The following is a 57,082-nucleotide window of genomic DNA, read 5'->3' as shown; positions in this document are numbered from 1 at the left end:
CGATACCCGCCAGATCCCGCTCGGAGAAAACGTCGAGGAAACCGGCCGCATTGCACAGCGCGCGTACGTCGGCGGCCTGATGGTAGCCGTGTTCGCACAGCAGCCAGCTACCGGGTTTGAGCCGCGACACCGCGCCCGCGACGATGATGCGCAGGGCGGCCAGACCGTCGGCGTGATCGGTCAGCGCGTCGGCCGGTTCGAACCGCAGGTCGCCTTGCGAGAGGTGCTCGTCGCCCGCCACGATGTACGGCGGGTTCGAGACGATCATGTCGAACGGCGCTTCATCGGCCGCCAATGCGCCATACCAGTCGCTTTCCAGAAAGCGCACACGCGGTGCCAGTCCGAGTTGCTGTGCGTTGCCGGTGGCGACGCGCAGGGCGTCCGCCGAGCGGTCCAGTGCGGTGAGTTGGGCGTCCGGGCGGCTGTGGGCGATGGCCAGTGCAATCGCGCCGCTGCCGGTGCCGAGATCGAGCACACGCGGTGTGGCGCCCCCTTCCAGGCGTGCCAGTGCCAGTTCCACCAGCAGTTCGGTTTCCGGCCGGGGAATCAGCACTGACGGACTGACGGCGAACGTCAGCCCGAAGAACTCCCGGGTACCGGTGAGATAAGCGATGGGTTCGCCCGCGACACGACGGGCATGCAGGCCGCGATAGACGGCTACGGCGTCAGGGGCGAGGGGTTCGCGATCGCGCGTGATCAACTGCGTGCGCGACCAGCCGAGCACGTGCGAGAGCAGAATGCGCGACTCCGACGGCGGCAGCCCGGGTTCGCGTAGCAGCGTCTCGACGGTGGTGCTGCCGTCCTGCCCCTGCGACATCAGGCAGCCTCGCCCAGCGATGCCAGCAACTCGGCCTGATGTTCAGTCACGAGCGCGTTGACGAGATCGTCGAGATCGCCGTCCATGATGTACTCAAGCTTGTAGAGCGTGAGGTTGATGCGGTGATCGGTCATCCGCCCTTGCGGGAAGTTGTAGGTGCGAATGCGCTCCGACCGGTCGCCCGAGCCGATCAGGCTCTTGCGCGTGGCGGCTTCCTTGGCTTGCTGGGCGCGCATCTGGGCATCCTTGATGCGTGCAGCGAGTACCTTGAGCGCCTTGTCTTTGTTGCGATGCTGCGAGCGGTCGTCCTGACATTCCACGACGATGCCCGTGGGCAAGTGCGTAATACGCACGGCCGAATCGGTCTTGTTGACGTGCTGCCCGCCGGCGCCTGATGCGCGGAACGTGTCGATGCGGATATCGGCCGGGTTGATCTCGACGTCGGCCACGTCGTCGGCTTCGGGCATCACGGCCACGGTGCACGCCGACGTGTGGATGCGGCCCTGCGTTTCGGTCGCGGGCACGCGCTGCACGCGGTGGCCGCCCGACTCGAACTTCAGCCGCGAATAGGCGCCCTGACCGATCAGGCGCACGATCACTTCCTTGTAGCCGCCCAGATCCGACTCGCTGGCCGACATGATTTCAACCTGCCAGCGCTGACGTTCGGCATAGCGGGTGTACATGCGCAGCAGGTCGCCCGCGAAGAGCGCCGACTCGTCGCCGCCCGTGCCCGCGCGAATTTCCAGATAGATGTTGCGCTCGTCGTTGGGGTCGCGCGGCAGCAGCATGCGTTGCAGCGAGGCTTCCATGTCGTCCATGCGCGTGCGGGCGTCGGCAGCTTCGGCCTCGGCAAAGTCACGCATTTCCGGGTCGGATGCCATCTCCTGCGCCGCCGTCACATCGTTGTGCGCCTGGCGGTACTGCTGGTATTGCGCGACAACCGGCGCCAGCTCGGCGTGTTCGCGGGTGAGCTTGCGGTAGTTGTCCAGATCGCGCGTGACGTCGCCCTGGCTCAATAGGCCATCAAGCTCGACCAGACGTTGCGTCAACTGGTCGAGCTTGGCTTGCATGCTCGCTTTCATCTATTTGTCGGAAGATCCCGAGGTGCGGAACAGTTCGGGAATGAGGTGAATGATTTGCTCGCGCGAATCGCCGCGCGCCGTGTTCAGCGCGTGCGTCGGGCCATGCAGGAATTTCTTGGTGAGGGACTGGGACAGGGCTTCGAGCACGGCGGCAGGGTCGTCGCCGCGTGCGAGCATGCGTTGCGCACGCTCGAGTTCGGCCACGCGCATCGCTTCGGCCGTGCCGTGAATGTCGCGAATGACCGGCACGACGCTGCGCGCGTCGAGCCATTGCATGAAGTGCTGAACGCGCGTCTCGATGATCGCTTCGGCCTGTGCGACCGCCGCCTGACGCAGCGCATTGCCTTCGCGCACGACCGCGCCGAGATCGTCGACCGTGTACAGGAAGACGTCGGTCAAGCGGCCCACTTCGGGCTCGATGTCGCGCGGCACGGCCAGATCTACCATGAACATCGGCTTGTGCTTGCGTGCCTTGATGGCGCGCTCGACCGCACCGAGGCCGATCAGCGGCAACGTGCTGGCCGTGCACGAGACGACGATGTCGAACTCGTGCAGGCGCTGCGGCAGCTCGGACAGACGGATGGCGTTGCCGCCCAGCCGCTCGGCGAGCTTCTCGCCGCGCTCGGCGGTACGGTTGGCGATGTAGAGGGCTTTCGGGTTCTGCGCGGCAAAGTGCGTCGCGCAGAGGTCGATCATCTCGCCCGCGCCGATGAACAGCACTTTCTGCGTGCTGATGCTCTCGAAAATGCGCTGGGCCAGACGCACCGCCGCAGCGGCCATCGACACCGAATGCGCGCCGATCTCGGTCTGGCCACGTACTTCCTTGGCCACCGCGAACGTGCGCTGGAACAGTTGATTCAGATACGTACCCAGCGCGCCGGCTTCGGCGGCGGTGCGCACGGCATCTTTCAACTGGCCGAGAATCTGGGTTTCGCCGAGCACCATGGAGTCGAGACCGCTGGCCACGCGAAACGCGTGTCGCACAGCGTCGGACTGGGGCAGGGCATACAGATGGGGGGCGAGGTCGCTGGCCGGAATGTTATGGAACTGCGACAGCCAGTGCACGGCTCGCTCGCGGGCGGCGGCATCGTCGGTGACGCAGTAGATTTCCGTGCGGTTGCACGTCGACAGGATGGCGGCCTCGGGGGCGCTCGACCGGTCGTTCCACAAACTCTTCAGGCCTGCCAGCGCCGGCTCGATCCGCTCGAACGGAAACGCCACCCGTTCTCTCAGCGAGACGGGCGCCGTGTGGTGGTTCAGGCCGAGAGCGAGCAGTTGCATGGTGTGGGGGATCTAATAGCCCCAGATTATAGCGCGTCGACGCGATGCCCGTTTCAGGCCAACCCACGCGCGACGCACCGGGACAGTGCTTGCCATCATCGCGCAGTGACGCCCTTTTGACAAATAGCGATCCCTTATACCGAACATAGGCGAGGTGCAGCGTGGGGGCATCTTGGGCCGGATTTCGGGACGCAGTGATGAAATATTGAGCAATAAATGCCGTTGTGGCGCCGATGACGCGACCGTCGACATGCCGGAAATAGGCGATATACTGCGTTCGGGTTCCCGTCCTTGGAGACACGTCATGGGCATTATCGGCACCATCGTCGTCGGTCTGATCGTCGGTCTCATCGCACGCGCCTTGCATCCCGGCCGGGACAGCATGGGCATTATCATGACCATCATCCTCGGCATTGCCGGCGCGCTGCTCGCCCGGTATGTCGGACAGTTCCTCCATCTCTATACCGAAGGCCAATCGGCCGGCTGGATCGCCTCGATCATTGGCGCGATCGTCCTGCTGGTGATTTACGGCGCCATCAAGCGCAGCCGCGGTACCGCCTGACGTCCGCGCCCGGAGAGCGATCATGAGCATTCTCATTCTCCTGCTGGTCGGGCTGGTGGCCGGCTGGCTTGCCGGACTGGTCGTCGGCGGCAGCTTCGGGCTGATCGGCGACATCGTCGTCGGGGTGATCGGCGCGTTCATCGGCGCCTGGCTGCTTCAGCATCTGGGCATCGCCATCGGGCACGGCACCTTCGGGCGCATCATCACGGCCACCATCGGTGCGATTGTGCTGCTCGCGCTGTTGCGGCTGGTGCGACGATAGGCCGCATCGCGACCGGGTGGTTTCGCGGCAAAAGCAACACCACCGGCGTGTGATCGCGGAAAAATCGAGCGTTGATCGCTCATGGCGAGGCTTTGACTGCGCCAAACCTTCCAAAACCCGCTTCCGGTCAGGGTTTTCTCAGCCCGTAAGCCCCGTGGCATAAGGCTTTCCGGGAAGCGAGGGCGGTCGCCCGCGCACGTCATACGCGTTTGTCGGTGTTCGGCTATGCTTGTCGCCATCCTCTGGCCCGAGTCGTCTTGACTACGCGCGCGGTACCCCCGCCACGTTCGATCCCCGTCTTCCGCCGTCTCAAACGCGTCGCCCCCACTTCAAAAAAACAATGACTGCTAACCGCAATTCCGTGCGGCCTTTCATCGTGGCATCCGTCATGGCTGCGACCTCCATGGTCGCCATCGAAGCCACGATCATTTCCACCGCCATGCCGCAAATCGTCGCCCAGCTCGGCGGCTTGAATCTGTACAGCTGGGTCTTCTCCGCGTTCCTGCTCACGCAGACCGCCATGACCGTGGTGTTCGGCAAGCTCGCCGATCTCTACGGGCGCAAGCCGGTGGTGCTCGCGGGCATCGTGATCTTCCTGATTGCCTCGCTCGGCGGCGGGCTCGCGTGGTCGATGCCCGCGATGATCGTCTTCCGCCTGTTGCAGGGCGTGGGCGCGGCGTGCATCCAGCCGGTGAGTCTGACCATCATTGCCGACTACTACCCGATCAGCGAACGCGGCAAGGTGCAGGGCTATCTGGCGAGCGTGTGGGCCATTTCGGCCGTGCTCGGACCGATGCTCGGCGGCATCATCATCCGTGACCTGTCGTGGGCGTGGATCTTCTGGATCAACATCCCCATCGGCTTGCTGGCCGCGGCGGGCTTCATCGCCTATCTGCACGAAGAGGCCCCGCGCCAGAAACCGAGCATCGACTTCCTCGGGGCCGTGTTCTTCACCATCGCCGTGGCGGCGCTGATGATTGCGCTCACCGATGCGAATGCCTTCACCGATACGCATGTGTGGTCGGGCGTGCTGGTATGCGCCATCGCCTCGATGCTGTTCGTGTGGCAGGAGCGCCGCGCGAAGGATCCGATGATCTCGTTCGCGCTGTGGAGCCGCCGTCCGATTGCGGCGGCCAATGCGGCGACGATGCTTTCGGGCATGGTGCTCATGGGGCTGACGACGTTCCTGCCGATGTACGCGCAGGGCGTGCTCAAGCAAACGCCGGTGGTCGCGGGTATGGCGCTCACGATGATCATGGTGGGCTGGCCGATCGGGGCCACGCTCGCCGCCAAGACGTTCACCCGATTTGGCCTGCGCCGCGTGCTGGTGCTGGGCAGCCTGCTGATGCCGATGGGTGGCATCGTGTTTGCGTTGCTCGGCCCGAACAGTTCGCCGGTGCTGGCAGGGTTCGGCTCGTTGCTGATGGGCTTCTCGATGGGTACCGGCAGCGTGAGCGCGCTGGTGCTGATTCAGGAGCTTGTCGCGCCGTCGCAGCGCGGCAGTGCCACGGCGTCGAACATCTTCTCGCGGAATCTGGGCAGCACGCTGGGCGCGATGTTGTTCGGTGCAGTGCTCAACTACGGGCTGACGCATTCGAGCGGTCTGGGCACTGTCAGCTCCGACCAGTTGCGTCACGTGCTGGAAGATCGCGGCGTGGCGACCGTGGCCGATCAGGCGATTCGCGCGGTGTTGCAACACTCGCTGCACCTGACGTTCCTGTCGATTCTCGCGATTTCGGTGGGCGTGGTCATTCTGCTGCTGCTCGTGCCGACCAACGCCGTCGACAGCGCGCGTGGCGTGAAGCGCGACAAGCCGGAGTTTGTGCCCGGCGGGCATTGATCGTCAGATTGCCAGATCGTGATTGGCATGCAGGCGCGCCAATGAAAACGGCCGGTACGGGGGCAACCCCGACCGGCCGTTTTCTATTCAACCTGCCTGATCCATCACGTCACATCAACGCGATGCTTCCGGCACCAGATGCAGGCGTGACTCCGTCTCCGCTTCGACCGCGGCACGGGTGTACGGCAGCTTGAAGTACTCGCCGTCGAGCCACTTCTGCGCAAGGTCTCGATAGTGCGGGCTGTCCGGATTGCCCGATTCGCCGGGCAGGTTCATCGCGCGCGTGTTGTCCCAGTTGCCCACGTCGACCACGATCCGGAACGACGGTCCGTTGGTCTGGCGGAAGTCGCTCACGCGATACGTCGACTGGTTCGGCGTAAAGGTACTGCCGCCCTTGGGCAACGGACCGACGTTGAGCTTCGCGCGCATGGCGGGGTCGACGGCGTCGGCGAGCGGGTGCGCATTCAGGTTGGTCTGAAGCTTGCCCCACTGCCACGCACTCGGGTCGGCGCCTTGCAGCTTGACCATCTCGCCCCATGCTTCGCCAAGGCTGCTGAGCAGCACAGCGTCGCGCTTGGCGTTGGCGTTCTCGCCAAAGCGGGCGGCGGGTTGCTCAAGCGCGTCGAGCATCGGTGCCGGGTCGGGCGCGCCGAAGCTGTCCGCAGCGGCCTTCGGCAGCACCGCGTTCTTGTAGGCGCGGCCCAGATGACGGCTGAACCAGACCTCTTCCAGCGCGGCCTGTGCCGAGTCGGCTCCCATGTGGGCGTCCCAGCCCTTGAGCAGTTTGAGCGCGGCAGCCGTTTGCGGATCGTCGCTGGAGAGCGGCGCGAGGAGCGCCATCAAACGGCGGGCCGGAATCGACACGATGTCGTTCTGCAAGCGCTCGGAATCTTCGATCGACACCTTGTCCTTCGCCTTCAGCACCTCGTCGATGCGCGCATGACGCGAGCCGTTGGTCCATTCGAAGCCGAGCTTGCGCTGATCGTACGGATACCCGGCCGGCATGTTCATCTCGTTGGACGTGGTGAAGTAGCCGGTCGCGGGGTTGTAGGCAGAGGGCAACTGATCGCGCCGCCAGAAGCCGGCCCACTCATAGCGGCCGTCGCCGGGCACGGGCATCAGACCGTCCCAGTTCGGACGAATCGGTGCCATGCCGCTCGGCACCCAGCCGATATTGCCCGCCGTATCCGCATAGACCTGATTGACCGTAGGCGCGCCCCACGTGTCGAGTGCCTTCTGGAACTGCGCGTAGTTCTTCGCGCGCATGTAGCGCATGGCGTCGAAGTACGGCGACATGCCCGGCTCAAGCCATGCCGTGCGCACGGCGTACGCGCGGTGTTTGTCCTTGTCGACATAGATCACCGGGCCGTGGCGGGTGAACTTGAGATCGGTCTCGACGGGCGCGCCGTCGCGCACGTTGATCGTCTCGTGGGCGGTGCGCATCGACACCCACTTGCCGCGATAGCGGTACTGGTCCGGGTTGGCCGGGTTCAGCTCGTAGACGTACAGGTCTTCCTGATCGATGTTGAAGATCGTGAGGCCGAACGCGATGGTGCCGTTATGACCGATCGCCACGCCCGGAATGGCCGGCTCGCCGGCGCCGATCAGATTGAGCGTGGGCGTGCTCACCTGCACGATGTAGCGCAGGCTCGGCGCGGCGTAGGCGCGGTGCGGGTCGTTGGCCATGATGGCGCGGCCGGTGGCCGACTTCTGCGGCGAGATGACCCAGTTGTTGCTGCCTTCCGCCGATTCGGTCGATACGTCGTACGGGCCGGCTTCGGCCACCTGAATGATGTCGGCGTCGGCGCGTTGCAGTGATTCCTTGGTGATCTTCACGCCTTGCGTGGCGAGATCGAAGACCTTGAGCAGATCGTCGGGCAGGCACGGATCGAGACCGGCGGGCACTTGTGTCTTCCATGCCGGTTGCAAGCCGACGCGCACACTGTCGGCGTCGAGCGAGGCTTTGCACACGACCTTGGCGCGCGCGACTTCGCTCTTGAGGTTGCGGGTGAGGCCGTGGCTGCGAATGCGCACGATGTCTTCGGCGGTCCATTTCGCTGGCCAATACCCGACCGTGCGGAATTCGTACGGCATCTGGTCGGGGTGCGCGGCGAGCCATTCGATATAGGCGTTCACGCCGGCGGCGAAGGCTTCGGCGGCCGGCTTGGCATCGGGGCCGTAGCGGCGCCATTCGGTTGCCATGTCGCCGCGATAGACGAAGCGGCGGGCGGCATCATCCTGCGCGACGTAGGCGCGGCCAAAGACTTCCGACAACTCGCCGAGACCCCGGCGTCGCCAGAGGTCGATCTGGAACAGGCGGTCGCGCGCGGCATTGAAGCCTTGCACGAAGAAGCCGTCGCGCTCGTTCGCCGCGAAGATGTGCGGCACGCCGTTGCGATCGATCAGGATATCGGCCGGCTGCGAGAGACCGGCGACCGTGAGTGTTTCGGATGCGGGGGGTGCGGCCGAGGGGGCAGTGTCGGCGGCGTGCACAGACGCGCTCCACGTGGCGAAGGCACAGGTCAGTGCGCCGATGGCGTGGATGGCGTATGTGGCATTGGGGCGTTGCATTGTCTTCCTCCTGTCTTCTTTGGGGGTATTGTTCTTGCGAAGTACCCAGCAATCCTATGCAGATCCCGGCGACTTGCAACCCATATTCCGCGAGGTGGAAGAAATCCCTATACTCGATCGGCCGCCGGTGTTTTTCTTACACCTTGCGCTTCCGAATTCTCTTACTTGCCCGCGCCTTTACGCACAACGCCGCTGATGCACGAACCCCGTCCGCCATCGTCACCGCCACCGGCTTCGCGTCTGCAACGCTGGCGTGCGTCGCGTCATGTGCGTACGTTGTTCGTGCCGCTATGGCGATTTGGTGTGACGGGGGTGATCTCGACGGCGGTGCATGTGATCGTGGCGATCACACTTATCGATGGGTTCGGCGTGGGACCGGTGCTGGCGAACGCGACGGCGTTTTGCGTGGCGACACCGTGTTCCTATCTGCTCAATACGCTCTGGAGTTTTTCCGCGCGGCTACATCGCACGAGTCTGCTGCGCTTCGTGGGGGTGTCGCTATTCGGGCTGTGGCTCACGACGATGATTGCCGGAGGCGTCGAGCGCTTGGGTGGCAATCACTGGCTGGGCATCATCGCTGTCGTGCTGATCGTGCCGCCCGCGACGTTTTTGTTGCATCGGCTCTGGACGTATCGCGACGCGTGAGCGCGAGGCTTTCGTGCAGATGGCGCGGTGTGCGCCCGCCCACGCGAGCCGGCAGATGGCTGACCTTGCCGCTCGCCTGATAGCGCCGGCGCACGAGATAGAGCGGGCGTCCCTTCGATTCGTAATAGATCCGTCCGACGTATTCGCCGATCACCCCAATCCCCACTAGCTGGATACCACCGAGGAACAGGATGCCGACGAGCAGCGACGCATAGCCGGGCACATCGATGCCGTGGATGAGCGTGCGCAGCGCGATAAAGCAGCCATAGGCGAACGAGACGAACGCCAGCGATACGCCGATGTAAGTCCAGCAGCGCAGCGGCACGGTGCTGAAGCTGGTGATGCCTTCCAACGCAAAATTCCACAGCCGCCAGCCGGAGAATTTCGACTCACCGGCGCTGCGCGGTTCGCGCACGTACTCCACGATTTCCGTATGAAAGCCGACCCACGCGAAGAGACCCTTCATGAAGCGGCGGCGCTCGGGCAACTGCTTGAGCGCCGTCACCACGCGCCGGTCGATCAGCCGGAAGTCGCCGACGTTCTCGGGCAACTTCACTTCGGAGAGCCGGTTGTGTACGCGGTAGTACAACCCGGCGGCGACGCGTTTGGCGAAGCTGTCGCTCGCGCGGTTGGTGCGCTTGGCGAGCACGACTTCGGCGCCGTTGCGCCAGCGCTCGATCATCACGGGTATGAGGGCCGGCGGGTCTTGCAGGTCGGCGTCGATAGGGATTACGGCGTCGCCGATGGCTTCGTCGATACCGGCGCTGAGTGCGGCTTCCTTGCCGAAGTTGCGCGTGAAGTCCACCACGCGAATGCGGGCGTCGCGACGGCGGAACGCGAGCAAAGCGTTGAGTGTGTCGTCGGTGCTGCCGTCGTTCACGCAGACGATTTCGAAGCGAACGCCGGTCACGCCGTCGAGGATGGGGACAACGGCCCGGAAGAAGGCGTCGAGCGCCGGGGCTTCGTTGTGGCAGGGCACCACGAGCGAGACGAGCGGTGCGCGGGTGGCGTCGGGTGTGTGGCGGGTGTCGGCAGCGCGTGGCATCGGGTCACCTCGTGAACACGTGGGCCATGCCGGGGGCACGGCGGTCGGCGGCATCGATTCGCCGATCGAACGCATCGGGCAGATCGGGAACGTGCGCAAGCTTGCGGCGACGGCGCCAGAGCAGGCCGAGTGTCGCCAGCGTGATGAACGGCATGAACTGAAAGTGAATGAACAGTACGCCGAACAGGCCCAGTAGCGGTGTGATCCACAGCAGCACAAGCCATTCGCGCTCGCCACGCAGCCAGCCGCGTGCAATGCCATCACGCACGTACCACGCGATCACCAGCGAGAGCAGGGCGAGATCGTAGTCGTAGAGATACGGACTCACGAGTGTGGTCGCACAAATGAGCATGGCCGCACGCAGCGCGAAAGCCGTGGGGCGCCGCCAGAAGTCGATCATCGCCGCCACGGCACCGAGCGCAATCACGGCGTGAATCGCGAGTGCGACGACGACCGGCAGGCCGAGCATGCGTCCGGTGATGAAGAACGTGGGAATACGTGCAACCTGCGCCGTGCCGTTGGCGACGCCTTGGCGTGCGTACTCGTTGGCATGAAGGAAGGCCGCGTAGACGTCGATGCCGAAGACCGCTGCGGCCAGCAATGTGGTGACGGCGACCGTGGCGATACAGGCGGCAAGGGCACGCCATTGGCGGGCGCAAAGGAATGCCAGCGGAAAGAGCAGTGCGATGTGCGGTTTGATGAAGAGCAGGCCCGCGAAGATACCTGCCCACACGGGGCGTTTGCGCAGGAACACCAGTGAGAAGCCGGCGATGGCCGTGGTGTAGAGGCCGATCTGTCCGGCGACCACGACGAGCAACACCCCGGGGAAGCCGATGATGGGCAAGCGCGCGTCCTGCCACGGCGCGGTACGCCGCAGCGCCGTGTAGAAAAAGCCGAAGCCGACGCAGGCATAGGCCGTGTAAGCGAAAGTGAAAGGCAGCAGCGCGACGGGGGCGAGAAACACCATCATCACGGGCGGATAGAGCCACGGCATGTAGCCGCCCATCTTGGCTGTCCACGGTTCTTCTGCGAGTTGTACGCCGTTCATGATCTCGATGTTGTAGGCATCGAGCGGATGCCCTTGCAGCACGAGATGCGACGCGCCCCAGAACGGCAGGAAGTCGAGACCGAACGGGCCGACCTTGGGGTTTTGTTGAATGAAATGCTGATAGCACCAGATACCGATCACGCCGAGCACGCAAAGCAGGCCGGCGGCGGCATACAGGCGAATGCGATCGCGATCATCGCTCCAGTGCCGGCGCGAGGGCGCTGCTACGTCAACCACTGCGGACGGCTTCGATGTCATGCCAACACCCCCCTGGCTGCATGAAGACTGCGATGCTCGATTGCGCTGCTGTTTTGGTGTTGCGAGTTGTTGTTGTAACGATTGTCACTGCGCGGGCACGCCAAGCTCAAGCAGGGCATTCCCGAGATGGCAGGGCCACGCTTTGATATTAGACGAGACGGTCTCCGAAAGGATCACGTCTATCGGGTGACTGTGGCAAACCGGCGTTTGAAGTGTTGATTCGGATGGCAACGCAAAACGTCACGGCGCGTCACATCAGGCCGATGACGTGCCACCAAAACGCATTGGTGGGCAGCACCGTGACGAGCGACAGCAGGGCGGTGGCGACGCAAAACCGGGTGGCGTCGCGCAGCCCGATACCGGCGAGGGCCATGGCCAGAATCAGCGGCGGGGCCTGATACGGCAGCACGATCGTCGAGATACCGACGGCCTGCGTGAGCAACACGGCTTTCATGCTGAGCGGCGCGCCCTGTGCGAAGGCGGGGACTAAGGGGGTGAACAATGCGGGCGCGGCGTTCGAAGTGACGGCAAACATCAGCACGACAGAGAGTAGGACCAGCACGAGATAGGCGGACGTTGCCGACATTTGAGCAAGGTCGAGGCGCGAGAGCGCGGGACGCAACGCATCGGCCAGACCTGCGTGATCGACGGCCGCTGTCAGTCCGATGATCGCGGCCACAAACCACAGCGGCGCGAGTTTCACCTGTTTGAGAAACGCTTCCGGATTCACGAGGCGTAGTGGGCCGAGGCAAAGCAGCGCCACGCCGAGCCCGACCCAACCGGCGGAGACGTGGTGCCACGGTTCAGTGAACCAGAGCCCCAACATCAGCGTCAGCGCGCCGAGCAGGCGGCGTTCGGCGGCGCTCATCGATGCGGTTGCGGGCGAGGGGGATGACGACGCGAGGTCTGCTGCGACGAGATGATCCGGAAACATCCACATGGCAACGACGACCAGCAGCGCGCCGCGCACGACGGCCAGCGCGGGGACGAGTGCGCTGGCGTATTCGGCATAACCGAGGCGGATGCCCAGCACCGTTTCCGCGCTGCCCGCCATCACCAGATTTGGCAGATTGGCGGGCAGGATGGCTGTCGATAGTTCGCAACTGGCGAGCGCGGTGGCGAGAAGCAGCCCGGTGCGCCCGGGGCGACCGGCGACGAAGCCGACGCGGTCGCAAAAGCTCAGCACGATCGGCACCAGAATGGCGATGCGTCCCAGCGTGGAGGGCATGACCAGCGACAGCACGAAGGCGATGGCGACGAACCCGGTGAGGGCGAGCCCGTAAGCGTGTCCGCAATGGGCGGCGAGGCGGCGTGCCACGCGTTCGCCGAGTCCGGTGACGGCGAGCGCCATGCCGATGACGGCGCCGCTGAACACCAGCCAGAAGGCACCGGACGTGAAGCCCGAGAAGACCACGCCTGCGCCGAGCGATGTTCCGGCAACCAGCAGGAACATCAACAGCAGCGACACGAGGAAGTCGGGCAGCCAGCCGGTGGCCCAGTAGCCGAGGCAAAGCGTCACGATGACGGCCACCGAGAGTGTGTCGCCACGCAACCCTGCCGAGTACAGCGCGAAGCCAACGAGGGCGCTGAGTCCCACAAGCAAGCCATGCCGCCAGCGTCGCCCGGGCGCGAAGGCGTCGCCGGGGATGGGGGCGACCGTGCTGCCAGCAGCAGGTGTCGGGCTGGTTTGTGACATGGCGACTCCAGATAATATATAATTTTGCGTGATTATATATAATTTGCCGGGAGAGTCGACGAATGGCGAAAGATGCCGGATCGGAAGCGGGATCGGAGTCGCAAGCTGGGACCGCGACGGAGCGGGCCTATGAAGCGTTGCGCGAGCAGATTGGCCGAGGCGAATTGAAGCCGGGCGAAGCGCTGCGGCAGGACCATCTGGCGGCGGCGCTGGGCGTGAGCCATGTGCCGGTGCGTGAAGCGCTGACGATGCTGGCGGCTGACGGGTTGGCGCTCAGTCGCGTGAATCGCGGCACGGTGGTGGCGTCGCTCACTGAGCGCGACGCGCTGGAGTTGGCCGACTACCGGGCGTTGCTGGAGGGGCGGTTGATGGCGTTGGCGATGCCGAACTTGTCGCGCGCCGATCTGGCGCGGGCCGAGGCGTCGTTGGATGCGTTGGAAGCGGCGTCGGATCTTGCGGATGTGGTGGCACGCAACGCGGCGTTTCACGCGATGCTGTACGCGAAGGCGGAGCGCCCTTACTTTCAGCGAGCAGTGGCGACGGCGCGGCTAAACCTCGGCCGGTATTTGTTTCTGGCGTGGCGCACGCAGGGGAACGCGCAGCGCTCGCACGACGAACATCGGGAGTTACTGCGTCTTTGTGCGGCTGGTGACGATGCAGGGGCGGTGGCATTAGTGCAGGCGCATAACCGCGAAACCGGCGAGCGGATCGCGCAAATCATTCGAGAGGGTTGGGACGCGTGAGCTACGTCGACACGAACGGCCGCGCCTTTGTCATTGAAGCGGCGAGACCGACGGATTTGCCTGTGCTTGCGCAGCTGTATCTCGACGTCAGACGGCAGACGATGACGTGGCTGACGCCCGACCGGTTCCGGTATGAAGACTTCGCGTCGGATGCCGCGGGCGAGACGATTCAAGTAGCGAGAGCTGTCAACGACGAGATCCTCGGATTCATCTCCGTCTGGCCAGCGGATAACTTCATTCACATGCTCTACGTGCGTGAGGCCTCGCAAGGCGCAGGTGTGGGGGCGGCGTTGTTGAAAGCGCTCCCGGGCTGGCAGTCGCGCGTATATCGACTCAAATGTCTGGTGAAGAACTCGCGGGCGAAGGCGTTCTACTTGCGTCACGGTTTTGTTGTGACCGGGGCGGGGACGTCGGAAGAGGGGGATTACGAGGATATGGTGACCGTGGTTGCCCGAGCTTGATGAGCTGCCGATTGAGTGCTGTCTGATAAGTGTCACATCTGCTTGTGATGGTTTGTGCTCGGAGAACCATTGCCGAGGGAAGAGAGACGAGGAACACATCCTGATCGTCGCAGCCTATCGAACGAGATGTCAGCGAAGCGCTTCCATACTCCCTTAAGTACCTCCTCTCGACCGATGTCATTGAGGGTGGACCTTAAAAGGACTATATTCAGTCTCACTGGGATTTGGAACTATGGAAATGCGCTACTCAACGCAAGTCAAGCCTATCAGCTATCTGAAGGCGAACGCCGCGGAAGTCCTGGCGACGCTCGCGAAACAACGCGTGCCGATGATTATCACGCAGAATGGCGAAGCCAAAGCCGTACTGGTGGATGTGGCTTCGTATGAAGCGACGCAGGAAACGCTCGCACTTCTCAAACTGCTGGCGCTTGGGAATCGAGATGTGGAGGCGGGCAACGTTGCATCAGTCGCCGATGTCGTGGCGCGTATTCGAAAAAAGCGGAGCGCCGCGGAATGACGGGAGGGAGGGTCAAGTACAAAGTGACCATGACTGCCGGTGCAGAAAGTGACCTCGAAGCGATTTACGACTACATTGCCGAGTTCGATTGTCCGAAGAATGCAGAGCGAGTTCTCGATCAGTTGCTGAGCGTTGTAGAGAGCCTCGCTCAATGGCCTGAACGCGGTAGTTATCCCAGAGAGCTGGTGTCGCTCGGTATCAAGGAGTTCCGTCAAGTTGCCTTCAAACCCTATCGCGTCATTTATCGGATCTTCGGCAAACAAATCGTGATCTACGTCGTCGCTGACGGTCGGCGCGATATGCAGTCGGTTCTCGAAGATCGCTTACTCTCAAGTTAGCCGACTCACTCGCTTTCACTCGACCAAACAAAAACACCCCGGATCAGCGGCGTACCGCTGTGATCCGGGGTGTTTTTGTTTGTGGCGACCCGTTTGCACGGGAGCGCCACGACAATCAGTCTGTCAGACGTTAAACGTTAAACAAGAAATTCATCACGTCGCCGTCGTGCACGACGTACTCCTTGCCTTCGGCGCGCATCTTGCCGGCTTCTTTCGCGCCTTGCTCGCCCTTGAACTGGATGTAGTCGTCGAACGCGATCGTCTGTGCGCGGATGAAGCCGCGCTCGAAGTCGGTGTGGATCACGCCAGCCGCTTGCGGGGCCGTGTCGCCCACGTGGATCGTCCACGCGCGCACTTCCTTCACGCCGGCCGTGAAGTACGTCTGCAAGCCCAGCAGCTTGAAGCCCGCACGAATCACGCGGTCCAGACCCGGCTCGTCCATGCCCATGTCGGCCAAAAACTCGGCCTTGTCGGCATCTTCCATATCGCCGATTTCCGCTTCGATCGCCGCGCACACCGCCACGACCGGCGCATTTTCCGCTTCAGCGTACTTGCGCACCGCATCCAGATGCGGGTTGTTCTCGAAACCGTCGTCCTTCACGTTCGCCACATACATCGTCGGCTTGGCCGTGATCAGGCAGAACGGCTTGATCAACGCCTGTTCGTCTTCTGACAGCTTGAGCGAGCGCACCGGACGTGCCTCGTTGAGCACCGGCGCAATCTTCTCGAGTACCGCCACCAGCTTGGCCGCTTCCTTGTCGTTGCCCGACTTGGCCGCCTTCGTGTAACGCTGCAACGACTTCTCGACGGTGGCCAGATCGGCCAGCGCGAGTTCGGTGTTGATCACTTCGATGTCGGAGATCGGGTTGACCTTGCCGGCCACGTGGATGACGTTCTCATCCTCGAAGCAACGCACGACGTGCGTGATCGCGTCCGTCTCGCGAATGTTCGCGAGGAACTGGTTGCCCAGCCCTTCACCCTTGGACGCGCCCGCCACCAGACCGGCGATGTCCACGAATTCGACCGTTGCCGGCATGATCCGCTCGGGCTTGACGATCTCGGCCAGCTTGCCCAGTCGCGGGTCCGGCACCTCGACCACGCCGACGTTCGGCTCGATCGTACAGAACGGGTAGTTCTCGGCAGCGATGCCCGCCTTGGTCAGCGCATTGAAAAGGGTCGATTTGCCGACGTTGGGCAAGCCGACGATGCCGCATTTGAGGCTCATGCTAAATCCTGTGAAATCCGGTATTGCGTCGCGGAAAGTCCGCTATTGTACCCGTTCGTGCCCGAAACACCCGCTCCGCCACCCCCGGGGCCCCGGGGGCCGCAGGCGCTCAGCTTAGTTGCTTGGCCGAGAACGTGTCGCACTTGCGCACATCGCCCGACTGCAACCCCTGACGCAGCCAATACACCCGCTGCGCACTCGTGCCGTGCGTGAACGACTCCGGCACCACGCGCCCCTGCGATTGCTGCTGCAACCGGTCGTCGCCAATGGCCGCCGCCGCCTTGAGCCCCTGTTCAATGTCACCCGGCTCGAACAACTGCTGGTTCGCCTTGGCCGCATTGTTGGCCCAGACGCCGGCAAAGCAGTCCGCCTGCAACTCCAGCCGCACCGACAGCGCATTGGCCTGCGCTTCGCTCACCCGCCGGCGCGCCGCGTCGAACTGCTCGGAAATGCCCAGCAGGTTCTGCACGTGATGGCCCACCTCGTGCGCAATCACGTAAGCCTGCGCGAAGTCGCCACCCGCACCGAACTTGCGCTGCAATTCGTCGTAAAACTCGAGATCGATATAGACCTTCTGGTCGCCCGGACAGTAAAACGGCCCCATGGCCGTTTGCCCCGTCCCGCACGCCGTAGCCGTCGCCCCGGAGAACACCACCAGCTTGGGCGCCACGTACTGACGGTTCAACTGCGCGGGGAAAACGCTCGCCCATGTGTGCTCGATGTTGCCCAGCACCTTGCGCGTGAAGACAATCTTGGGATCGTTGGCGGGGGCGGCGGGTGTGCCATTGCCCGGTGCCCGCTGGGGCTGCGACTGCGTCTGCCCCTGAATCATCTGCGAGCCTTCGATGATCACGCGCGGGTCGATGCCGAAGAAGTACGAGGCCGCCAGCGCCACCACGATCGTGCCGATCCCGATGGTCGCGCGACCTCCGAAGCCGCCGCCACTGCCCCGGCGGTCTTCTACGTTCTGACTTTCCTGTTCGTCGTCGAGACGCATTTTGAATCTCCCCTGCATGGATGCCCGTTACCTGCGCGGAAGTATAGCGCCGGGCGTCGACGGCGCGACGCTCGGTCGCAGCCGGGCCCCGCGCGGCCGGTCATCGCCCCGGCGGCAGGCGTGCGACAATACGCCATCTCGTTTTCTGAACCAGTCGGCTCGCGCAGTCATGGCGCGGGCGCTGCATTCGCCGCATGGCCCAATCCCAAACTTCCAGCCAGACGCACGACGTCATCGTCGTCGGTGGCGGTCTGATCGGCAAGGCCGCCGCCTTGCTGCTTTCGCAAGCGCGCCTGTCGGTCGCACTGCTCGCCCAGCCCGCCGCCGCGCCAGCACCGGCGACGGCCCCCGGCGCCGACCTCTGGGACGCCCGCATCTATTCGCTCTCGTCCAGCTCGCAAGCCCTCTTCGAGCGCATGCGTGTCTGGCAGGCGGTCGATCCTGCACGCGTGAATCCCGTCTACGACATGGAAGTGTTCGGCGACGAACGCGGCAGCCTGCACTTCTCGGCCTATCAGGCCGCCGTGCCGCAACTGGCATGGATCGCCGAATCGTCCAATCTCGAACGCGCCCTCGACGCCGCGCTGCGCTTCTCTCCGCAAGTCCATTGGGTCGACGCCCGCGCCGATGCGCTCGAAGTCGACGCGGATGCCGCTTCGGTGCGTTTGTCCGACGGCAAGGTACTGCGCGCATCGCTCGTGGTCGGGGCCGACGGCGCGCACTCTTGGGTACGTGGCACGGCAGGCCTCAATGGCACGGTGCGCCCGTACGAACAACTGGGCGTGGTGTGCAACTTCCGCGCGGAGCGATCGCACCGCGATACCGCGTTTCAATGGTTTCACGACGGCGAGATCATCGCGCTGCTGCCACTGCCGGATCAGCACGTCTCGCTCGTCTGGTCGGCGGCCGAGGGTCACGCCAGTCAGTTGCTTGCGCTCGACCCCAAAGACCTTGCCGAGCGCATCGGTACGTTCTCGAAGGGTGAACTTGGCCAGCTCACGCCGGTCTCAGCCCGCGCACAGGGGTTTCCGCTGGTGCTCGCGCAAGCGAAGCGTCTCATTGCCCAACGCGTGGCGTTGATCGGCGACGCGGCGCACGTAGTGCATCCGCTGGCCGGGCAGGGCATGAACCTCGGTTTGCGCGATGTTGCCGCACTGGGCGACGCCGTGGCTGCGCGGGAATCGTTCCGCGACTGTGGCGATGCCACCGTGCTGCGTCGCTACGAGCGTGCGCGCAAGGAAGATATCGGCAGCATGGCGTTCACGACCGATGGGCTGCACAAGCTGTTCTCGACCAGCAGCCCGCTCGCGAAGTTTGCACGCAACGCCGGTCTCGACGGCGTGAACATGCTGCCCTTCGTGAAGAAATTCCTGATCGGCCGCGCGCTGGGTTAAGGCATTCGTCTACGGCGTCGATTCGCAACTGGCGAAACGACGCGCGGGACAGTGCAAGTATCTGCGCACGCCCTCGCATCCCCATACGCACCATCAAGCACGACACTACTTCTGGAGAAATTCGATGTTGCAACGTTATCGCGCCGCGGCGCTTGCTATCGCAGCGGTTTGCGCCGCCGGTGTCACCACGCTGGCCGTCGCGCAGAACAAGCCGGACGCGACGCTCGACCGCGTGAAGAGCGCCGTGCAAAAGACGCTTGGTTCGGATGCCCCCGTGAAGTCGGTGTCGCGCACGCCGGTGCCGGGGCTCTACGAAGTGGCGGTCGGCGGCGAGATCATCTACGCCGACGAAAAGGCTCAGTACGTCATTCTGGGCGGTAACCTGATCGACACCAAGACGCGTCAGAACCTCACGGAAGCGCGTCAATCCGAGCTGAACAAGGTCGACTTCTCGAAGCTCCCGCTCGATCGCGCGATCAAGTTCGTGAAGGGCAACGGCAGCCGCAAGATCGCGGTCTTCTCCGATCCGAATTGCCCGTACTGCAAGCGCTTCGAAGAGACCCTGAAGTCGAACATCGACAACATCACCGTCTATACCTTCCTGTACCCGGTGCTCGGCCCGGATTCGGACGCCAAGTCGAAGGCCATCTGGTGCTCGACCGATCGCCTCAAGGCATGGCACGACTGGATGCTCGACAAGAAGGCACCGGCCACGCCGAGCGCCAAGTGCGACGACGGTCCGGTCAAGCAGAACGTGGCGCTGGGTCACAGCTACAACGTGACGGGCACGCCGACGATCATTCTGTCGGACGGCCGCCGCCTGCCGGGCGCCGTGCCCGCCGACGAGCTCGAAAAAGCCCTCGCCACCGTCAAGTAAGCCCTCTCACATAAGAAGCGCCTGCCCGCGCCGCCCACGTCATGAAAGCTACGCCTTCCATTCGGTACGCCATCGTCCCGAAGTCGCCCGCCGCCCACTTGTTCGAAGTGAGCGTCACGGTCTCCAGCCCTGCGCCTGAAGGCCAGCGTTTCACGCTGCCGGCGTGGATTCCGGGCAGCTATATGGTGCGCGAGTTCGCGCGCAACATCGTGACCATCGGCGCGACGTGCCGTGGCCGCAAGGTGGCGCTCGACAAGCTCGACAAGCACACGTGGCAGGCGGCGCCCTGCAAGGGCACGCTGATCGTGACGTACGAGGTCTATGCGTGGGATCTCTCGGTGCGCGCCGCGCATCTGGACGACACGCACGGCTTCTTCAACGGCACCAGCGTGTTTCTGCGAGTGCACGGGCAGGAGAACTCGCCGTGCGAAGTCGACATCCTGCGTCCGCGCGGTGCCGCCTACAAGGCATGGCGCGTGGCGACGGCGCTGGAACCTGCACAGGGGACGGCGGCGCTCGACTTCGGCCGCTATGCCGCCGCCGATTACGACGAACTGATCGATTCGCCGGTGGAACTGGGCACCTTCGTGCACGGCACCTTCAAGGCGTGCGGTGTGACGCATGAGGTGGCCATCACCGGCCCCGTGCCGAAGCTCGATCTCGATCGCTTGCTGCGCGACATGAAGAAGATCTGCGAATCGCAGATCCGATTGTTCGAACCGGGCGCCAGCGCGCGCTCGCGTGTGCCCATGTCGCGTTACGTCTTCCTGCTGATGACCGTGGGCGACGGCTATGGCGGGCTGGAGCATCGCGCATCCACGGCGTTGCTGGCCGGTCGTAACGATTTGCCGGTGCAGGGTCAGGCCAAGATGAGCGACGCGTATCGCGGCTTCCTCGGTCTGGTGAGCCACGAGTATTTCCACACGTGGAACGTCAAACGCATCAAACCGGCGGCCTTTGCGCCCTATACGCTCGATCAGGAAAACTACACGCGCCTGCTGTGGTTGTTCGAAGGCTTCACGTCGTACTACGACGATCTGATGCTCGTGCGCAGCGGCGTGATCGACGCGCCCGCTTATTACGATCTGGTCGCGAAGACGGTGGCCAATGTGCTGCGCGGCAGCGGCCGTCTCAAGCAGACCGTTGCCGAGAGTTCGTTCGACGCGTGGACCAAGTACTACCGTCAGGACGAGAACGCGCCGAACGCCATCGTGAGCTACTACACGAAGGGCTCGCTGATCGCGCTGGCACTTGATCTGACCATTCGCACGCAGACCCGTGGCCAGAAGTCGCTCGACGACATCATGCGCGCGCTGTGGCAGCGTTACGGACGCGATTTCTATCGCGGCTCGCCGGTCGGCATCGATGAAGACGCGGTGCAGCCGTTGTTTGAAGAGGTGTCGGGTATCGACCTGTCGGAGTTCTTCGCGACGGCCGTCAACGGCACGCGCGACTTGCCGCTCGCGTCGTTGCTGGAACGTGTCGGCCTGACGCTGGCGCCGGTGACACCGGATCACGGCCGTCCGTCACTGGGCGCGAAGACGGCCAAGCGCGGTGACGATCTCGCGCTCGCGCAGGTGCTCGACGGTGGCGCTGCGCAAGCGGCGGGTCTGTCGGCAGGCGATACGCTCGTCGCCATCGACGGTCTGCGCGTGACGGCGGGCAATCTCGACAAGTTGCTCGAACGCTATCGTGCAGGCGATCAGGTGCGCGTGCATGCGTTCCGTCGTGACGAGTTGCGTGAAACCACGCTTACGCTCGATGCCCCGGAAGTGACGCAATACCGCATTACCGCCACGCGCGATCGCGCCGCAGCGCAACGCCGCGAGAAGTGGCTGAGCGCCTGATCTGTATTTGATCCGTGTTTGATGGGTGTTTGAATCGCGTTTGATTCGTCTTTGATTCGCGCCCAATTACCGCTTGGCCTCGACCGGTGCCGGACCCGGCACCGTCGGGTCGCGGTTTTCTTCGGGACACGTCCGCGCGACCGCCAGCATATGTTCGATGAAGACCTGTGTCTTTCTCGGCAAAAAGCGGCGCGAGGGCGTGACCAGATGCACCGGGCTGGCCGGTAACGACCACTCGGGCAGCACTTTGACCAGACGGCCCGTGCGCAACGCATCTTCGGCCAGAATGTCGGTCAGCGCGGCAATGCCGCTGCCCGCCAGCGCCATCTCCTTGACCATCCCCATGCTGTTGACCTGAATCGCGCCGTGCATCGTGATGTCCACGCGCTGCCGCCCTTTGTGCAGTGTGTCGGTATTGAAGAGCCGCCGCGCGCCTTGCAGAATCACGTACCGGTGGCCGGCAAGTTCTTCCGGCTCACCGGGCAGGCCGGTGGCGCTGAGATAGAGCGGGCTGGCGTAGAGGCTGCGCGTGAGCATCAGCAACGGACGCGCCACCAGCGTGGAGTCCGAGAGCTGGCCCGCGCGAATGGCGACATCCACACGCTCGGCGATCAGGTCGACCTGCCGCGAACTGAGATCGACATCGACGGTGATTTCGGGATACGCCGCACAGAACGTGGCGAGCGGAAGCGCCAGCCATTGCGTCGCAAAGTCGGCGGGTGCGGTGATGCGCAAACGGCCACGCGGCTTGTTCGAGAGCTGCGAAGCGAAGTCGCGCGTCTCTTCCACCTCTTCGAGAATCGGCAGACAGCGCTCGTAATACGCCTCGCCCACTTCCGTGAGTTCAAGCCGCCGGGTGGTCTTGTGCAGCAGCCGCGTGCCGAGTCGCGTCTCCAGCCGGGACAGACGGCGGCTGACCGTTGCCTTCGGGAGATCGAGCCGCTCACCGGCCCGGGTGATGCTGCCGGAGCGCACCACTTCGGCGAAGATCAGCATGTCGTTCAGATCGTCAATCATCGCACTGCGCTCCTTGTGACGCCTGATGGCATCTGGTCAAACCCGCTGAATCACCCATGAACCGCCCGTGAATCCGCTACCCGGGAGGGACGAATTCATTGTTCCAAAATAGGAACAAACAATTCGATTTTAGCGGCTTGTTTCATTTTTGTGGGTAACTAGAATTCACCCTAAGCCGACACGCAATTGACGGCATCCCCGGTGAAGGGGGCCTGCGTGGACGGATTTTCCGAACCCAGGCTCAGGAGCCACAGCAATGACCACGATTCTGCAAATCAATTCCGCCGCCCGCTCGCAGGGTGCCAACTCGACCACGCTCGCCAACGAAACGGTGACGCAACTGGTCGCGAAGAACCCCGGTGCCAAGGTGATCGTGCGCGATCTGCTGGCCGACGGCGTGCCACATCTGGACGAAGCCGTGATCGGCGCGTTCTTCACGCCGGAAGACCAACGCTCGCCCGAGCAGAACGCCATCATCGCGCGCAGCGATGCGCTGATCGCCGAAATTCAAGCCGCCGACTATGTCGTGTTCGGCGTGCCGCTGTACAACTTCCAGGTGCCGTCGCAACTGAAGGCGTACTTCGACTGGATCGCCCGTGCCCGCGTGACGTTCCGTTACCGTGAAGACGGCACCGTGGAAGGCCTGATCCAAGGCAAGAAGGTGCTCGTGGCGTTTGCTCGCGGCGGCAACTACAAGGACACGCCGGCCGACAGCCAAACCCCGTACCTGAAGGCCATTCTGGGCTTCCTCGGCATGACGGACGTGACGTTCATCTTCGCCGAAGGTCTGGCACGTGGCCCGGAATCGGCCGCTGCCGGTTTCAAGAACGCCCGCGACGCCATCGCAGCGCTGTAATTCAGCGTACTGAGTTTCTTCGTACCGAAACTCAGCGTACTGAAGTGGCGCGCCCGGTCGGGCTGCGAACGTAGCCCGACTCGCCGGATTCTCCCGGCGAGCGGGCGCGCCGCGTCGCTTACCGCTAGTTGTCCCGCACGCGCAGGAACCCCCAATGACCAACCCGAATTCCGTCCCGGGTCTCGCATCGGGTCCCGTATCTCTCGAATCTCTCGTGTCGTTACGGACTCGTGTCAAGAAGCGCCCGGCCGCCCATGCCGACGCGCCGGTCATTCCGCGCGTGCTTCCCGTCTCCCGGCCCGGCCGCTGTGCTGCGGCCGCGGGGGCGGGTGTTTTCGATCAGACCGCCGAGACCGATCCGTTCCTCTCGGTCGATGTATTCCGCCGTCACGGCGCGTGCATTCCGCCGCATCCGCATGCAGGGTGTGCCGTGGCGACCTATCTGTTTCCCGAATCTACGACGTCGATGCGCTGCCGAAACGCGCAAGGCGGTGACGACACGCTGCAACCGGGCGATCTGCTCTGGCTGGAAGCGAATTGCGGCACCGTGCATGACGACGTCCCGGAAGACCTTTGCAAGACCGTGCGCGGCGTGCGTCTGGTCGTCAATCGCGCCGGACGGCATGCGCATGGCGCCCCCGATCAAACCGTGGTGCGCGCCGCCGCGATGCCGCAGTGGCAAGCGGGCGGGCTCGACCTGACGCTCGTGTGTGGCGAGTGGGGTGAAAGGCAAGTCGATCGCGCTGATCGTGCTGATCGTGCTGATTGCGTAAGCAGCGACGAGACGCCTCAAAGCGGTGGCGGCCATTCCTGTGAGGAAAAACCGACAACGTTGTTGCGACTCGACTGGCGCGACGACGACGTGCGTACGTTCACCATTCCGTGCGACGGCCGCCGTTGGATTGCGCTGATCGCGCAGGGCGAGGCGGCATTGGCTGGCCATGCGTTGCGTGCCGATGGCGGCGATGTGGAAGCGATGTTGCTGCCGCCCGGTGAATGGCAGATGGCGGGGCGCGCTGGCGCACGCCTGCTGCTCGTCGGCGGTACGCCACTCGATGAGCCGGTGGTCTTTCGCGGCAACTTCGCGGCGCGCGACGAGGGCGATCTCATCAACCTCATGCGGCGTTACCAGCAAGGCTCGATGGGCACGCTTTGATGCTGCGTGACTGAAGTCAGTGCCCAATGAATGCAGAAGGGGGATTCGGCCGTTGCGACCGAATCCCCCTTTTTACGCTGCCGTATGACTTCAGCGCACTACGTCACTGCGTCACGTTGCAGCAATGTCACTGCGGCACTACGGCCCGTCATGCATCACTGATGGAAGTTCAGCGTCAGCATGGCGCTGCGGCCCGGGGCCCACGTGGCGTAGATCGGGTAGGCGCTGGCGTAGTACTTCTTGTCGAAGATGTTCTGCACGTTCAGTTGCAGATCGACGCTGCGCGAGACGCGATACGTTGCCATGGCGTCGAAGCGTGCATAGCCCGGCGTCCACTTGCGCGTGGTGGCCGACACCGACGCGTAGGTGAGACTCGAGAGCGTCATGCCGGCACCGAGCGTGAGCTTGGGCAGCACTTCGTAGTCGGTCCACAGCGTGACGTTGTGCTTGGGCACCATCACCATCGGCAGACCCGACGCGCCCGGCGCACTCGGACCCGCATCGGTCGTGATCGCATCCAGATACGAATAGCCGCCGAACACGCGCCAGTGTTGTGTCAGGTTGCCGGCCCAGCCGAGTTCGGCACCGCGCACGCGCTGGCTCCCGGCGTTGATCGTGCCGCCCAGACCATCACTCACGCGAGCATTGGTCTTGTCGGTCTGGAACAGTGCTGCCGTGAGCGACAGGCGTTGCTCCAGCACATCCCATTTCGCACCGATTTCGATATTGCGGCTGCGCTCAGGCGACAGATTCGAGTTGCCCGTCGTAATCTGGTCCGTACCGCCACCGAGGCCGCTGTTCGCGCCCGGCGGGTTCGCCGACGTGCCGTACGACGCGTACAGGCTCAGCGTCGGCAGCACCTTGTAGACCACGCCCAACTGGAAGCTGAACAGGGTCGAGATGTTCTTCAGGTCAGGGGCACCGGCTTGCACGGCGTGAACGTCGAAGCGATCGAGGCGCATGCCGCCGTTGAGCAGCCAGCGCTCCGAGAGCTTCACGCTGTCGAACAGATAGGCCGAGGCCACATCGGTGCGCGTGTTCGTTGCGGCGCCGGGGAAGGCCTTGTCGCCGTTGAGGACGAGCTTGCCCGTCCACGGGTTGTCCGGATTCCAGCCGCCGATGGTCGTGCAGTTGTAGGCCACCGAGCAGGGGCCGCCCGAGCGGATGTTGTTACCGGCGCTGTCTGCGACGAGGTACCCCTCGTAGCGGCTTTGTTCGTTGCTGAATTCGACGCCGCCCGTGAGCGTGTGCTCGAAGCCGAACAACGTGGCCTTGCCGGTGAGTTCGGTCTGGTTGGCGATGCTGTTGGTGGCGTACTTGCCGCTCTTGGCTTGCAGCGAAATGATGTTCGAGCTGGCCGACTGGAACTGCGGGTTCGTCGCCACGTAGTCGAGCGTGGAGCGGCCGACCATCGTGGTGTTCTTCACTTTCCACGTGTCGTTGAGGCGGTGCTCGATCTTGATTTCGCCGGTGTCGGTCTGGCCGCGGCGGTAATCGCGATTGTTCAGGCCGTAGAACTGGTTGCGCTGGAAGCCGCCGTCGGGCGTGCCGCCTGCCGAGCGGAACGGCGCGCTGAAGTCCGGCATGTCGTACGAGTTCAGGTGGTAGTAGCTGAACGTGACGGTGGTCGGGCTGTTCAGGCCGAAGGCCACCGACGGCGCGATGCCCCAGCGCTTGCTGTAGACGTTGGTGCGGCCGGCCTGATCGGCGTCGAAGCCCATGGCGTTCAAGCGCACGGCGGTCTGATCGTTGAGCTGGCGGTTCACGTCCAGCGTCAGGCGCTTGTAGCTGTCGGTGCCGAAGCCAAGGCTGGCGTTGGTGAAGTCTTCCAGCCGCGGCGTTTTCGTCGTGATATCGATGCTGCCGCCAACGGCGCCGCGTCCGGCGTAGACCGAATCCGGGCCCTTGATGACGCTGATGTTCTCGATGGCGAACGTTTCGCGGTTCTGCACGCCGGAGTCGCGCATGCCGTCGACGAAGATCGAGTTGCGCGATTCGAAGCCGCGAATGACCGGGCGGTCGGCCGACGGGTTCGCGGCGGCGTCGCCACCGAGGAACGTGATGCCGGGCACCGTTTTGAGCGCGTCGGCGAACGTGGTGGCGTTCGTCTGCTTGATCAGCTCTTCGGGAATGACCGTGACCGAGCGCGGCGTGTCGCGCAGCGGGTCGACGAACTTGTACGACGGCAACGTCTTGGTCTGCATGGCCGACGGCACGGCGCTGTCGTTCACCTGCGTGGTCGGCAGGGTAACGGCATTGGCGGCGGCAGGGGTGGCGCTGGCAGCCGGGTCCGTGTTCCCGGTCGGGGCGGGCTGGGCTGGCTGGGTGGTCTGTGCGGTAGCGGGGAGGGCGAGGGCGCCACCGGCGACGAGCAGGGCGCAGGCGGTCACGAGCAGACGCTGGCGCGTCTGGAAAGCGGTAGACATACGTGTGTTCCGGCTATGGCGTCACCGTCGGACGCCTGACGGGCCGGGCAACGCACGATTCTTATCAGTTGATAATGAGACGAATTCTCATTACGGCCGGAAGTTTAATATGTTCAAGAAAGCGTGTAAACGTTTGAAATGATCTATGCGTTCGTATATTTCGGTGGGTAAAACCACATCTGATCGCGACGTCAGGGACGTCGCCTAAGTCGGGATGGATTTGCTAGTTATAACTATCAATAATTATTGAAAAATACAAAAAGATAGTCAAAACAAACAAATTGAATCGTTGTCGATTGCGAGTTATGTCTATCATGGGAAGTGAATTTCCCGAAAATGATCGCCATGACTAACTTCTCCATCGATGTGTTGCCAAGCCAGTTCGGGGCCAGTTTTCAGCGGGCGCGCAAGCTTCGCAAGCGCACGCAGACGTGGGTTGCCGAGCGGGCGGGACTGAACCGCATGACCATTGTCCAGTTGGAAAAGGGCGAGAATGTCGGGCTGCACGCGGTGATGAAGGCGCTTGGTGCGCTGGATCTGGGGGTTCGCCTCGACACCGCTCGCCTTAACTACGACGACATTCGGCGCATGGACGACGACGATGGATGACACGAAGCTCAAGCAACTGATCGTCGGCACCCCGCAGGGCGATGCCGGGCGGCTCGTGAAGGAGTCGCGATACGTCTTCAATTACCAGACGCCGGAGCACAGCCGCGAAGTGTCGCTGGTCATGCCCTATCGGGCGGAGAGTTACGCCGACACGGTCTTACCCTCCGTGTTCGCGATGAACCGGCCCGAGGGCTATCTCCTCGACAAGCTCCGTGAGCGTTTCGGCAAGTTGATCCGGCTGGACGACATGCGCCTGCTGGCGATCACCGGGGCCAACCAGATCGGGCGTCTGCGCTACGTCGATCCGGACGCGCCACACGAAGCCGTGCGCGCCGAAGTCGGGCTATCGGCGTTGCTGAGCGCTGGCGCAAGCGATGAGTTGTTCGAACATCTGGTGAGCGTTTATTTGTCGTCGGGCATCTCCGGCTTTCAGCCGAAGGTCATGATGCCGGATGCGGATGCCCTCACGCCGCTCGTTGAAAAGAGCACGGCCGTTACGCCCGATCTCATCGTGAAGGCGGCGGGTGACGACTACGAACATCTCGCCCAGAACGAATTTCTCTGCATGTCGGCAGCGCGCGAGGCGGGGATCGTCGTACCGGAATTCTGGCTGTCCGACGATCGTTCGCTGTTCGTCATGCGCCGATTCGATCTTGAGGGGCCCGAGCGACACCCGCTTGGCTTCGAGGATATGGCCGTCCTCACCGGGCGCGCGGCAGAGCAGAAGTATCTGGGGTCGTACGAGAAGATCGCGACGATGATTGGCTACCTTTGCGCGGAGAACAAAGCGCAGAGCCTTGCGAGATTCTTCGAGTACGTGACGCTCAGTGTGATGGTGCGCAACGGTGACGCGCATTTGAAGAACTTCGGTCTGATCTACGATCATCCGGGAGGGCGTGCCCCGACGCTGGCGCCGTTGTTCGATGTGGTGACGACGACGGTCTACTCGCACTACGATCCGCAATCGGGCCGGACGCTGACCGATCGCACACTGGCGCTGAAATTAGGCAAAAGCCGGGACTATCCGAATCGCCGGGTGCTGATGGAATTTGGCCGCACCGCGTGTGGCGTGGCGCGTCCGGAGCGCGTTATCGAGCGCATCGCGTCCGCGATGTTCGCCACACTGGAGCAACACAAGGCGCGAATCGATCCGTCATTTCTGACGGCGATGCGGGCGCAGTGGGAACAAGGCTGCGCAGCGGTCCGGGACACCAAGCTCTTCGCGGCGAAATCGTAGCGACAGGCGGCGGGACGTCGATCCCGCCCCGCAACGCCTCAATCCGGCAAACGCCAGTCGATGGGTGTCTTGCCGTGCTTTTCGAGGAAGGTATTGGCGGCGCTGAAATGGCCGCAGCCGAGGAAGCCCCGATGCGCCGAGAGCGGCGATGGGTGCGGGGCTTCGAGCAGCAGATGGCCGTGCCCGGCGAGCAGTGGCGCTTTTGCCTGCGCGTGGCTGCCCCAGAGCAGGAACACCAGCGGCCCTTGTTGCGCGGCGAGACCGCCAAGCAGCGTGTCCGTGCACGCCTGCCAGCCGCCTTTCTTGAACGGCTTCGCGTGACTTGCCGCATTGCCCGCTTCCACCGTCAGCGTGGTGTTGAGCAGCAACACGCCTTGCTTGGCCCACGCATCGAGATTGCCGTGCGAAGGCGGCGATATGCCCAGATCGCGCTCGATCTCTTTATAGATGTTGCGCAACGACGGCGGCACGCGCACCCCGCGTTGCACCGAAAACGCCATGCCGTGCGCTTGCGCAATGCCGTGATCGTCGCCGTGATACGGGTCTTGTCCAAGAATCACGACTTTGACGTCCTGCGGCGATGTCATGCGCAGCGCGTGGAAAATGTCCGCCGGATAGACCGTCTTGCCTGCGACCACTTCGGCGTCGACATACCGGCACAACGGCGCATACGCATCGCTGGCGACGAACGGGGCGGTCAGTGCTTTCCATGCGGCAGGCAGCGCGCCGAACTGATCTTCGACACGGCCTTGCAGCGGCCCCGCGACGGCAGGTGCCGCCACGGTCTCACTCGCGCCACTCCCCCCCGCAGGCGAACTTGGTTCAACCGCCACATTGGCGTTCGCGTCGGCGTCGGCAGCCTCGGCGGCCGGTGCGGGATCGTCGAACAGGGAGCGCTGATGCTCGTCGTTGGCTTTCGCTCGTGCGCGTGATGTCATGCGATAGGTCTTTTGAAATGCGTGAATTCGGAAGGCAGACGACGCCCGTCAGGCGTTGTCCCATCAGCGCGTCGCGACGGTTGCGCCCGCTCAACGGCGTCAGCCGCCGAGCACCTTCTGGCGCAGACGATAGCCGCGTTGCGCCTTGCTCACGTCGTCGCTGTGCAGCTCGGGCAGCACTTGCCGCAGGTCCTGCGACAGCGCGAAGAGAATGCGCTCGCCCTGAGCGTTGCGGTCGTCATCGGGCGCTTCGAGCAATTCCAGTTCGACTTCCAGCAGCGGTGCCGTGTGACGCTGGCCATTGGCTTCGACGGCGACTTCGCCACGATCGAAGGCAATCTCCACCGCGGTCCCGTCACCCGCAACGTAGCGCCACAACCGCCGCACGAAGTTCGTCTCGAACTGGGCAACCACGCTCGCGCCTTCGTCGCGCAGCATCGCCGCCGTCGCCGGAACGTCGCACGCGGCGATCAGCGCATCAAGCTCCAGTGCCTCGCCCTTGACCGGCTGTTCCCACTCGTGGCGCACATGCAAGCCGTCGCGCGCTTCACCGACCGATTTCAACGTTTGCAGCCACTGTCCCGGATGACCGTCGCGCGCGACGAAGCGCAGACGCAAGGCCGCCTTGGCGCGCGACAGCGCAAGCGTTGGCGTATCGAAATAGCGGTTCACGAGATGGCGTTCGCCTCGCGCCTCGGCACCGGGCAGGTGATCGAGATGCGCGATGAGGGCGTCGGCGCGTGCGGTGGGGAGATCGCCCGGCAGGGCAAGTTTGAGTTCGCGTTCGATGGCCATGGGCCGCTCCTGTATCAGCGCGGCATGTCGAACAGCGTGGCGAGGGCATCGCCCGGCTCGGGCGCACGCATGAAGGCTTCGCCGACGAGAAAGGCGTTGACGTTGGCCGCGCGCATGCGCGTCACGTCGTCACGCGACAGGATGCCCGACTCCGTCACCACCAGACGATCCTGCGGAATGTGTTTGAGCAGACCCAGCGTGGTGTCCAGCGTGACTTCGAAGTTATGCAGGTTTCGATTGTTGATGCCCAGCAGCGGCGTGCTCAACTCGAGGCCCGCATCGAGCTCGCGACCGTTGTGCACTTCCACCAGCACCGCCATACCCAGCTCGTGCGCCTGCGCTTCCAGATCGCGCATATGCGCCAGTTCCAGTGCTGCGGCGATCAGCAGAATGCAGTCCGCCCCCATCTCGCGGGCTTCATACACCTGATAGGCGTCGATCATGAAGTCTTTGCGAAGCACCGGCAGATCGCACGCGGCGCGCGCGGCCTTCAGATACTCGGTCTTGCCTTGGAAGAACTGCTCGTCCGTCAGTACCGACAGACACGCGGCCCCGCCACGCTGATACGACTCGGCGATGGCCGGCGGCACGAAGTTCTCGCGAATCACGCCCTTCGACGGACTCGCTTTCTTGATTTCGGCAATCACGCCGGACAACCCGCCGTCGATCTTCGTGCGCAGCGAACCCACGAAGTCGCGCGTGCGCAACTCGCTGTCGCCCACGGTGGCTTCGGCATCGCGGCGCAGGCTGATCAGGTCGCGGGCGCGCTTGGCGGCGGCAACTTCTTCGGCCTTCACGGCCAGGATTTTGTCGAGAACGGTAGACATGGCGATCAGTATTTCGGGCTTCAATAGTGGGTCGGACGTCGACGTGACACGTTCAACGTCTGACCGTCAGATTACGATTTGAATCGTTGCGTGAACGTCACGAACTCGTCGAGTTTTGCGCGCGCGGCACCGCTCGTGATGGACTCGCGTGCCATGCGGATGCCGTCGCCGATCGACGCTGCGCGATTGGCGGCATACAGCGCCGTGCCCGCGTTGAGTGCCACGATTTCGCGTGCGGTGCCCGCCTTGTCGTCGAGCGCTTCAAGCAGCATCGTCTTCGACTCGTCGGCGCTACCCACTTTCAGGCTGCGGTTGCTCACCATCTGCAAACCGAAGTCTTCCGGGTGAATTTCGTATTCCGTGACCTTGCCGTCCTTGAGCTCACCCACGACCGTGGATGCGCCCAGCGACACCTCGTCCATGCCGTCCTTGCCGTAGACGACGAGCACGTGCTCCGCGCCCAGACGCTGCATCACGCGCACCTGAATACCAACCAGATCGGGGTGGAATACGCCCATCAACTGATTCGGTGCGCCGGCCGGGTTGGTCAGCGGGCCGAGGATGTTGAAGATCGTGCGCACGCCCATTTCCTTGCGGATGGCAGCCACGTTTTTCATTGCCGGGTGATGGTTCGGCGCGAACATGAAGCCGATGCCGACTTCACGCAGGCACTCGGCCACTTGCTCGGGCGAGAGCATGATGTTCACGCCCAGCGCTTCGAGCACGTCGGCGCTGCCCGACTTCGAACTCACGCCGCGATTGCCGTGCTTCGCGACCTTCGCGCCCGCGCCGGCGGCGACAAACATCGATGCCGTGGAGATATTGAACGTGTGCGACACATCGCCGCCGGTGCCCACGATATCGACGAAATGCTCGTCGGCCGGGGCGTCGACGTGATTGGCGAATTCACGCATTACTTGCGCGGCCGCAGCGATCTCGCCGATGGTTTCCTTCTTCACGCGCAGGCCGGTGATGATGGCGGCCGACATGACCGGCGAGATTTCGCCTTTCATGATGAGACGCATCAGATGGAGCATCTCGTCGTGAAAGATTTCGCGGTGTTCGATCGTGCGTTGCAGGGCTTCTTGCGGGGTAATCATGGAAGACTTCTCTCCTCTGCCGGGTCGGCCGCGCGGTTGTCGCGGCGATCCGCTGTCTTGTCCGTCAGGTGCCGGCATCGATGCCGGACAACCTGCTCATGTCATTCGAAATCGCTCGGGGTGCAGCGCTGCGCCGAATTCAGGCGGCCTGCGCCACACGCGGCGCGGCTTGCAGGAAATTGCGCAGCACGGCGTGGCCGTGTTCCGAGAGAATCGACTCCGGGTGGAACTGCACGCCTTCGACGTCGAGCGTCTTGTGGCGCACGCCCATGATTTCACCGTCGTCGGTCCAGGCGGTCACTTCGAGGCAATCGGGCAGCGAGTCGCGCTCGATGGCCAGCGAGTGATAGCGGGTGACGGTAAAACGCTTGGGCAGATCGGCGAACACGCCTTGTTGCGTGGTTTCGATCTCGCTCACCTTGCCGTGCATGATCTGCTGGGCGCGGATGACCTTGCCGCCGAAGGCTTCGCCGATGGCCTGATGGCCGAGGCAGACGCCGAGAATCGGAATTTCGCCCGCAAAGCGCTTGAGCACGTCGAGCGTGATGCCGGCGTTGGCCGGGCAGCTAGGGCCGGGCGAGAGGCAAATGCGGTCGGGGGAGAGCTCGGCGATGGCGTCGAGCGTGATCTCGTCGTTACGGAAGACGCGCACGTCTTCGCCTAACTCACCGAAGTACTGGACGATGTTGTAGGTAAACGAGTCGTAGTTGTCGATCATCAGCAGCATGATGGTCCCTGTTCGTCTGGTGACATTGAAATGTCGAACGCGTGAGATTTGCGAATTTCCCCTGAGCGTGCCCCCACATTGACTTCGCGGTCCGCGGGGGAGGGCGCTATGGGGATGAGATAGACGTGGCGGGTTACCGCCACCAGCGCAGGGCGACGGTCAGGGACGACCAGAGGAGGGAGGAAGACTGAATCGACTTCATAGTGACGGCGATTGTAGCAGTAACCGCCGTTGCTCGTGGGCGGGGTGTCGCAAAAAGCGGTCAAACGGCGAATTTCTCGCGTGATCGGGCCATTTCTCGCAAGAATGTGCGCGCGACTGGGCCCGTCATTCGATGATTCTGCCCCCCGGTCAGGGGGCAGAATGCGACGCTCAGGCGCCCTTTTTCGGCTTCCGGGCCGTAGTGGCTTTCGTCGCAGGTTTCGTCGCGGCTTTCGTCACCACTGGGGCGCTTTTCTTGACCGCCGTCGTGCGTTTGCGGGGCGCCGCAGCGGGTGTCCGCTTTGTTGCCTGCTTCTGTGCCTGCTTGGGTTCCTGCTTCAAGGCGGCGTCTTCGAAGACCGCCAGAACCCGTTCCAGATCACTTTGCTCGTCGCCGTCGATCGGCACCGCGAAGCTGAGATCCTTCACCGCCTTCGCCACCAGACGGATGTGTTCGGGCGAGGCGTGCGCCAGCATGCCGGGAATGGCGTTCATGGCGGCGTCCGGCGACATCCGCAGCAAGCCTGCCTGCCGGCGGATCATCTCGCGGAAACTTTCGATGGGAATGTCCCGTTCGCTGCGCGGCAGCGACCGCGCCAGATTGAATTGCCGCTCATCGGCCTCGCCATGCAGACGATGCACCCACAGCAGCGCGCGAATCCCTGCCTCCAGTGCGCCGCCGTGATGCAGTTCGTGCTGACGATTGGCCAGTGCTTCTTTCACGAACGCAATGTGCTCCGGCGAGGTGCCCGGATGCACGCGCACCGCCGCCCCGTCGCTGCCGTGCAACCCCGCGAGCGCCTGCACCCACGGCTGACCGTAGATCAGCTCGAAAGCCTTCTCGTAGCCGTCGTCACGGATATCGCGATAGAAGTTGAGCGACTGCTCGATGGCCGTCGACATGGCGGTCTGAAACGCGAGGAAGGGATTGTCCGGCGACACCGGCTGCCGGGTCTCGCGAATGCGCTCGGCTTTCTCGGCAATCGGCGCGGCAAACGGATTGCGATCCGACCACATTTCGTAACTCACGCGAAGCGGATGCAGCATGCGCATCCAGTACGCCGAGTTGGGCGTGACCATTGCCTGCACCCACGGCTGCACGAGACTCCGGTACAGGCCGAGATTGATATCCGACAGATGCGCCACGGCCGCAAAGCGCCGGTCGCTCTCGGTGTCCGGCTGCACGATGGCGCGCACGTCTTCGATGCTGCGCCGCTGGATCGACATCACATAGTCGCCGTCGATCAACTCCCGATGCGGCGTATCGGCGGTCTTGTCGGCAATCTGCGCCTGATAGATGCCGGCCGGCAGCACGTCGATCAGATCGATGTTGTTGACGAACTTGCGGTGCTCCTTACGCCCCGTGCTGCTCGAGACGAAGATGCCCAGATGGCCGATGCTGTCGTGCGTGGCGTACACGATGGTCTGATCGTGGCTGAACACTTCCGCGTCGTCGCGATACATATCGGTGATGAAGCCGAGTGCCTGAGGCGGCGGGGTGATGTTGTCGCCGTACGAGCAAAACACCACGATCGGCGAGCGGATGTTGCGCAGGTCGAGCCGGATACCGTCGCTCGTGATCAGCTCGGCGCTGGTGAGCCGGTTGCCGACGAACAGGTTGTCGACGATGTACTGCATCTCCACCGCGTTGAGAAACACATGCCCGCCCCAGTACTTCTCGAAACCGAGATAGCGCGGGGCCTCCGTGTCGACATTGGCGTACAGGTGGTATTTCTTGCGCCACAGCGTGTTGGCCGGGTCGAGATTCTCGAAGTTCTGCACGAGCCATGCCCCGTCGAAGCGGCCATCGCCGAGATCGCTCGTGAGCGCCGTGAGCCAACTGCCGCCCAGCAGGCCGCCGGAATAACGCATGGGATTGCGTCCGCGCCAGCCCGCCCAGTACGAGAGCGGCGCTCCGGCCACGATGATCGGGCCGAACAGCTCGGGGCGCATGGCCGCCGTCATCAGCACCTGCCAGCCCGCCTGACAATTGCCGATCACAGCCGGCTTGCCCGCCCCCTCGGGGTGCATCGAGATGACCTTCTCAAGGAACGCCGCTTCCGCATGCATCACGTCTTCGACCGTCTGGCCGGGCACAGGGTCGGGCAGAAAGCCGACGAAATAGCAGGGATGACCGGCCCTCAGGGCGGCACCGATTTCACTGTCGGGCTTGAAGCCACCGATGCCCGGACCGTGGCCCGCGCGCGGATCGACCACGACGAACGGGCGCGCGTTAGGCAGCGTCGGCGCGTCGTCGGGCGGTTGAATCCGCATCAGGCAGTAGTTGCACGGGCGCGGCAGATCGTGACCATCGAGAATCACCTCCGACGGGAAGTCGAGCACGTTCGGTGCCGATTCGGCCAGATGTTCCTGATACTGATTGCCGCGCTGACGCATCACGTCTGCGAAGAGCACGCTGCGCTGCCACGCGTCGACCGCATATTCGGCAGCGGCAGCCATCCACGGCATATTGTCGAGCCACGGATTGGCGGCGAGCCACGGCATATCAGTGGAAGCCGCCGATGCGGCGGCGGTAGAAGACGTCGCGCGGGACGTTCGGCGTTGGAGTGCGGCAGACGACTTGGCAGGCATGGCAATGACCTCGCAAATCCGGCATGACAGGGCTTGGCGGATGCTGTGAGCGCGCAGGCGTCACCAGAGACCCCGGTGATGCCCGCGCTACCTCTGTTACCAACATCAAGCCATCGAACTGAGCGTGCGGCGAAAACGTCGCAGCGAGATGGCGAAGAACACGGCGCCAATCACGGCCAGCGCCACGAACTGCACCCACACGACGCCGATCCCGGCGCCTCGGAACAGGATCGCCTGCCCCAGCTCGACGAAGTGCGTCGTGGGTGCTGCGAGCATGATGTCCTGCACCACCTTCGGCATGCTTTCGCGCGGGGTGTTCCCGCCCGAGAGCATTTGCAACGGCAGCAGTACCAGAATCAGCAACATGCCGAACTGCGGCATCGAGCGGGCCAGCGTCGCCAGAAAGATGCCCATCGACGTGGTCGCAAACAGGTGCAGCGTGGCTCCTAACAAGAACAGCGCCACCGACCCGCCGATCGGCACGTGCAGCGCGCCGCTCACGATCAGCCAGAGCGACATGGCGGCGGCGATCAGCACCACCATCCCCATCGACCAGACTTTCGCCAGCATGATCTCGGTCGGTGTCACCGGCATGACGAGCAAATGCTCGATGGTGCCGTGCTCCCGCTCGCGAATCAGGGCGGCTCCGGTGAGGATGATCGACAGCATCGTGATGTTGTTGATGATCTGCATGAGCGCGCCGAACCACGCCCGCTCCAGCGTCGGATTGAAGCGCACGCGCAACGCCAGTTCCACCGGCAGCTCCGCATTCGATCGGTATCGCTGGACGAATTCCCGCACTTCCGCCGACACGATCTGCTGCACGTAACCGCTGCCCGAGAACGCCTGACTCATGCGCGTGGCGTCCACGTTCAACTGCACTTCCGCATGACGTCCCGCGAGCACGTCGGCCTGAAAGTTCGGCGGAATGTTCAGCGCGAAGGTGTAAGCGCCCTCGTCCATGCCCCGGTCCACGGCGTCGGCACTGATCATGCGCGGCTGCGTGAACTGCGGCGGGTAGAACGCGGAGACGATGCGTGCGGACAACGGTGACGCGTCTTCGTCGACGATGGCGATCGGCGCGAGGTGCAGCGTGTCGGGCTGCGCCGTGGCCGACGAATACACCGAGGCCGTGAACGTGTAGATGATGAGCACGAGCATCATCGGGTCGCGCACCAGACTCCACAGCTCTTTCACGCCAAGGCGGTAGATGTTGGCCAGATGCCGCCGCCACGCGTGCGAGCGACGCGGCTTGTTCGCGCCTGCCGGGGTTTGCGCTGGCGCGGCAGGAGGTGTCGGGGGTGCCGGCGGCGTTGGCGATTGAGGGGTCGAGGGGCTCGCCATCATTTGTCCTGTTTCTTGAGCAGCAGGATCGTGGCGCCCAGAATGACGGGCACGGCGACGAGCATCGGCCAGAAGGCATTGCCGAGGTCAGCAAACCCGAGCGCCTTGTTGAAGACGCCCCGGCTGATGATCAGCATGTAGGTCGCCGGGTAGATCTCGCCGATGAACCGGCCCGAGCCCTCCATCGACGGCACCGGCGTGAGCATGCCCGAGAACTGAATCGCCGGGATCATGGTGCCGATCATCGTGAAGAACAGGGCCGCGATCTGGCTGCGGGTGAAGGTGGACGCGAGCAGGCCGATGCCTGTGGCAACCACGTTGAAGATGAAGATGGCCGTGAGCAACGTGAAGAAGCTGCCCTTGATCGGCACGCCGAAAAGCGTCACGGCGATCAGCGCCATGAGCAGAAAATTCAGCATGGCGAGCGCCACGTACGGAATCTGTTTACCGATGAGAAATTCGGTGCGGGTGACCGGCGTGACATACAGGTTCAGGATCGACCCGAGTTCCTTCTCGCGCACGACGGACAGCGCCGTGAGCATCGCCGGCAGCATCAGCAGCAACAACGGAATGACGGCGGGCACCATGGCCGGCAGACTCTTCACGTCCGGGTTGTAGCGATAGCGTGTCTCGATGTCGAGCGAGGCGGTCGCGCGCTGGCCAAGGCGTCGCAACGACTGATCGGCCAGCCAGTTCTGGTGCATGCCCTGCACGTAACCTTGCACGGTCTCGGCACGCATCGGCATCGCGCCGTCGATCCACGCGCCGATCTGCACGTTCTTGCCGCGCGATACGTCGCGGGCAAAGCCCGGGGGAATTTCGATCGCCAGTGCCAGTTCGCCGTCACGCAGGCGCCGGTCCATATCGTCGTAATCGACAATCGGCGGCTGCTCGATGAAGTAGCGCGAGCCCGCGATATTGAGGGCGTAGTTCTGACTCAGTGTGGTCTGGTCACGATCAAGCACGGCGTAGCGCAGGTCTTCCACGTCCATGCTGATGCCGTAGCCCATCACCAGCATCAACACCAGCGAGCCGACGAGTGCCAGCGTGGCGCGCACGGGGTCGCGCTGCAACTCCAGTGTTTCGCGCCAAAGATAGCTGGTCATGCGGCCGAACGAAAACGCTTTGTGCTGCGCGTGTGCGGTCTCAATGGGCGCTGCGGCAGCCGGTTCGGTCTTCGGCGATTCGGGCGACTCGGGCGCTTCAGGTGTGCCGCCGCCCGCTTCCACGAGATATTCGATGAACGCCTGCTCCAGCGTCGCGGCGCCCTTGTCTTTCGTAATCTTGGCGGGCGGGTCCGAGACCAGCACGCGCCCGGCGTGCATCAGCGAGATGCGGTCGCAGCGGTCGGCCTCGTTCATGAAGTGCGTTGAGATGAAGATCGTCACGCGGTCGCGCCGCGATAGTTCCACCAACAGGCGCCAGAAATTGTCGCGCGCTACCGGATCGACGCCGGACGTCGGTTCATCAAGAATCAGCAGCTCGGGCTGATGCACCATCGCGACCGCGAGCGACAGGCGCTGACGCATGCCTAGCGGAATGCTGTCGGGCAGGGCGTCGAGCACGTCGGCCAGACCGAAGCGCAGCACCATCTCGTCCACCCGCGCGCTCACTTCCGCCTCGGGCACGTGAAACAGGCGCGCGTGCAGCACCAGATTCTGATGCACGGTCAGCTCGGTATAGAGCGAGAACGCCTGCGACATGTAACCCACGCGACGGCGCGTATCGATGTCTTTCGGATTGACCTCGCGACCGAACAGCCGCGCTTGGCCCTCGCTGGCTTCGAGCAGGCCGGTGAGCATTTTCATGGTGGTCGACTTGCCGCAACCGTTCGAGCCGAGAAAGCCGAAAATCTCGCCGCGCTGAATGCGGAAATCCACATGATCGACCGCCACGAAATCGCCGAAGCGCATCGTCAGGCCCTTGGCTTCGATCGCAATCTCGGTGTGTTCGTCGATGTGCAGCGGCGGGATGACGACGGGCTCGTAACCGAGTTTCTTGTCGTCGGGCAGCAGATCGATGAACGCCGCTTCGAGATTGTCGCGATGTGTGCGGGCGAGCAGTTCGGCCGGTGTGCCGGTGGCGAGCACCTTGCCCGCGTCCATCGCCACCAGCCAGTCAAAGCGCTGAGCCTCGTCCATATAGGCCGTGGCGACGATCACGCTCATGGTCGGCCGCTCGCGGCGAATGCGTGCAATCAGATCCCAGAACTGTGCGCGGGCGAGCGGATCGACGCCGGTCGTCGGCTCGTCGAGAATCAGCAGATCGGGATCGTGAATCAGCGCGCAGCACAGACCGAGCTTCTGCTTCATGCCGCCCGAGAGCTTGCCCGCAGGCCGCGCGAGGAAGGGGTGCAGCCCGGTGCTGCGCGTGAGGTCGTCGATACGGCGGCGACGCTCGGCGGCGTCGTGCCCGAACAGGCGCGCGAAGAATTGCAGGTTCTCTTCGACGGAGAGCGTGGGATACAGGTTCTTGCCGAGCCCCTGCGGCATGTAGGCGATGCGCGGGCACACGAGGTCACGGTGCACCTTGCTGGCCATGTCACCGCCGAGCGCTTCCACGGTCCCCGTCTGTACCGCGCGCGCGCCGGCAATCAGCGAGAGCAGCGTGGACTTGCCCACGCCGTCCGGGCCGATCAGGCCGACCATGCGGTTCGGGGGGATGTCGATCGAGACATCGTCGAGCGCGACAGTCTTTCGGCCGTAACGCAGGGTCACGCCCGTCACATGCACGACGGGCACGGTGCTGTTGCTGCCGATATCGCTGCCGCTGCCGCCGGCAGGAGGAGGGAGGGGCGCCGTCATGATGCGGCGCTCACTGCGGCAGCTTGGTCTGCAACTGGGCCGGCCACGCTTCCTGACTATCGGTCTTCACCCACGCGACACCGGGCAGGCCGGTCTTCACGAGTTTCAGATGCTGTTGCAGCAGTTCGGGCGAAATCTGCGCACGCACGCGGAACATCAGCTTCTGGCGCTCGCTCTCGGTTTCCACCGTCTTCGGTGTGAACTGCGCGGTGCTCGAAACGAACGAGATGCTTGCGGGAATGACGTACTGCGGCGCGGCGTCGAGAATGATGCGCGCTTCAGCGCCCATGGCGAGACGCCCGGCCACGGTCTCTGGCAGGAAGAACGTCATGTACACGTCCGACAGATCGACCAGATTCAGCACCTTGCCACCGGCCGCCAGCACTTCGCCGGGCTGCGCCACGCGGTATTGCACGCGGCCGTCGCGCGGGGCTTTCAGATCGCTGTCGGTGATGTCGGCTTCGATGCGGTTGACGGTGGCTTGCGCGGCTTCGACTGTCGACTTGGCACCAGTGACTTGCGCGTTGGCCGCTTCCACTGCCGATTGTGCGGCGGCGATCTGTGCGCGTGCAGCGTTCACGGCAGCGCGCGAACTGCGCACGCGCGCGCGGTCGTCATCGAGTTCCTGCACCGACGACGCGCCTTCCTTCGAGAGGGTTTCCGAGCGGGCGAGGCGGCGTTGTGCGGCATCGAGTTCGGCTTCGCGCGCGGCGGCGTTGGCTTCCGCCGTGGCCTTGTCCGACACCCGTGCTGCCGCTTGTGCCTGAATCGCTGCGACGTTGGTGACGGCCTGCTGATACTGCGCACGCGCTTCGTCACGCTGCGCGTTGAGCGTGTCGATCTGCATCTTGGCGAGTACTTGCCCCGCTTTGACGAAGTCGCCTTCCTTCACGTAGATATCCAGCACGCGGCCGCCGAGCTTGGTCGCGACGTCGACTTCGGTGGCTTCAATGCGTCCGTTGCCGCTGGCAAAGCCTGCCCCCGGGCCCGTGTGACTGTAGGTCTTCCATCCGTACCAGCCCAAGCCGATGACGACCAGCACGATCAGTGCGGGAACCAGTTTCTTGGCGTTCGGAAGCGTCATGTTCGTTGACCTCTTGATTATTGGACGGGCTGTGCGGGCGCTGCGGTTGCCGTGCCGGAAACGCTTTGCGTCGAGGGCACGATCACACGCGGCGTGCGCGCGAACGGACCGCCGGGCGCGTCGGCCGCAGGCATCAGGCGGCTGCCGCCGCCAAGCGCCGAGTAGAGCGAGACGCGCGCCGAGAGCAGCGCGCGGCGCGTCTGCACCGTCTGTTGTTCGATAGCGAGTAAATCGCGCTGGGCGTCGAGCACTTCGAGGAAGGCTGCGGCACCGTGGTCATAGCGCAATTTGGCCAAGCGGGCGCGCTCGGCCTGCGCATCCTGCGTCGCTTGCAAAATCGTGACCTGCTGGGCGAGCCAGTGACGTGCACTCAGTGCGTCGGCCACATCGCGAAATGCGCCCTGAATCGTCTTCTCGTAGTTCGCGACCGACTCCACGCGGCGCGCTTCGGCCAGATCGAGATTGTTCACGAGACGCCCGCCCTGAAAGATCGGGATGTTGATGCTCGGCGTGAACGCCCACGCGGCACTGCCCGCTTTGAAAAGACCGTCGAGCGCGCTGCTGGCCGTGCCCACCGACCCGGTGAGCGTGATCTGCGGGAAGAAGGCGGCGCGTGCGGCGCCGATGTTCGCGTGCGCGGCGCGCAGTTGATATTCGGCGGCGATGATGTCGGGGCGGTCTTCGAGCAACGCCGAGGGCAGGCCGGGTTCAAGGTCGCGCATCAGGGCGGCATCGTCGACCGTACGGTCGAGGGCGCGCGGTGAGGTATCGATGGGCGCGCCCACGAGTACCTGCAAGGCATGCGCCTGCACGGCACGCTGCTGTTCAAGCTGCGTGACGAGCGCGCGGGCCTGCTGCCACAGCGTGGTCACTTCCGTCAGATCGAGCTTCGATGTAGAACCGACTTGCTCGCGGCGCGTGAAGATGCGCAGCGACTCGGCACGGCTATCGACGGTTTGCTGTGCCAGCGTGAGGCGCTCGTCGTATTCGCGCAGACTCAGCCATGTTTGAGCCACTTGCGAGATCAGGCTCAGTTCGAGCGCGCGGCGAGAGGCGTCGGACGCCAGATAGTCGTCCAGCGCGGCATCTTTCAGATTGCGGATGCGGCCCCAGAAGTCGAGCTCCCATGAGGCAAGGCCGAGCCCGACCTGATATTGACTGCTGATATACGGGTTGCCGGTGAGGCTCAGATCGCCGGGCAGGCGCTGACGGGTTTCGCTCGCGCCCACGCCCAGTGACGGAAACAAATCGGCGCGTTGAATGCCATACACCGCGCGAGCCTGCTCGACGCGCGAGAGCGCCACGCGCAAGTCGCGGTTGTTGGCCAGCGCGGTCTCGATGAGGCTGCGTAACTGCGGATCGGCAAAGTATTCGCCCCAACTCAACGTGGCGGCGGGTTGCGATGCAGCGGAAGTGGATGCGGTGGGTGCTGCGGGGGCATCAGACGCCCAGGTGCCTGCGATCGGCGCAGCGGGGCGCTCGTAAGTGGGCGCCATCGAAATACACGCACTCAATGTGCTGAGTGCAGTAACGATCAGTGCGGCTTTGGCAGACAGTGCGAGGGTATTCGCAACGCCCGAACGCATACGTGAATTGCATGGTTTCGCCATAGATGTTTCGGCCTCCCGAAGGACATGCCAACTATAGCGTGGTGACGTCAATCGGCGTATACCAAAGTGGCCGAAAAAAAGCGAACGGTTGTGCTAAATCAACAAGGGCCCCGAATCGAGTAGAGGATCGATTCGGAGCCCTGCTTATTGCGTCTGTTTATTGCGTCTGTTTATTCGTATGCAATATATGTAAAGCGATCGCGTTTCAAACAGCAACCGGCTTCACTTTGGTGCAACGCGTTCATGGCAGCGTTGCACCGTTGTGCAGATCCGTTGTGCAGATCAGTACTCGGCGTCGAGTCCGTCCTGCACTTGCTCGGCCGCGCGTAACACGGCGCGTGCCTTGTTCTCCGTCTCTTGCCATTCCGATTCGGGGACCGAGTCGGCCACGATACCGGCGGCGGCTTGCACATAGAGATTGCCGTCCTTCACGATGCCCGTGCGAATGGCGATCGCCACGTCCATCTCGCCACCGAACGACAAGTAACCCACGGCGCCGCCGTACAAGCCACGCTTGACGGGTTCGAGTTCGTCGATCAGCTCCATGGCGCGAACCTTCGGTGCACCCGTGAGCGTGCCGGCCGGGAAGGTGGCGCGCAGCACGTCGATGTTCGACAAGCCGTCTTGCAGGCGGCCTTCGACCGAGCTCACGATGTGCTGCACGTGCGAGTACTTCTCGATGATCATCTTGTCGGTGACTTCGACCGTGCCGGTTTGCGCGATACGGCCCACGTCGTTGCGTGCCAGGTCGATGAGCATGACGTGTTCGGCAATTTCCTTCGGATCGCCAAGCAATTCAGTGGCTAGTTCCGCGTCGCGCTCGGGCGTGGCACCACGCGGGCGGGTGCCGGCGAGCGGGCGGATCGTGACGATTTCATGCACGCCATCCGGCGTTTGACGACGCTCCTGACGCACGAGGATCTCGGGCGACGCGCCGACCACCTGAAAGTCGCCGAAATTGTAGAAGTACATGTACGGCGACGGGTTGAGCGAGCGCAGTGCGCGATACAGCGAGAGCGGCGAGTCGCGATACGGCTTGATCAGGCGTTGGCCAACTTGCACCTGCATCAGCTCACCGGCAGCGATGGCTTCCTTGGCCTTCGCGACGGCCGCCAGATAGTCCGGCTTGGCGAATTCGCGGAAGGTCTCGGTGCGCACGCTGCCGGAGGTAACCGGCGCGTCGACCGGCGCCTTCAGGCGCGCGCGCAGATCGCGCAGTCGCAGGCGCGCCTTCGAATAGGCTTCGGGCTGCGTCGGGTCGGCATAGATGATGAGGTAGAGCTTGCCGGTCAGGTTGTCGATTACGGCGAGTTCTTCCGTGAGCAGCAACTGGATGTCGGGCAGGTTCAGGTCGTCACGCGGCGCGGTGTGGGCGAGTTTCTTCTCGATGTAGCGCACGGCGTCGTAGCCGAAGTAACCGGCGAGGCCGCCGGCAAAGCGCGGCATGCCCGGGCGCAGCGCCACTTTGAAGCGCGCCTGAAACTGCGTGATGAACTCGAGCGGGTCGCCTTCGTGTGTTTCGACGACGACGCCGTCGCGTACCACTTCGGTCTTGGGGCCAAAGCTGCGCAGCAGCGTGTGGGCCGACAGTCCGATGAACGAGTAGCGGCCGAAGCGCTCGCCGCCGACGACCGATTCGAGCAGGAAGGTGTTCGCACCGCGCCGGTCGCCCAAGGCCAGCTTGAGATAGAGCGAGAGCGGCGTGTCGAGATCGGCGAAGGCTTCGGCGATCAGGGGAATGCGGTTATAGCCTTCGTTGGCCAGCGATTTGAATTCGAGTTCGGTCATGGTGCACTCTGCCTGCAAGTTTGCCGGCGGGTGGTCCCGCAGATTCGGCGTGGATTGGCGTTAAGAAAACCTGAAAGGTATTTCGGGGAGGCCGACCTGCGGTCGAACTGCATCGCTCGTGCACCCCTCGTCGGTTGCCGGTCCGCGCACGCACCGTCAATACGCGCAAGCGTACGGCGGTGCGACGACAGAATCGTGTTTTGACGAAGACGCGCGCCGTGCAAAACGGCGCGTGAGTGCAGTAAATCTTGGGAACAACAACGATGCAAGAAACGGGTTGCTGAAGACGAGCTCCAGCGGTCCCGGCCACCCTGTGAGAAGGGTTTAGCAGGACCAGCGTCGCCAGGGCCAGGCCCCCCGGTCGATCACGCTCAGACTCCGTTTCTTGTTCAGGAACATGCGTTTGAATGCAGTGTGGAAGTTGGCAATGCGCTGAAGGGTTTCAGCCAGCCAGTGAGGGCGTCGCCTTGGGCACGATGGCCCGGGCAGCGCCCAGAATTGAGCCGACTATACCATCGGTGTCAATCGTTTGTATAGATTCGCCATGGTTGTAGCCGTACGGCACCGTGAGCGACCGGCAGCCCGCTGCGCGCGCCGCCTGAGCGTCGTTGCCCGAGTCGCCGACGAGCACCGCCTGTGCCGGTGCCACCCCGAACGCTTCGCACGCTTTCACGAGCGGCATCGGGTCGGGCTTGCGCTTGGGCCACGAATCGCCGCCGTAGACGAGATCGAACTGATCGAGCAGACCGTAGTGCTCGAGCAGGCCGATGGCGAAGCGATGCTGCTTGTTGGTGATGCAGGCCACCGGCAACCCGGCGGCGCGCAATGCCGCCAGACCCTCGCGCACTTCCGGGTAGAGCGCCGTGTTCTCGCCGTTAATCGACGTGTAGACGGCTTCGTACGTGTCTTGGGCGCGGCTGAAATGAGCGTCGATCTCGGGCTCGGAGAAGCGCTCCGCGAGCGTCTTGCGCACCAGATTGGCGGTGCCCTTGCCCACGAACGTCATCAGGCGCTCGGCCGGCACGGGGGCAGCCCCCAAGTCGGCCAGCATGGCGTTGAGTGCAACGCCGAAGTCGCCGGCGGTGTCGACGAGGGTGCCGTCGAGGTCGATCAGCACCGCGCGGATGCCGTCCAGATGAATATCGTTCGGGGGCAGGGACATGGTGTCGGCCTTACTTCGTGGCGGGGTTGGCGTTCGCAGCGTTCGCCACACTGGCCAGCTCTGCGCGCATCTGGTCGATTACCGCCTTGTAGTCGGGTTTGCCGAAAATGGCCGAACCGGCCACGAACGTGTCGGCACCGGCCGCAGCGATCTCGGCAATGTTGTCGACCTTCACGCCGCCGTCGATTTCCAGACGGATTTCACGGCCGGTCTCGGCGGTGTAGGCGTCGATACGGGCACGCACCGCGCGCAGCTTGTTGAGCGCTTCGGGAATGAACGACTGGCCACCGAAGCCCGGGTTGACCGACATGATGAGGATCATGTCGAGGCGGTCCATCACATGATCGAGGTAGTTCAGCGGCGTGCCCGGGTTGAACACGAGGCCGGCCTTGCAGCCGTTGTCGCGAATCAGGCCCAGCGTGCGGTCGATGTGTTCCGAGGCTTCCGGGTGGAACGTGATCAGATTGGCACCGGCCTTGGCGAAGTCCGGCACGATGCGGTCAACCGGGCGTACCATCAGGTGCACGTCGATGGGCACGTCCACGTGGGGGCGGATCGCTTCGCAGACCAGCGGGCCGATGGTCAGGTTGGGAACGTAATGGTTGTCCATCACGTCGAAGTGAATCCAGTCGGCACCGGCGGCCACGACGTTACGGACTTCTTCGCCCAGCCGGGCAAAGTCGGCGGACAGGATGCTGGGGGCGATGCAGAATTGCGTCATGGCGTGAGGGGGCTGGAGCGTCAAAAGCGCTATTTTAAAGCTTTCGCCTGACGCCTGTCTGAAAGCCGGTTGCCCCGTGCGACGACTTGCCGCAGAATGCCTTGCAAATCAATACGACACGCGCTGGACGCGCGGCAGGTGCCCGAATCGAGGGTATCGGCGCCGCCAGCGTGACCAGACAGACCCAAATACCGCACGTATGCGCAATAGGAACACCCGATGAGCCAGTATGAATTTACCGTCACGGTGCGCCCGCAATACTTGCCCGAGCAGTCGGAACCGGATCGGCGGCAATTTGCCTTTGCCTACACGATCACGATTCGCAACAGCGGGGAAGTGCCTGCGCAATTGATCTCGCGCCATTGGGTCATCACCGACGGCGACAACAAGGTGCAGGAAGTCAATGGCCTGGGCGTGGTTGGGCATCAACCGTTCCTGCAACCGGGCGAACAGTTCGAATACACGAGCTGGGCCATGGTCGGTACGCCGGTCGGCACCATGCGCGGCGAGTATTTCTGCGTGGCCGAGGACGGCACGCGCTTTGAAGCGCCAATCGCCGAATTTGCGCTCACCATGCCGCGCACCCTGCATTGAGGGTGAGGGGCGGCATGAGCGAGGCGGGGAACGCAGGGAAGGCGGAGCAGGAAGATCAGCGGCGGTCGTCGGACCAGTCTTCGCGTTTGAGCGGGTCGTCCAGCGGCTTGGTCGACGTGCGCTCCGCCGGGTCACCGGCATCGATGCCGTCGACCGTATCGCTCGGCATCGGTCTGATCGGACGCGCCGGCGCTTCCCGCATCTGGCGCACCCGGCGCGTGGGCGAGGGCCTGCGGCGCATCACAACAATTGCGGCGACGATCACGATCGCCAGCAAGACTTCCGGCAAGACCAGCAAGGCCGGATATTCATCGAACAAATTACCCATGATGCTTTCCCTGAATGTGTTCGGGCGGTGGCGTGCCGGCCGGGGCCTGGCGCTCGCCGCGTTTGCCGCATTGCTGTACGGATGTTCGAGTGTGCCGCCGAAGGACGCCTATCGTCCAGGCACACCGCCGTCGAACGTGCCTTCGCCACCGACGGGGGCTGGCCGCATGCAGGCCGTGTCGTGGTCGCAAGTCGACGGCTGGCAGGACGATTCGCTGATCGGCGCACGGCTTGCGCTTGCGCAAACCTGCGTCAAGCTGGGCCGGCAGAGCACGTGGCAGCCGGCCTGCCGCGCGTCCGAACGTCTCGACGATCTGGACCCGGCTTCGGTACGCCAGTTCTTCGAGCAATACTTTACGCCGTTTCGCATCGCCAACTCCGACGGCACGCAATCGGGCCTGATCACCGGCTATTACGAACCGCTGCTGCATGGCTCGCGCGTGCGCACCGGTATCTACCAGACGCCGCTCTACCGCTGGCCCGCCGGACGCAAGGTGGGCTCGCTGCCCGCGCGCGCTGAACTTAACCGCAGCGGCATCCTGCGGGGCAACGAGCTGGTCTATGTGGACGACCCCATCGAAGCGTTCTTCCTGCAAGTACAGGGCTCCGGTCAGGTGCTGCTCGACGACGGCACCGTGATGCGCGTGGGTTACGGCGGCAACAACGATCAGCCGTACAAGTCGATCGGCCGCTGGCTCATCGATCGTGGCGAGATCACCGCCGCACAGGCGACCATGCAGGGCATTCGTGCCTGGGCGCGCGCCAATCCGTCGCGTGTCGATGCGCTGCTCGACGTGAACCCGCGCTTCGTGTTCTTCCGCGAGATGCCGAATCACGGCGTGGGCGGTATCGAAGGGCCTGTCGGTGCCTTGGGCGTGCCGCTGACCGCCGAGCGCTCGATTGCCGTTGACCCCGCGTCGATTCCGCTCGGCAGCCCGGTGTTTCTCTCGACCACCCGTCCGCCGTTCGGGCCGCAAGCCAACGCGCCGATCAACCGCCTGATGTTCGCGCAGGATACCGGCAGCGCCATCAAGGGCGGCGTGCGCGCCGACTTCTTCTGGGGGCTGGGTGACGACGCCGGCGATCTGGCGGGCCGCATGCGCCAGAGTGGCCGCATGTGGGTGTTTCTGCCGAATCAATGAAAGACGCCCGATGAAAAAAGCCCGCGAGTTTCGCGGGCTTTTTTCTTAGTAACGACTGGCGAGGAATGCGTCGCTCAACGCGGACGCTTATCCACCACCCGGCGTGCCTTGCCGACCGAGCGCTCGATGCCGCCCACCGGACGCACGCGCACCGCGCACGACACGCCGATCAGCGTCTTGATGTCGCGCTTGAGCTCGCTGCCTGCCGACTTCAGTGCCGCATCGTCATGGCAGCCCACGGCGGCTTCGACGTCCACTTCCATCGTGTCCATCGGGCCTTCCTTGTCCAGCACGATCTGATAGTGCGGCGAGAGCACCGGCTGGCGCAGCAGCAACTCTTCGATCTGCGACGGGAAGACGTTCACGCCACGGATGATCATCATGTCGTCCGAGCGGCCGGTGATCTTTTCCATGCGGCGCATCGTGCGTGCCGTACCCGGCAGCAGACGCGTCAGGTCGCGCGTGCGGTAACGGATGATCGGCAGCGCTTCCTTCGTGAGCGACGTGAACACCAGTTCGCCGAATTCGCCATCGGGCACCACTTCGCCGGTTTCCGGATCGATGATTTCGGGGAAGAAATGATCTTCCCAGATCGTCGGGCCGTCCTTGGTTTCCGCGCATTCGCACGCCACACCCGGGCCCATCACTTCCGACAAGCCGTAGATGTCGACCGCGTCGATGCCCATGCGCTTCTCGATCGCCAGACGCATGTCGTTGGTCCACGGCTCGGCGCCGAAGATACCGATGCGCAGCGACGACTCGGAGGCCGCCATGCCCTGACGCTCAAGCTCGTCGGCAATCGCGAGCATGTAGCTCGGTGTGACCATGATGATGTCGGGCTTGAAGTCCTGAATCAGCTGCACCTGCTTCTCGGTCTGGCCGCCGCCGAACGGAATCACCGTCAGGCCGGCACGTTCGGCACCGTAGTGGGCGCCAAGGCCGCCCGTGAACAGGCCGTAGCCGTAGCTCACATGCACCTTGTCGCCGCGACGTGCGCCCGAGGCGCGAATCGAGCGCGCCACCAGATCGGCCCACGTGCTGATGTCGTTGGCCGTGTAACCGACCACCGTCGGCTTGCCCGTCGTGCCCGACGAGGCGTGAATGCGCGAGACCTGTTCCATCGGCACGGCAAACATGCCGAACGGATAGCTGTCGCGCAGATCCTTCTTGGTCGTGAACGGGAACTTGGCCAGATCGGCCAGCGTGTTCAGATCATCCGGATGGACGCCGGCCTCGTCGAACTTGCGCCGGTACACCGGCGAGTTCTCATAGGCATGCCGCAGCGTGGTCTTCAGGCGTTGGAGCTGAAGGGCGCGCAGTTCGTCGAGGCTCGCTTTCTCGATCGGATCGAGCGGCAAGGCGGTGGTCATGTCTGTCTCCTTGGGGCTTACGTCTTACACATACTGTTGGTTTTGCTCGCGAGCACGGGCTCGCGCACTGCCAGACGGCGTCAGATGACGCTGCCCTTGATCTGGGCGGATTTGCCGCGGAACATCGCTACCACTTCGCCGGCCGAGTTGGTCACGCGAATGTCGTAGATGCCGTGACGGCCCGACAGCAGTTGTTCCTGCGCTTCGGCCGTAAGCGTGTCACCGCCGGACACCGGCTTCAGGAATTCGATGCTGCAACCGGCCGCGACCGTGTTGATGTTGTAGCTGTTGCAGGCGAATGCGAAGGTCGAGTCGGCCAGCGTGAACATGAGGCCACCGTGGCAGATCGCGTGACCGTTGAGGAATTCGTCGCGCACGCGCATCGTCATGCGCGCGTAGCCCGGGCGCACTTCCTGCAACTCCATGCCGAGCCACTGGCTGGCGCGGTCGGTGCTGTACATCGCTTCGCCGGTGGCGCGGGCCAGGGCTTCGGGCGACAGGGTTTCCGGGGATGCGGCGTTTCCTGCGGGGGCGGTCAGGCTCATGGTGTCTCTCGTCTCGTCAGTCTTATTAAGTCTTCTTGTGGTCCGGTCTCTCGCGCGGCGCGTGTGGTTTTGGCGGTTCGTGTGCGTCGCTGCTTTTTCTTCGAATGCTATTTCGGTGCTGAAAAATTAACGGCCTTCGAACTTCGGCGCGCGCTTTTCCAGGAACGCGTTCACGCCTTCGGCATAGTCGTACGATGCGCCCAGCGCACGCTGGCCATCGCGCTCGAGATCGAGCTGCTGGTCGAGCGTGTTGGTGGCCGATGCGTAAAGCGCTTCCTTGATGGTGGCGAGCGCGCGCGTCGGTTGCGTCGCGAGATTCGTGGCGAGCTTGTTGGCTTCGGCCGTCAGCGCGTCGTCGTCGACACAGCGCCAGATCAGACCCCACTCGGCGGCTTGTTCCGCCGAGAGCTTGTCGCCGAGCATCGCCAACGCCATCGCCCGTGCCATGCCGATACGTTGCGGCAGGAACCACGTGCCACCCGTGTCCGGCAGCAGGCCGATCTTCACGAACGCTTGCAGGAAGTTCGCCGAACTGGCGGCAAGCACGATGTCGCAAGCCAGCGCCAGATTGGCACCCGCGCCCGCAGCGATGCCGTTCACGGCGGCAATCACCGGCATCGGCATCGCGCGCAGCTTGCGCACCAGCGGGTTGAAGTTCTCGTCGATCAGCGCGCCCAAATCGGTCGAGGCGCCCGGCGTGAAGTCGAGGTCCGCCAGATCCTGTCCCGCGCAGAAACCGCGTCCGGCGCCGGTCAGCACAATGGCGCGTGCGCCCTGTGCCTGTGCAGCGTCGAGGGCATCGCGAAGTTCGGCGTGCATCTGCCGCGTGAAGCTGTTGAGCTTCTCCGGGCGGTTGAGCGTGATCGTGGCGACGTTGGCTTCCAGCGTCAGTTGAATCGTGGCAGTCATCGGGGGCTTCCTCCGGGGGTCTCGTGCAGGCGCGTGGTCAAGTCGTCAGTTGTTATGGCCACGCGCGCCAATGGACTCAAGTGCGATCAGACACGCTCAATGGCGATGGCGATGCCCTGACCCACGCCGATGCACATCGTGCACAGGGCGTAGCGGCCACCGGTGCGGTGCAGTTGATACATCGCGGTCGTTACCAGACGGGCGCCCGAAGCGCCGAGCGGATGGCCCAGTGCAATGGCGCCGCCGTTCGGGTTCACGCGGGCATCGTCGTCGGCAATGCCGAGTTGACGCAGCACCGCCAGCCCTTGGCTCGCGAACGCTTCGTTCAATTCGATCACGTCGAACTGGTCGAGCGTCATGCCGAGTTGCTTGAGCAGCTTGAGGGTCGCCGGCGCCGGGCCGATGCCCATGATGCGCGGTGCCACACCTGCCGTTGCCATCCCCAGCACGCGAGCGCGCGGCGTCAGGCCATGCAGCTTGGCGGCGCTTTCGCTGGCCAGCAGCAGGGCGCAGGCGCCGTCGTTCACGCCCGAGGCATTGCCGGCGGTCACCGTGCCGTCCGGGCGCACGACGCCCTTGAGCTTGGCCAGCGATTCGAGGCTGGTCGCGCGCGGATGCTCGTCGTGTTCGACGACGATCGGGTCACCCTTCTTCTGGGCGATCGAGACCGGCGTGATTTCCTGAGCCAGCGTGCCGTCGGCTTGCGCGCGAGCGGCCTTCTCCTGACTGCGCAGCGCGAACAGATCTTGGTCGGCGCGGCTGATCTTGAAATCGTCGGCGACGTTCTCGGCCGTCTCCGGCATCGAGTCCACACCGTATTGCGCCTTCATCAACGGGTTGATGAAACGCCAGCCGATGGTCGTGTCGAAGATGGCGGCCTGACGCGCAAACGCGCTGTCGGCCTTGCCCATCACGAACGGGGCGCGGGTCATCGATTCGACGCCGCCGGCGATCATCAGACCGGCTTCGCCTGCCTTGATGGCGCGCGCGGCGCTGCCGATGGCATCCATGCCCGAGCCGCACAGACGGTTGAGCGTGGCGCCCGGCACGTCGATCGGCAACTCGGCCAGCAGGGCGGCCATGCGTGCGACGTTGCGGTTGTCTTCACCGGCCTGATTCGCGCAGCCGTAGATCACGTCATCGATCGCGCGCCAGTCCACGTTCGGATTGCGCGCCATGAGTGCCTTGAGGGGAATGGCACCGAGGTTGTCGGCGCGAACGTCCTTCAGGGCACCGCCGTAACGGCCGATGGGGGTGCGGATCGCGTCGCAGATAAAGGCTTCGGTCATGATGTCTCGTTCCTGTCTTGGAAGGCGGGGTTCGCGCAGGGCGGTGGCGTCGGGCAGTGATCGCCCCGGATGTCACCGGTACCACCGTGCCGCGAGGAGTCACTATGGTAGTGACTTCCCGCTGCCGGTGCGCGCGTTCGCGCTCTCTCTATATATAAGGGTGCTGTGTCGCTCGGGTGTCGTCCGACCGCCTTAGGCAGCGCCCGCGTCGGACTTGGCCGGCACGTGGTGGCGGCTCTGCACGACACGGAAGCGATTGGCCACGAAGGCCGCGTCGGCGAGGCTGGCGTTGGCGGCCGGGTTGCCGCCCGTGCCGTGGTAGTCCGAGTACGCCGCCGACTGGTTCACGAACACACCGCCGGTCAGATTCAGCGACAGGGCCACGCGGCCTTCGATGGAGGCGTCGAGTGCCTGCGCTTCTCCTTCGGCAGACGTCGTGTAGGCCGACAGCGTCAGTGCGCCATGTTCGGCGGCGATGCGGCCGGCCAGTTCGAAGGCTTGCTTGCCGCTGTCCACGGCGATCACGAAGGCGATCGGGCCGAACCATTCACGGGTGTAGACGGCTTCGTCGGCCACATCGAGCGCCACGATCAGCGGCGTGCGCACGCGGGCGTCGGCGAAGGCCGGGTGTTGCAGCGTCTGGCTGTCGAGCACGACGCGGCCGACCTTGCGGGCTTCGTCGATCCGGGCGAGCACACCTTCGTTCTGAATGGCGCCGAGCAGTTCGACGGCCTTGGCCGGGTCGCTGCACGTCTTTTGCACGCTGCCGGCAATGGCGGCGACAACGTCGTCGAACGACACCTTGCCTTCGGCCGTCTGGATGCCGTCACGCGGGATGTAGATGTTCTGCGGTGCCGTGCACATCTGGCCCGAGTACAGGGCGAGCGAGAAGCCGATGTTGCGTGCCACGCCCTTGAGGTCGTCTGCCGAGTCGATCACGATCTGGTTCACGCCGGCCTTCTCTGTGTAGACCTGCGCCTGACGGGCGTTGGTTTCGAGCCAGTCGCCGTTGGCCGTGCTGCCGGTGAAGTCGATCACGCGCACTTCGCCGCGCTTGGCCAGTTGCTGGACGATTTCGCCGTCGTTCGGGTTGGTCGCGGCGAGCGTCACCACGTCCGGATCGAAGCCGGCTTCGGCCAGCACTTCACGGGCAATCTTCACGGTGATGGCGAGCGGCAGAATCGCGCCCGGGTGCGGCTTGACGATCACGGCGTTGCCGGTGGCGAGGCTGGCGAACAGGCCGGGGTAGCCGTTCCACGTCGGGAACGTGCAGCAGCCGAGCACCAGCGCGACGCCGCGCGGCACGACGGTGTAGCGCTTTTCCATCGCGAGCGGCGGGTTCTTGCCCTGCGGCTTTTCCCAGTAGGCGTCGGCGGGAATGCGGCGCAGTTCGTCCCATGCATAGGCCACGGCTTCGAGGCCGCGATCTTGTGCGTGCGGGCCGCCGGCCTGGAACGCCATCATGAAGGCCTGACCGGTCGTGTGCATCACGGCGTTGGCCATTTCGAAGCTGCGTGCGTTCAGGCGTTTGAGAATCTCGAGCGACACACCGACCCAGGCGTCCGGGGTGGCGGCGCGGTACGTCTTGTGCGCTTCGCTCACGCGGGCGAGCAGGGTGTCGATTTCGAAGCCGGGGTAGGTCGTGCCGAGCGCGAAGCCGAACGGCGAGGCTTCCTGACCGGCGCTGCCGGTGCTGCCGCGCTGTTCGAGCGGGAAGGCGGCGTTCAGATACTGCTTGAAGGCGGCTTCACCGTCGGCAGCGGCCGTCTCGCCATAGGCGCGCGGGCTCGGCATTTCGGTAAACGGACTCCAGTAACCACGCGTGGCGATGGCCTGAAGGGCGCGCTCAAGGGTCTCTTGGTGTTTGGCGAAGAGGGGATGGGTCATGGTGGCGGGTCTATCCGTATCGGAGTGCGGCTGGCGGGTTCGCTGTCTGCCCGCACCCCCTCGCGAGCGAGGACTTGCGGGCGGCGGAGACGGCATGCTGTCATTCGGTAGCGATCAACATTAATTGACCGACCGGTTGGTTTGTTAATATAGCATCAAATCTTTCGGGCGTGGCAGGTCATGACGCCGGGTTTTCCCCGAATTTTTCGGTGGTGCGAATGGGCGGCGGGGCGACGTCTGGCGGGCCGTTTGCATGGCGGAACGGGAGATGCGTGGGCAGGGGAACGATGGCATCATGCCTATCCACTACAGTCGACGCCCGGCCGGCCGCAATCCATGGTCTGCCGCCCGCGCCGCCGCGCTGCTGCGAACCGGCAGCGTGCCCATCGCCTTATGCCTTACGGCTGTTTCCGGTGACTGCGCCGACGCTACTGTTATAAGTGTCGCGCAGATGCCAGCCCCTGAATCACAAGACGAGACTTTGACTGGAGGAACAAGAGGATGACGACGTACGAGAACATTCTGGTGGAGACGCGTGGCCGCGTCGGTCTGATCACGCTGAACCGCCCGAAGGCCCTCAACGCGCTGAACGACGCGCTGATGGATGAGCTGGGCGCTGCGCTGACGGCGTTCGACGCCGATGAGGCGATCGGCTGCATGGTGATCACGGGCAGCGAGAAGGCATTCGCGGCGGGCGCCGACATCGGCATGATGTCGAAGTACACGTTCGCCGATGTCTTCAAGGGCGACTACATCACGCGTAACTGGGAGACGGTGCGCCGCATCCGCAAGCCGGTGATCGCGGCGGTCTCGGGTTTTGCGCTGGGCGGCGGGTGTGAGTTGGCCATGATGTGCGATTTCATCATCGCTGCGGACAACGCCAAGTTCGGCCAGCCGGAAATCAAGCTCGGCGTGATCCCGGGCGCAGGCGGCACGCAGCGCCTGACGCGCGCGGTGTCGAAGGCGAAGGCCATGGACATGTGCCTGACGGCGCGTTTCATGGACGCCGCCGAAGCAGAGCGTGCCGGGCTGGTGTCGCGCGTGGTGCCGGTCGCGACGCTGCTCGATGAAGCGCTGGGCGCGGCCAATACGATTTGCGAATACTCGCTGCCGGTGGTGATGGCAGCCAAGGAAGCGGTGAATCGCGCTTTCGAATCGACATTGGATGAAGGCGTGCAATTCGAGCGCCGTCTGTTCCATTCGCTGTTCGCGCTTGAAGATCAGAAGGAAGGCATGGCGGCGTTTGTTGAAAAACGTAAGCCGGTTTTCAAGCATCGCTGAAATTGAGTGAGAAACTGGGACGGCCTCCTTTTTGGAGGCCGTCGTATGTTAGGCTGCCGGTTTTTTCAGCAAGGACGAGACGATGTCGATGAAGCGACGTGCATTTGCGCTGGCCCTGGTAGTGTCTTCCGGGCTGTTGTTGGGTGCCTGCGGGAAGAAAGAAGAAACGGCTGCCGGCCGCTCGGTCGGGCCGGATGGCTCCCAGCCTGTCTACGTCGTGGGTTCGGACGCGGCCTATGCGCCGTTCGAATATGAAACCGACACCCGGCAGATTGCCGGCTTCGATATCGATGTGATGAAGGCCGTCGCCGACAAGGCGGGTATTGCGGTGCGTTTCATCAACACGCCGTTCGAGGGCATTTTCAATTCACTGGTGCAGGGCGATCGCGACATCCTGATCTCGGCGATCACGATTACCGATGAGCGCCGCAAGCAAATGGACTTCTCGACGCCTTATTTCGAAGCGTCGCAACTGATTGCCGTGCCGGCCAACTCGAGCGTGAAGAGTTTTGACGATCTGAAGTCGCTCAAGGTGGGGGTACAGACGGCCACGACGGGCGATGAAGTCGTGCAGAAGCTGATGGGCAAGAACAACCCGGCGGTGAAACGCTTCGAGGGCACGCCGCTCGCCATGAAGGAACTGGAAGCCGGCGGTGTCGATGCGGTGGTGGCCGATAACGGCGTCGTGGTGAACTTCATCGCGAACAATCCCAACGCCAGCCTGCGCACCGTGGCGGACAGCAACTTCCCGAAGGAGTATTACGGGATTGCTGTGCGCAAGGGCGATGCCGAGTTGCTCGCGAAGATCAACAAAGGGATCGAAGCGATCAAGGCCGACGGCACGTACGACACCATTTATCAGCGCTACTTCGGCAAAAAGTAACCGCTCAGGTGCGTGGAATAAGGAAAAAGCCCCGTCGCGACGGGGCTTTTTCATGGCTTTTCAAATTATTTTCACAAAGTGCTTGCCAGCGTTCGGGGTTTTCACTAATATTCCGTCTCTCGCAACGACAGCGACGCAGCGAAAGCGGCGAAGCAGGAAGATGCGACGGGCTGGAAAGCCCGGTGGTTAGTGGTTTTGGAGCTTGTGAGTCGCTACGGCGACGAACGAAAAGAAGCGAAAAAAACTGTTGACGACGACGAGAAGCTGCGACATAATCTCACTTCTCTGCTGCTGATGCAGCGACGCAGAAAACGAAGCGACGGCGCGGTAATAATGCGACGAAGCGAAGTTCAAA

49 protein-coding genes (1 of these 49 cut by a window edge) are annotated in these 57,082 nt (G+C 63.8%); 19 read left to right on the top strand and 30 right to left on the bottom strand.

Annotation, left to right across the window (positions count from 1 at the left end; genetic code table 11):
• The 3 genes in view from prmC to hemA are tightly spaced (each overlapping or abutting the next) and all read right to left on the bottom strand, a layout consistent with a single transcriptional unit that may run on beyond the window.
• A protein-coding gene (prmC, locus tag CDV46_RS09445; protein ID WP_087722405.1) for a peptide chain release factor N(5)-glutamine methyltransferase crosses the window boundary here: on the bottom strand, positions 1-817 show its 5' portion. 29 nt of this gene lie to the left of the window's left edge; the window shows 817 of its 846 coding nt (coding positions 1-817); it begins with the start codon at positions 815-817; the stop codon falls past the left edge of the window.
• Entirely contained in the window at positions 817-1,899 is a 1,083-nt protein-coding gene (gene prfA / locus CDV46_RS09440; protein WP_087686215.1) for a peptide chain release factor 1, read from the bottom strand. Before prfA ends, prmC begins: the two co-directional genes overlap by 1 nt.
• A complete protein-coding gene (gene hemA, locus CDV46_RS09435) occupies positions 1,900-3,180 on the bottom strand; it encodes a glutamyl-tRNA reductase (RefSeq protein ID WP_058376244.1) in 1,281 nt (426 codons plus the stop codon).
• 304 nt (positions 3,181-3,484) lie between these two features.
• Here hemA and CDV46_RS09430 point away from each other — a divergent pair, with 304 nt between their 5' ends.
• The 3 genes from CDV46_RS09430 (at position 3,485) to CDV46_RS09420 (ending at position 5,844) form a co-directional block, all read left to right on the top strand.
• A complete protein-coding gene (locus tag CDV46_RS09430) occupies positions 3,485-3,742 on the top strand; it encodes a GlsB/YeaQ/YmgE family stress response membrane protein (RefSeq protein WP_058376243.1) in 258 nt (85 codons plus the stop codon).
• 22 nt (positions 3,743-3,764) lie between these two features.
• Entirely contained in the window at positions 3,765-4,004 is a 240-nt protein-coding gene (locus tag CDV46_RS09425) for a GlsB/YeaQ/YmgE family stress response membrane protein (protein WP_087686214.1), read from the top strand.
• Between the two features lie 340 nt (positions 4,005-4,344).
• A complete protein-coding gene (locus CDV46_RS09420; protein WP_087686213.1) occupies positions 4,345-5,844 on the top strand; it encodes an MDR family MFS transporter in 1,500 nt (499 codons plus the stop codon).
• Positions 5,845-5,958: 114 nt separating this feature from the next.
• Here CDV46_RS09420 and CDV46_RS09415 read toward each other — a convergent pair whose 3' ends face one another.
• Positions 5,959-8,415, bottom strand: a complete 2,457-nt coding sequence (locus CDV46_RS09415) for a penicillin acylase family protein (protein WP_087722404.1) — start codon at positions 8,413-8,415, stop codon at positions 5,959-5,961.
• A 195-nt stretch (positions 8,416-8,610) separates the two neighbouring features.
• On the opposite strand from CDV46_RS09415, the gene CDV46_RS09410 reads away from it, so the two are divergent.
• Positions 8,611-9,060: a GtrA family protein gene (locus CDV46_RS09410; RefSeq protein ID WP_087722403.1), complete on the top strand. Its 450-nt coding sequence runs from the start codon at positions 8,611-8,613 to the stop codon at positions 9,058-9,060.
• Here the strand turns inward: CDV46_RS09410 and CDV46_RS09405 are convergent.
• From CDV46_RS09405 to CDV46_RS09395, 3 genes are all read right to left on the bottom strand, one after another.
• Positions 8,987-10,105 carry a glycosyltransferase family 2 protein gene (locus CDV46_RS09405; RefSeq protein WP_087722402.1) on the bottom strand — a complete coding sequence of 373 codons (1,119 nt, stop codon included), beginning with the start codon at positions 10,103-10,105 and terminating at the stop codon, positions 8,987-8,989. The two genes, CDV46_RS09410 and CDV46_RS09405, sit on opposite strands and share 74 nt — an antisense overlap.
• 4 nt (positions 10,106-10,109) lie before the next feature.
• Positions 10,110-11,411 (bottom strand): glycosyltransferase family 87 protein, encoded by a 1,302-nt coding sequence (locus CDV46_RS09400; RefSeq protein WP_087722401.1) that lies wholly within the window; start codon positions 11,409-11,411, stop codon positions 10,110-10,112.
• A gap of 250 nt (positions 11,412-11,661) precedes the next feature.
• A complete protein-coding gene (locus CDV46_RS09395; protein WP_087722400.1) occupies positions 11,662-13,107 on the bottom strand; it encodes an SLC13 family permease in 1,446 nt (481 codons plus the stop codon).
• A gap of 62 nt (positions 13,108-13,169) precedes the next feature.
• On the opposite strand from CDV46_RS09395, the gene CDV46_RS09390 reads away from it, so the two are divergent.
• The 4 genes from CDV46_RS09390 to CDV46_RS09375 all read left to right on the top strand — a co-directional run bounded on the left by CDV46_RS09390 (position 13,170) and on the right by CDV46_RS09375 (position 15,166).
• Positions 13,170-13,850 carry a GntR family transcriptional regulator gene (locus CDV46_RS09390; protein ID WP_087722399.1) on the top strand — a complete coding sequence of 227 codons (681 nt, stop codon included), beginning with the start codon at positions 13,170-13,172 and terminating at the stop codon, positions 13,848-13,850.
• Positions 13,847-14,311 carry a GNAT family N-acetyltransferase gene (locus CDV46_RS09385; protein WP_254915984.1) on the top strand — a complete coding sequence of 155 codons (465 nt, stop codon included), beginning with the start codon at positions 13,847-13,849 and terminating at the stop codon, positions 14,309-14,311. The genes CDV46_RS09390 and CDV46_RS09385 overlap by 4 nt, the downstream gene beginning before the upstream one ends.
• A gap of 238 nt (positions 14,312-14,549) precedes the next feature.
• Positions 14,550-14,828 (top strand): type II toxin-antitoxin system Phd/YefM family antitoxin, encoded by a 279-nt coding sequence (locus tag CDV46_RS09380; protein ID WP_087722428.1) that lies wholly within the window; start codon positions 14,550-14,552, stop codon positions 14,826-14,828.
• Positions 14,829-14,857: 29 nt separating this feature from the next.
• Positions 14,858-15,166, top strand: coding sequence for a type II toxin-antitoxin system RelE/ParE family toxin (locus tag CDV46_RS09375; RefSeq protein WP_249277347.1), 309 nt, complete (start codon positions 14,858-14,860; stop codon positions 15,164-15,166).
• Between the two features lie 130 nt (positions 15,167-15,296).
• On the opposite strand, the gene ychF is transcribed toward CDV46_RS09375, so the two are convergent.
• Positions 15,297-16,391 carry a redox-regulated ATPase YchF gene (gene ychF / locus CDV46_RS09370; protein ID WP_058376235.1) on the bottom strand — a complete coding sequence of 365 codons (1,095 nt, stop codon included), beginning with the start codon at positions 16,389-16,391 and terminating at the stop codon, positions 15,297-15,299.
• Positions 16,392-16,500: 109 nt separating this feature from the next.
• A complete protein-coding gene (gene ypfJ / locus CDV46_RS09365) occupies positions 16,501-17,388 on the bottom strand; it encodes a KPN_02809 family neutral zinc metallopeptidase (protein ID WP_087722398.1) in 888 nt (295 codons plus the stop codon).
• A gap of 194 nt (positions 17,389-17,582) precedes the next feature.
• Between ypfJ and CDV46_RS09360 the strand changes: the two genes are divergently transcribed.
• The 3 genes from CDV46_RS09360 to CDV46_RS09350 all read left to right on the top strand — a co-directional run bounded on the left by CDV46_RS09360 (position 17,583) and on the right by CDV46_RS09350 (position 21,506).
• Positions 17,583-18,782 (top strand): UbiH/UbiF family hydroxylase, encoded by a 1,200-nt coding sequence (locus tag CDV46_RS09360; protein ID WP_087722397.1) that lies wholly within the window; start codon positions 17,583-17,585, stop codon positions 18,780-18,782.
• Between the two features lie 124 nt (positions 18,783-18,906).
• Positions 18,907-19,659: a DsbC family protein gene (locus tag CDV46_RS09355; protein WP_087686203.1), complete on the top strand. Its 753-nt coding sequence runs from the start codon at positions 18,907-18,909 to the stop codon at positions 19,657-19,659.
• A gap of 41 nt (positions 19,660-19,700) precedes the next feature.
• The gene (locus tag CDV46_RS09350; protein WP_087722396.1) at positions 19,701-21,506 is read left to right on the top strand and encodes a M61 family metallopeptidase; all 1,806 of its coding nucleotides are present in this window, start codon (positions 19,701-19,703) and stop codon (positions 21,504-21,506) included.
• A gap of 66 nt (positions 21,507-21,572) precedes the next feature.
• Here CDV46_RS09350 and CDV46_RS09345 read toward each other — a convergent pair whose 3' ends face one another.
• A complete protein-coding gene (locus tag CDV46_RS09345; RefSeq protein WP_058376230.1) occupies positions 21,573-22,523 on the bottom strand; it encodes a LysR family transcriptional regulator in 951 nt (316 codons plus the stop codon).
• 256 nt (positions 22,524-22,779) lie between these two features.
• Between CDV46_RS09345 and CDV46_RS09340 the strand changes: the two genes are divergently transcribed.
• Positions 22,780-23,379 carry an FMN-dependent NADH-azoreductase gene (locus CDV46_RS09340; RefSeq protein WP_087722395.1) on the top strand — a complete coding sequence of 200 codons (600 nt, stop codon included), beginning with the start codon at positions 22,780-22,782 and terminating at the stop codon, positions 23,377-23,379.
• A gap of 214 nt (positions 23,380-23,593) precedes the next feature.
• Complete coding sequence (locus CDV46_RS09335) at positions 23,594-24,535, top strand: pirin-like C-terminal cupin domain-containing protein (RefSeq protein WP_176399043.1); 942 nt, start codon at positions 23,594-23,596, stop codon at positions 24,533-24,535.
• Between the two features lie 155 nt (positions 24,536-24,690).
• On the opposite strand, the gene CDV46_RS09330 is transcribed toward CDV46_RS09335, so the two are convergent.
• Complete coding sequence (locus CDV46_RS09330) at positions 24,691-26,961, bottom strand: TonB-dependent receptor (protein ID WP_087722393.1); 2,271 nt, start codon at positions 26,959-26,961, stop codon at positions 24,691-24,693.
• Positions 26,962-27,306: 345 nt separating this feature from the next.
• On the opposite strand from CDV46_RS09330, the gene CDV46_RS09325 reads away from it, so the two are divergent.
• Together CDV46_RS09325 and CDV46_RS09320 are read left to right on the top strand one after the other, a co-directional pair.
• Positions 27,307-27,570, top strand: a complete 264-nt coding sequence (locus CDV46_RS09325; RefSeq protein WP_140413333.1) for a helix-turn-helix domain-containing protein — start codon at positions 27,307-27,309, stop codon at positions 27,568-27,570.
• Positions 27,563-28,807, top strand: a complete 1,245-nt coding sequence (locus CDV46_RS09320; RefSeq protein WP_087722391.1) for a type II toxin-antitoxin system HipA family toxin — start codon at positions 27,563-27,565, stop codon at positions 28,805-28,807. The genes CDV46_RS09325 and CDV46_RS09320 overlap by 8 nt, the downstream gene beginning before the upstream one ends.
• A gap of 38 nt (positions 28,808-28,845) precedes the next feature.
• On the opposite strand, the gene CDV46_RS09315 is transcribed toward CDV46_RS09320, so the two are convergent.
• The 13 genes from CDV46_RS09315 to rpe all read right to left on the bottom strand — a co-directional run bounded on the left by CDV46_RS09315 (position 28,846) and on the right by rpe (position 46,500).
• Entirely contained in the window at positions 28,846-29,745 is a 900-nt protein-coding gene (locus tag CDV46_RS09315; protein ID WP_087722390.1) for a uracil-DNA glycosylase, read from the bottom strand.
• A gap of 99 nt (positions 29,746-29,844) precedes the next feature.
• Positions 29,845-30,540, bottom strand: a complete 696-nt coding sequence (locus tag CDV46_RS09310; protein ID WP_087722389.1) for a CYTH domain-containing protein — start codon at positions 30,538-30,540, stop codon at positions 29,845-29,847.
• A 14-nt stretch (positions 30,541-30,554) separates the two neighbouring features.
• Positions 30,555-31,367, bottom strand: coding sequence for an indole-3-glycerol phosphate synthase TrpC (gene trpC / locus CDV46_RS09305; RefSeq protein ID WP_087686197.1), 813 nt, complete (start codon positions 31,365-31,367; stop codon positions 30,555-30,557).
• A gap of 71 nt (positions 31,368-31,438) precedes the next feature.
• Complete coding sequence (gene trpD, locus CDV46_RS09300) at positions 31,439-32,467, bottom strand: anthranilate phosphoribosyltransferase (RefSeq protein ID WP_087686196.1); 1,029 nt, start codon at positions 32,465-32,467, stop codon at positions 31,439-31,441.
• 139 nt (positions 32,468-32,606) lie between these two features.
• On the bottom strand, positions 32,607-33,194 hold the full coding sequence (locus CDV46_RS09295; protein WP_087686195.1) for an anthranilate synthase component II: 588 nt from the start codon (positions 33,192-33,194) through the stop codon (positions 32,607-32,609).
• 372 nt (positions 33,195-33,566) lie between these two features.
• A complete protein-coding gene (locus tag CDV46_RS09290; RefSeq protein ID WP_087722388.1) occupies positions 33,567-35,900 on the bottom strand; it encodes a DUF3141 domain-containing protein in 2,334 nt (777 codons plus the stop codon).
• 192 nt (positions 35,901-36,092) lie between these two features.
• Complete coding sequence (locus CDV46_RS09285; RefSeq protein ID WP_254915983.1) at positions 36,093-37,334, bottom strand: ABC transporter permease; 1,242 nt, start codon at positions 37,332-37,334, stop codon at positions 36,093-36,095.
• Complete coding sequence (gene rbbA, locus CDV46_RS09280) at positions 37,331-40,135, bottom strand: ribosome-associated ATPase/putative transporter RbbA (RefSeq protein ID WP_087722387.1); 2,805 nt, start codon at positions 40,133-40,135, stop codon at positions 37,331-37,333. Before rbbA ends, CDV46_RS09285 begins: the two co-directional genes overlap by 4 nt.
• Positions 40,136-40,145: 10 nt before the next feature.
• On the bottom strand, positions 40,146-41,219 hold the full coding sequence (locus tag CDV46_RS09275; protein WP_087686192.1) for an HlyD family secretion protein: 1,074 nt from the start codon (positions 41,217-41,219) through the stop codon (positions 40,146-40,148).
• 17 nt (positions 41,220-41,236) lie between these two features.
• Entirely contained in the window at positions 41,237-42,805 is a 1,569-nt protein-coding gene (locus CDV46_RS09270; RefSeq protein ID WP_087722386.1) for an efflux transporter outer membrane subunit, read from the bottom strand.
• Between the two features lie 306 nt (positions 42,806-43,111).
• Positions 43,112-44,617 (bottom strand): anthranilate synthase component I, encoded by a 1,506-nt coding sequence (trpE, locus tag CDV46_RS09265; protein ID WP_087722385.1) that lies wholly within the window; start codon positions 44,615-44,617, stop codon positions 43,112-43,114.
• Positions 44,618-45,059: 442 nt separating this feature from the next.
• Complete coding sequence (locus CDV46_RS09260) at positions 45,060-45,779, bottom strand: phosphoglycolate phosphatase (protein ID WP_087686189.1); 720 nt, start codon at positions 45,777-45,779, stop codon at positions 45,060-45,062.
• 10 nt (positions 45,780-45,789) lie between these two features.
• A complete protein-coding gene (gene rpe, locus CDV46_RS09255) occupies positions 45,790-46,500 on the bottom strand; it encodes a ribulose-phosphate 3-epimerase (protein WP_087686188.1) in 711 nt (236 codons plus the stop codon).
• A 219-nt stretch (positions 46,501-46,719) separates the two neighbouring features.
• On the opposite strand from rpe, the gene apaG reads away from it, so the two are divergent.
• Positions 46,720-47,094 (top strand): Co2+/Mg2+ efflux protein ApaG, encoded by a 375-nt coding sequence (gene apaG, locus CDV46_RS09250; protein ID WP_058376217.1) that lies wholly within the window; start codon positions 46,720-46,722, stop codon positions 47,092-47,094.
• Positions 47,095-47,149: 55 nt separating this feature from the next.
• Here the strand turns inward: apaG and CDV46_RS27080 are convergent, their stop codons facing one another.
• Positions 47,150-47,422: a hypothetical protein gene (locus CDV46_RS27080; RefSeq protein WP_176399042.1), complete on the bottom strand. Its 273-nt coding sequence runs from the start codon at positions 47,420-47,422 to the stop codon at positions 47,150-47,152.
• Here CDV46_RS27080 and mltA point away from each other — a divergent pair.
• The gene (gene mltA, locus CDV46_RS09245) at positions 47,421-48,563 is read left to right on the top strand and encodes a murein transglycosylase A (RefSeq protein WP_249277345.1); all 1,143 of its coding nucleotides are present in this window, start codon (positions 47,421-47,423) and stop codon (positions 48,561-48,563) included. The genes CDV46_RS27080 and mltA overlap by 2 nt on opposite strands.
• A 74-nt stretch (positions 48,564-48,637) precedes the next feature.
• Here the strand turns inward: mltA and paaK are convergent, their stop codons facing one another.
• The 5 genes from paaK to paaN all read right to left on the bottom strand — a co-directional run bounded on the left by paaK (position 48,638) and on the right by paaN (position 54,563).
• Positions 48,638-49,933 carry a phenylacetate--CoA ligase PaaK gene (paaK, locus tag CDV46_RS09240; protein WP_058376214.1) on the bottom strand — a complete coding sequence of 432 codons (1,296 nt, stop codon included), beginning with the start codon at positions 49,931-49,933 and terminating at the stop codon, positions 48,638-48,640.
• 80 nt (positions 49,934-50,013) lie between these two features.
• Entirely contained in the window at positions 50,014-50,478 is a 465-nt protein-coding gene (gene paaI, locus CDV46_RS09235; protein ID WP_140413332.1) for a hydroxyphenylacetyl-CoA thioesterase PaaI, read from the bottom strand.
• 126 nt (positions 50,479-50,604) lie between these two features.
• On the bottom strand, positions 50,605-51,387 hold the full coding sequence (paaG, locus tag CDV46_RS09230; RefSeq protein WP_087722384.1) for a 2-(1,2-epoxy-1,2-dihydrophenyl)acetyl-CoA isomerase PaaG: 783 nt from the start codon (positions 51,385-51,387) through the stop codon (positions 50,605-50,607).
• 86 nt (positions 51,388-51,473) lie between these two features.
• Positions 51,474-52,676 (bottom strand): 3-oxoadipyl-CoA thiolase, encoded by a 1,203-nt coding sequence (gene pcaF, locus CDV46_RS09225; RefSeq protein ID WP_087686186.1) that lies wholly within the window; start codon positions 52,674-52,676, stop codon positions 51,474-51,476.
• 192 nt (positions 52,677-52,868) lie between these two features.
• Positions 52,869-54,563 carry a phenylacetic acid degradation protein PaaN gene (gene paaN / locus CDV46_RS09220; protein WP_087722383.1) on the bottom strand — a complete coding sequence of 565 codons (1,695 nt, stop codon included), beginning with the start codon at positions 54,561-54,563 and terminating at the stop codon, positions 52,869-52,871.
• Between the two features lie 501 nt (positions 54,564-55,064).
• Between paaN and CDV46_RS09215 the strand changes: the two genes are divergently transcribed.
• Both CDV46_RS09215 and CDV46_RS09210 read left to right on the top strand, forming a co-directional pair.
• Positions 55,065-55,844 (top strand): enoyl-CoA hydratase, encoded by a 780-nt coding sequence (locus tag CDV46_RS09215; RefSeq protein ID WP_058376209.1) that lies wholly within the window; start codon positions 55,065-55,067, stop codon positions 55,842-55,844.
• Between the two features lie 82 nt (positions 55,845-55,926).
• Positions 55,927-56,727 (top strand): basic amino acid ABC transporter substrate-binding protein, encoded by an 801-nt coding sequence (locus CDV46_RS09210; RefSeq protein ID WP_087722382.1) that lies wholly within the window; start codon positions 55,927-55,929, stop codon positions 56,725-56,727.
• Positions 56,728-57,082 lie beyond the last annotated feature (355 nt).

The sequence above is a fragment of the Pandoraea sp. PE-S2T-3 genome, assembly GCF_002179965.1.
Taxonomy (GTDB): domain Bacteria; phylum Pseudomonadota; class Gammaproteobacteria; order Burkholderiales; family Burkholderiaceae; genus Pandoraea.
This window is presented reverse-complemented; position numbering and strand designations above follow the sequence as displayed.

What these genes read in the sequence shown, in the direction of transcription:
- prfA (WP_087686215.1), bottom strand. Translation starts at nt 1,899, where the DNA reads ATGAAAGCGAGCATGCAAGCCAAGCTCGACCAGTTGACGCAACGTCTG.
- hemA (WP_058376244.1), bottom strand. Translation starts at nt 3,180, where the DNA reads ATGCAACTGCTCGCTCTCGGCCTGAACCACCACACGGCGCCCGTCTCG.
- CDV46_RS09430 (WP_058376243.1), top strand. Translation starts at nt 3,485, where the DNA reads ATGGGCATTATCGGCACCATCGTCGTCGGTCTGATCGTCGGTCTCATC.
- CDV46_RS09425 (WP_087686214.1), top strand. Translation starts at nt 3,765, where the DNA reads ATGAGCATTCTCATTCTCCTGCTGGTCGGGCTGGTGGCCGGCTGGCTT.
- CDV46_RS09420 (WP_087686213.1), top strand. Translation starts at nt 4,345, where the DNA reads ATGACTGCTAACCGCAATTCCGTGCGGCCTTTCATCGTGGCATCCGTC.
- CDV46_RS09415 (WP_087722404.1), bottom strand. Translation starts at nt 8,415, where the DNA reads ATGCAACGCCCCAATGCCACATACGCCATCCACGCCATCGGCGCACTG.
- CDV46_RS09410 (WP_087722403.1), top strand. Translation starts at nt 8,611, where the DNA reads ATGCACGAACCCCGTCCGCCATCGTCACCGCCACCGGCTTCGCGTCTG.
- CDV46_RS09405 (WP_087722402.1), bottom strand. Translation starts at nt 10,105, where the DNA reads ATGCCACGCGCTGCCGACACCCGCCACACACCCGACGCCACCCGCGCA.
- CDV46_RS09400 (WP_087722401.1), bottom strand. Translation starts at nt 11,411, where the DNA reads ATGACATCGAAGCCGTCCGCAGTGGTTGACGTAGCAGCGCCCTCGCGC.
- CDV46_RS09395 (WP_087722400.1), bottom strand. Translation starts at nt 13,107, where the DNA reads ATGTCACAAACCAGCCCGACACCTGCTGCTGGCAGCACGGTCGCCCCC.
- CDV46_RS09390 (WP_087722399.1), top strand. Translation starts at nt 13,170, where the DNA reads ATGGCGAAAGATGCCGGATCGGAAGCGGGATCGGAGTCGCAAGCTGGG.
- CDV46_RS09380 (WP_087722428.1), top strand. Translation starts at nt 14,550, where the DNA reads ATGCGCTACTCAACGCAAGTCAAGCCTATCAGCTATCTGAAGGCGAAC.
- CDV46_RS09375 (WP_249277347.1), top strand. Translation starts at nt 14,858, where the DNA reads ATGACTGCCGGTGCAGAAAGTGACCTCGAAGCGATTTACGACTACATT.
- ychF (WP_058376235.1), bottom strand. Translation starts at nt 16,391, where the DNA reads ATGAGCCTCAAATGCGGCATCGTCGGCTTGCCCAACGTCGGCAAATCG.
- ypfJ (WP_087722398.1), bottom strand. Translation starts at nt 17,388, where the DNA reads ATGCGTCTCGACGACGAACAGGAAAGTCAGAACGTAGAAGACCGCCGG.
- CDV46_RS09360 (WP_087722397.1), top strand. Translation starts at nt 17,583, where the DNA reads ATGGCCCAATCCCAAACTTCCAGCCAGACGCACGACGTCATCGTCGTC.
- CDV46_RS09355 (WP_087686203.1), top strand. Translation starts at nt 18,907, where the DNA reads ATGTTGCAACGTTATCGCGCCGCGGCGCTTGCTATCGCAGCGGTTTGC.
- CDV46_RS09350 (WP_087722396.1), top strand. Translation starts at nt 19,701, where the DNA reads ATGAAAGCTACGCCTTCCATTCGGTACGCCATCGTCCCGAAGTCGCCC.
- CDV46_RS09345 (WP_058376230.1), bottom strand. Translation starts at nt 22,523, where the DNA reads ATGATTGACGATCTGAACGACATGCTGATCTTCGCCGAAGTGGTGCGC.
- CDV46_RS09340 (WP_087722395.1), top strand. Translation starts at nt 22,780, where the DNA reads ATGACCACGATTCTGCAAATCAATTCCGCCGCCCGCTCGCAGGGTGCC.
- CDV46_RS09330 (WP_087722393.1), bottom strand. Translation starts at nt 26,961, where the DNA reads ATGTCTACCGCTTTCCAGACGCGCCAGCGTCTGCTCGTGACCGCCTGC.
- CDV46_RS09325 (WP_140413333.1), top strand. Translation starts at nt 27,307, where the DNA reads ATGACTAACTTCTCCATCGATGTGTTGCCAAGCCAGTTCGGGGCCAGT.
- CDV46_RS09320 (WP_087722391.1), top strand. Translation starts at nt 27,563, where the DNA reads ATGGATGACACGAAGCTCAAGCAACTGATCGTCGGCACCCCGCAGGGC.
- CDV46_RS09315 (WP_087722390.1), bottom strand. Translation starts at nt 29,745, where the DNA reads ATGACATCACGCGCACGAGCGAAAGCCAACGACGAGCATCAGCGCTCC.
- CDV46_RS09310 (WP_087722389.1), bottom strand. Translation starts at nt 30,540, where the DNA reads ATGGCCATCGAACGCGAACTCAAACTTGCCCTGCCGGGCGATCTCCCC.
- trpC (WP_087686197.1), bottom strand. Translation starts at nt 31,367, where the DNA reads ATGTCTACCGTTCTCGACAAAATCCTGGCCGTGAAGGCCGAAGAAGTT.
- trpD (WP_087686196.1), bottom strand. Translation starts at nt 32,467, where the DNA reads ATGATTACCCCGCAAGAAGCCCTGCAACGCACGATCGAACACCGCGAA.
- CDV46_RS09295 (WP_087686195.1), bottom strand. Translation starts at nt 33,194, where the DNA reads ATGCTGCTGATGATCGACAACTACGACTCGTTTACCTACAACATCGTC.
- CDV46_RS09290 (WP_087722388.1), bottom strand. Translation starts at nt 35,900, where the DNA reads ATGCCGTGGCTCGCCGCCAATCCGTGGCTCGACAATATGCCGTGGATG.
- CDV46_RS09285 (WP_254915983.1), bottom strand. Translation starts at nt 37,334, where the DNA reads ATGATGGCGAGCCCCTCGACCCCTCAATCGCCAACGCCGCCGGCACCC.
- rbbA (WP_087722387.1), bottom strand. Translation starts at nt 40,135, where the DNA reads ATGACGGCGCCCCTCCCTCCTCCTGCCGGCGGCAGCGGCAGCGATATC.
- CDV46_RS09275 (WP_087686192.1), bottom strand. Translation starts at nt 41,219, where the DNA reads ATGACGCTTCCGAACGCCAAGAAACTGGTTCCCGCACTGATCGTGCTG.
- CDV46_RS09270 (WP_087722386.1), bottom strand. Translation starts at nt 42,805, where the DNA reads ATGCGTTCGGGCGTTGCGAATACCCTCGCACTGTCTGCCAAAGCCGCA.
- trpE (WP_087722385.1), bottom strand. Translation starts at nt 44,617, where the DNA reads ATGACCGAACTCGAATTCAAATCGCTGGCCAACGAAGGCTATAACCGC.
- CDV46_RS09260 (WP_087686189.1), bottom strand. Translation starts at nt 45,779, where the DNA reads ATGTCCCTGCCCCCGAACGATATTCATCTGGACGGCATCCGCGCGGTG.
- rpe (WP_087686188.1), bottom strand. Translation starts at nt 46,500, where the DNA reads ATGACGCAATTCTGCATCGCCCCCAGCATCCTGTCCGCCGACTTTGCC.
- apaG (WP_058376217.1), top strand. Translation starts at nt 46,720, where the DNA reads ATGAGCCAGTATGAATTTACCGTCACGGTGCGCCCGCAATACTTGCCC.
- mltA (WP_249277345.1), top strand. Translation starts at nt 47,421, where the DNA reads ATGATGCTTTCCCTGAATGTGTTCGGGCGGTGGCGTGCCGGCCGGGGC.
- CDV46_RS27080 (WP_176399042.1), bottom strand. Translation starts at nt 47,422, where the DNA reads ATGGGTAATTTGTTCGATGAATATCCGGCCTTGCTGGTCTTGCCGGAA.
- paaK (WP_058376214.1), bottom strand. Translation starts at nt 49,933, where the DNA reads ATGACCACCGCCTTGCCGCTCGATCCGATCGAGAAAGCGAGCCTCGAC.
- paaI (WP_140413332.1), bottom strand. Translation starts at nt 50,478, where the DNA reads ATGAGCCTGACCGCCCCCGCAGGAAACGCCGCATCCCCGGAAACCCTG.
- paaG (WP_087722384.1), bottom strand. Translation starts at nt 51,387, where the DNA reads ATGACTGCCACGATTCAACTGACGCTGGAAGCCAACGTCGCCACGATC.
- pcaF (WP_087686186.1), bottom strand. Translation starts at nt 52,676, where the DNA reads ATGACCGAAGCCTTTATCTGCGACGCGATCCGCACCCCCATCGGCCGT.
- paaN (WP_087722383.1), bottom strand. Translation starts at nt 54,563, where the DNA reads ATGACCCATCCCCTCTTCGCCAAACACCAAGAGACCCTTGAGCGCGCC.
- CDV46_RS09215 (WP_058376209.1), top strand. Translation starts at nt 55,065, where the DNA reads ATGACGACGTACGAGAACATTCTGGTGGAGACGCGTGGCCGCGTCGGT.
- CDV46_RS09210 (WP_087722382.1), top strand. Translation starts at nt 55,927, where the DNA reads ATGTCGATGAAGCGACGTGCATTTGCGCTGGCCCTGGTAGTGTCTTCC.